At 60.9% G+C, this 55,893-nt stretch carries 57 protein-coding genes (2 of these 57 running past the window's edge); 27 read left to right on the top strand and 30 right to left on the bottom strand.

Annotated features, from left to right (window positions below; genetic code table 11):
* The 10 genes from rpoB to secE all read right to left on the bottom strand — a co-directional run.
* Positions 1–2,911 carry the 5' portion of a DNA-directed RNA polymerase subunit beta gene (gene rpoB / locus R0J92_RS15595; RefSeq protein ID WP_106164965.1) on the bottom strand. It extends 1,229 nt beyond the left edge of the window, so 2,911 of the gene's 4,140 nt are visible here — the first part of the coding sequence; the start codon lies at positions 2,909–2,911; its stop codon lies off the left edge, out of view.
* A gap of 306 nt (positions 2,912–3,217) precedes the next feature.
* On the bottom strand, positions 3,218–3,592 hold the full coding sequence (gene rplL, locus R0J92_RS15590) for a 50S ribosomal protein L7/L12 (RefSeq protein ID WP_106164964.1): 375 nt from the start codon (positions 3,590–3,592) through the stop codon (positions 3,218–3,220).
* Positions 3,593–3,673: 81 nt separating this feature from the next.
* The gene (gene rplJ, locus R0J92_RS15585) at positions 3,674–4,192 is read right to left on the bottom strand and encodes a 50S ribosomal protein L10 (RefSeq protein ID WP_106164963.1); all 519 of its coding nucleotides are present in this window, start codon (positions 4,190–4,192) and stop codon (positions 3,674–3,676) included.
* Between the two features lie 276 nt (positions 4,193–4,468).
* Complete coding sequence (locus R0J92_RS15580; RefSeq protein ID WP_411052309.1) at positions 4,469–5,410, bottom strand: glycosyltransferase family 2 protein; 942 nt, start codon at positions 5,408–5,410, stop codon at positions 4,469–4,471.
* Positions 5,411–5,442: 32 nt separating this feature from the next.
* The gene (locus R0J92_RS15575; RefSeq protein ID WP_411052308.1) at positions 5,443–6,405 is read right to left on the bottom strand and encodes a glycosyltransferase family 2 protein; all 963 of its coding nucleotides are present in this window, start codon (positions 6,403–6,405) and stop codon (positions 5,443–5,445) included.
* Between the two features lie 164 nt (positions 6,406–6,569).
* Complete coding sequence (rplA, locus tag R0J92_RS15570; protein ID WP_106164960.1) at positions 6,570–7,268, bottom strand: 50S ribosomal protein L1; 699 nt, start codon at positions 7,266–7,268, stop codon at positions 6,570–6,572.
* 1 nt (position 7,269) lies between these two features.
* A complete protein-coding gene (gene rplK / locus R0J92_RS15565; RefSeq protein ID WP_106164959.1) occupies positions 7,270–7,695 on the bottom strand; it encodes a 50S ribosomal protein L11 in 426 nt (141 codons plus the stop codon).
* A gap of 138 nt (positions 7,696–7,833) precedes the next feature.
* Positions 7,834–9,102 (bottom strand): glycosyltransferase family 4 protein, encoded by a 1,269-nt coding sequence (locus R0J92_RS15560; RefSeq protein WP_411052307.1) that lies wholly within the window; start codon positions 9,100–9,102, stop codon positions 7,834–7,836.
* A gap of 105 nt (positions 9,103–9,207) precedes the next feature.
* The gene (gene nusG / locus R0J92_RS15555) at positions 9,208–9,741 is read right to left on the bottom strand and encodes a transcription termination/antitermination protein NusG (protein WP_106164958.1); all 534 of its coding nucleotides are present in this window, start codon (positions 9,739–9,741) and stop codon (positions 9,208–9,210) included.
* Positions 9,742–9,937: 196 nt separating this feature from the next.
* The gene (secE, locus tag R0J92_RS15550) at positions 9,938–10,135 is read right to left on the bottom strand and encodes a preprotein translocase subunit SecE (protein ID WP_106164957.1); all 198 of its coding nucleotides are present in this window, start codon (positions 10,133–10,135) and stop codon (positions 9,938–9,940) included.
* A 250-nt stretch (positions 10,136–10,385) separates the two neighbouring features.
* Between secE and R0J92_RS15545 the strand changes: the two genes are divergently transcribed.
* The 5 genes from R0J92_RS15545 to R0J92_RS15525 all read left to right on the top strand — a co-directional run bounded on the left by R0J92_RS15545 (position 10,386) and on the right by R0J92_RS15525 (position 16,497).
* Positions 10,386–12,503, top strand: coding sequence for a tetratricopeptide repeat protein (locus tag R0J92_RS15545; protein ID WP_411052306.1), 2,118 nt, complete (start codon positions 10,386–10,388; stop codon positions 12,501–12,503).
* A 749-nt stretch (positions 12,504–13,252) separates the two neighbouring features.
* Entirely contained in the window at positions 13,253–13,960 is a 708-nt protein-coding gene (locus R0J92_RS15540) for an ABC transporter permease (protein WP_317384597.1), read from the top strand.
* The gene (locus tag R0J92_RS15535; protein WP_411052305.1) at positions 13,953–14,711 is read left to right on the top strand and encodes an ATP-binding cassette domain-containing protein; all 759 of its coding nucleotides are present in this window, start codon (positions 13,953–13,955) and stop codon (positions 14,709–14,711) included. Before R0J92_RS15540 ends, R0J92_RS15535 begins: the two co-directional genes overlap by 8 nt.
* 24 nt (positions 14,712–14,735) lie before the next feature.
* Positions 14,736–15,557, top strand: a complete 822-nt coding sequence (locus R0J92_RS15530; RefSeq protein WP_411052304.1) for a substrate-binding domain-containing protein — start codon at positions 14,736–14,738, stop codon at positions 15,555–15,557.
* Between the two features lie 46 nt (positions 15,558–15,603).
* Entirely contained in the window at positions 15,604–16,497 is an 894-nt protein-coding gene (locus R0J92_RS15525; protein WP_411052303.1) for a substrate-binding domain-containing protein, read from the top strand.
* A gap of 22 nt (positions 16,498–16,519) precedes the next feature.
* Here the strand turns inward: R0J92_RS15525 and R0J92_RS15520 are convergent, their stop codons facing one another.
* From R0J92_RS15520 to R0J92_RS15505, 4 genes are read right to left on the bottom strand one after another with little or no spacing between them, the layout of a single operon-like run.
* Positions 16,520–17,329, bottom strand: coding sequence for an ABC transporter permease (locus R0J92_RS15520; protein ID WP_411052302.1), 810 nt, complete (start codon positions 17,327–17,329; stop codon positions 16,520–16,522).
* Positions 17,322–18,089 carry an ABC transporter ATP-binding protein gene (locus R0J92_RS15515; RefSeq protein WP_106164950.1) on the bottom strand — a complete coding sequence of 256 codons (768 nt, stop codon included), beginning with the start codon at positions 18,087–18,089 and terminating at the stop codon, positions 17,322–17,324. The genes R0J92_RS15520 and R0J92_RS15515 overlap by 8 nt, the downstream gene beginning before the upstream one ends.
* Before the next feature lie 54 nt (positions 18,090–18,143).
* On the bottom strand, positions 18,144–19,160 hold the full coding sequence (locus R0J92_RS15510) for an ABC transporter substrate-binding protein (protein WP_317384603.1): 1,017 nt from the start codon (positions 19,158–19,160) through the stop codon (positions 18,144–18,146).
* A 44-nt stretch (positions 19,161–19,204) separates the two neighbouring features.
* Positions 19,205–19,870: a GntR family transcriptional regulator gene (locus R0J92_RS15505; RefSeq protein WP_317384604.1), complete on the bottom strand. Its 666-nt coding sequence runs from the start codon at positions 19,868–19,870 to the stop codon at positions 19,205–19,207.
* 268 nt (positions 19,871–20,138) lie between these two features.
* Between R0J92_RS15505 and R0J92_RS15500 the strand changes: the two genes are divergently transcribed.
* The 12 genes from R0J92_RS15500 (at position 20,139) to R0J92_RS15445 (ending at position 30,949) form a co-directional block, all read left to right on the top strand.
* Positions 20,139–22,238 (top strand): TonB-dependent siderophore receptor, encoded by a 2,100-nt coding sequence (locus R0J92_RS15500; RefSeq protein WP_411052301.1) that lies wholly within the window; start codon positions 20,139–20,141, stop codon positions 22,236–22,238.
* 77 nt (positions 22,239–22,315) lie between these two features.
* Positions 22,316–23,311, top strand: coding sequence for an ABC transporter substrate-binding protein (locus R0J92_RS15495; RefSeq protein ID WP_411052300.1), 996 nt, complete (start codon positions 22,316–22,318; stop codon positions 23,309–23,311).
* Positions 23,301–24,332, top strand: a complete 1,032-nt coding sequence (locus tag R0J92_RS15490) for a FecCD family ABC transporter permease (RefSeq protein ID WP_411052299.1) — start codon at positions 23,301–23,303, stop codon at positions 24,330–24,332. The genes R0J92_RS15495 and R0J92_RS15490 overlap by 11 nt, the downstream gene beginning before the upstream one ends.
* Positions 24,329–25,363, top strand: a complete 1,035-nt coding sequence (locus tag R0J92_RS15485) for a FecCD family ABC transporter permease (protein WP_411052298.1) — start codon at positions 24,329–24,331, stop codon at positions 25,361–25,363. The genes R0J92_RS15490 and R0J92_RS15485 overlap by 4 nt, the downstream gene beginning before the upstream one ends.
* A 3-nt stretch (positions 25,364–25,366) precedes the next feature.
* Entirely contained in the window at positions 25,367–26,149 is a 783-nt protein-coding gene (locus R0J92_RS15480) for an ABC transporter ATP-binding protein (RefSeq protein WP_411052297.1), read from the top strand.
* A gap of 12 nt (positions 26,150–26,161) precedes the next feature.
* Positions 26,162–27,226: a siderophore-interacting protein gene (locus tag R0J92_RS15475; RefSeq protein WP_411052296.1), complete on the top strand. Its 1,065-nt coding sequence runs from the start codon at positions 26,162–26,164 to the stop codon at positions 27,224–27,226.
* 171 nt (positions 27,227–27,397) lie between these two features.
* Positions 27,398–28,378 (top strand): MotA/TolQ/ExbB proton channel family protein, encoded by a 981-nt coding sequence (locus R0J92_RS15470; protein ID WP_411052295.1) that lies wholly within the window; start codon positions 27,398–27,400, stop codon positions 28,376–28,378.
* Positions 28,379–28,384: 6 nt separating this feature from the next.
* The gene (locus R0J92_RS15465; RefSeq protein WP_411052294.1) at positions 28,385–28,762 is read left to right on the top strand and encodes an ExbD/TolR family protein; all 378 of its coding nucleotides are present in this window, start codon (positions 28,385–28,387) and stop codon (positions 28,760–28,762) included.
* 6 nt (positions 28,763–28,768) lie between these two features.
* Positions 28,769–29,152, top strand: a complete 384-nt coding sequence (locus R0J92_RS15460) for an ExbD/TolR family protein (protein ID WP_411052293.1) — start codon at positions 28,769–28,771, stop codon at positions 29,150–29,152.
* Positions 29,149–29,973 carry an energy transducer TonB gene (locus tag R0J92_RS15455; protein ID WP_411052292.1) on the top strand — a complete coding sequence of 275 codons (825 nt, stop codon included), beginning with the start codon at positions 29,149–29,151 and terminating at the stop codon, positions 29,971–29,973. Before R0J92_RS15460 ends, R0J92_RS15455 begins: the two co-directional genes overlap by 4 nt.
* A 265-nt stretch (positions 29,974–30,238) precedes the next feature.
* Positions 30,239–30,400 (top strand): DUF1328 domain-containing protein, encoded by a 162-nt coding sequence (locus R0J92_RS15450; RefSeq protein WP_106164937.1) that lies wholly within the window; start codon positions 30,239–30,241, stop codon positions 30,398–30,400.
* Between the two features lie 51 nt (positions 30,401–30,451).
* A complete protein-coding gene (locus R0J92_RS15445) occupies positions 30,452–30,949 on the top strand; it encodes a DNA starvation/stationary phase protection protein (RefSeq protein WP_317384615.1) in 498 nt (165 codons plus the stop codon).
* Positions 30,950–31,101: 152 nt separating this feature from the next.
* Here R0J92_RS15445 and R0J92_RS15440 read toward each other — a convergent pair whose 3' ends face one another.
* The gene (locus tag R0J92_RS15440) at positions 31,102–31,923 is read right to left on the bottom strand and encodes a response regulator (RefSeq protein ID WP_317384616.1); all 822 of its coding nucleotides are present in this window, start codon (positions 31,921–31,923) and stop codon (positions 31,102–31,104) included.
* Between the two features lie 115 nt (positions 31,924–32,038).
* On the opposite strand from R0J92_RS15440, the gene R0J92_RS15435 reads away from it, so the two are divergent.
* The 4 genes from R0J92_RS15435 to R0J92_RS15420 all read left to right on the top strand — a co-directional run bounded on the left by R0J92_RS15435 (position 32,039) and on the right by R0J92_RS15420 (position 35,646).
* Positions 32,039–32,236, top strand: a complete 198-nt coding sequence (locus tag R0J92_RS15435) for a hypothetical protein (RefSeq protein ID WP_411052291.1) — start codon at positions 32,039–32,041, stop codon at positions 32,234–32,236.
* On the top strand, positions 32,236–32,793 hold the full coding sequence (locus R0J92_RS15430; protein WP_106164933.1) for an RNA polymerase sigma factor: 558 nt from the start codon (positions 32,236–32,238) through the stop codon (positions 32,791–32,793). The genes R0J92_RS15435 and R0J92_RS15430 overlap by 1 nt, the downstream gene beginning before the upstream one ends.
* 149 nt (positions 32,794–32,942) lie before the next feature.
* Positions 32,943–34,640, top strand: a complete 1,698-nt coding sequence (locus tag R0J92_RS15425) for a sensor histidine kinase (RefSeq protein ID WP_411052290.1) — start codon at positions 32,943–32,945, stop codon at positions 34,638–34,640.
* A gap of 217 nt (positions 34,641–34,857) precedes the next feature.
* The gene (locus R0J92_RS15420; protein WP_411052289.1) at positions 34,858–35,646 is read left to right on the top strand and encodes a PRC-barrel domain-containing protein; all 789 of its coding nucleotides are present in this window, start codon (positions 34,858–34,860) and stop codon (positions 35,644–35,646) included.
* A 141-nt stretch (positions 35,647–35,787) separates the two neighbouring features.
* On the opposite strand, the gene R0J92_RS15415 is transcribed toward R0J92_RS15420, so the two are convergent.
* Positions 35,788–36,375: an exopolysaccharide biosynthesis protein gene (locus tag R0J92_RS15415; protein ID WP_411052288.1), complete on the bottom strand. Its 588-nt coding sequence runs from the start codon at positions 36,373–36,375 to the stop codon at positions 35,788–35,790.
* Positions 36,376–36,591: 216 nt separating this feature from the next.
* Between R0J92_RS15415 and R0J92_RS15410 the strand changes: the two genes are divergently transcribed.
* Both R0J92_RS15410 and R0J92_RS15405 read left to right on the top strand, forming a co-directional pair.
* On the top strand, positions 36,592–37,080 hold the full coding sequence (locus R0J92_RS15410) for a hypothetical protein (RefSeq protein WP_411052287.1): 489 nt from the start codon (positions 36,592–36,594) through the stop codon (positions 37,078–37,080).
* Between the two features lie 18 nt (positions 37,081–37,098).
* On the top strand, positions 37,099–37,221 hold the full coding sequence (locus R0J92_RS15405; protein ID WP_411052286.1) for an entericidin: 123 nt from the start codon (positions 37,099–37,101) through the stop codon (positions 37,219–37,221).
* Positions 37,222–37,279: 58 nt separating this feature from the next.
* Here the strand turns inward: R0J92_RS15405 and R0J92_RS15400 are convergent, their stop codons facing one another.
* From R0J92_RS15400 to R0J92_RS15375, 6 genes are all read right to left on the bottom strand, one after another.
* Entirely contained in the window at positions 37,280–38,308 is a 1,029-nt protein-coding gene (locus R0J92_RS15400) for an AbrB family transcriptional regulator (protein ID WP_411052285.1), read from the bottom strand.
* Positions 38,295–39,062, bottom strand: coding sequence for a citryl-CoA lyase (locus R0J92_RS15395; RefSeq protein WP_411052284.1), 768 nt, complete (start codon positions 39,060–39,062; stop codon positions 38,295–38,297). The genes R0J92_RS15400 and R0J92_RS15395 overlap by 14 nt, the downstream gene beginning before the upstream one ends.
* On the bottom strand, positions 39,059–40,246 hold the full coding sequence (locus tag R0J92_RS15390) for a CaiB/BaiF CoA transferase family protein (RefSeq protein ID WP_411052283.1): 1,188 nt from the start codon (positions 40,244–40,246) through the stop codon (positions 39,059–39,061). Before R0J92_RS15390 ends, R0J92_RS15395 begins: the two co-directional genes overlap by 4 nt.
* Positions 40,236–41,756: a tripartite tricarboxylate transporter permease gene (locus tag R0J92_RS15385; RefSeq protein WP_106164925.1), complete on the bottom strand. Its 1,521-nt coding sequence runs from the start codon at positions 41,754–41,756 to the stop codon at positions 40,236–40,238. The genes R0J92_RS15390 and R0J92_RS15385 overlap by 11 nt, the downstream gene beginning before the upstream one ends.
* A gap of 12 nt (positions 41,757–41,768) precedes the next feature.
* Positions 41,769–42,254: a tripartite tricarboxylate transporter TctB family protein gene (locus tag R0J92_RS15380; RefSeq protein WP_106164924.1), complete on the bottom strand. Its 486-nt coding sequence runs from the start codon at positions 42,252–42,254 to the stop codon at positions 41,769–41,771.
* Between the two features lie 86 nt (positions 42,255–42,340).
* Positions 42,341–43,321: a tripartite tricarboxylate transporter substrate binding protein gene (locus R0J92_RS15375; RefSeq protein WP_106164923.1), complete on the bottom strand. Its 981-nt coding sequence runs from the start codon at positions 43,319–43,321 to the stop codon at positions 42,341–42,343.
* Between the two features lie 102 nt (positions 43,322–43,423).
* Between R0J92_RS15375 and R0J92_RS15370 the strand changes: the two genes are divergently transcribed.
* From R0J92_RS15370 to R0J92_RS15360, 3 genes are read left to right on the top strand one after another with little or no spacing between them, the layout of a single operon-like run.
* Positions 43,424–44,089 carry a response regulator transcription factor gene (locus tag R0J92_RS15370; protein WP_106164922.1) on the top strand — a complete coding sequence of 222 codons (666 nt, stop codon included), beginning with the start codon at positions 43,424–43,426 and terminating at the stop codon, positions 44,087–44,089.
* Entirely contained in the window at positions 44,086–45,471 is a 1,386-nt protein-coding gene (locus R0J92_RS15365) for a sensor histidine kinase (RefSeq protein WP_317384627.1), read from the top strand. Before R0J92_RS15370 ends, R0J92_RS15365 begins: the two co-directional genes overlap by 4 nt.
* Positions 45,441–46,463 carry an ABC transporter substrate-binding protein gene (locus R0J92_RS15360; RefSeq protein WP_317384628.1) on the top strand — a complete coding sequence of 341 codons (1,023 nt, stop codon included), beginning with the start codon at positions 45,441–45,443 and terminating at the stop codon, positions 46,461–46,463. The genes R0J92_RS15365 and R0J92_RS15360 overlap by 31 nt, the downstream gene beginning before the upstream one ends.
* Before the next feature lie 8 nt (positions 46,464–46,471).
* On the opposite strand, the gene R0J92_RS15355 is transcribed toward R0J92_RS15360, so the two are convergent.
* Together R0J92_RS15355 and R0J92_RS15350 are read right to left on the bottom strand one after the other, a co-directional pair.
* The gene (locus R0J92_RS15355) at positions 46,472–48,856 is read right to left on the bottom strand and encodes a transketolase (RefSeq protein WP_411052282.1); all 2,385 of its coding nucleotides are present in this window, start codon (positions 48,854–48,856) and stop codon (positions 46,472–46,474) included.
* Between the two features lie 9 nt (positions 48,857–48,865).
* Complete coding sequence (locus R0J92_RS15350) at positions 48,866–50,068, bottom strand: methionine gamma-lyase (RefSeq protein WP_411052281.1); 1,203 nt, start codon at positions 50,066–50,068, stop codon at positions 48,866–48,868.
* Positions 50,069–50,183: 115 nt separating this feature from the next.
* On the opposite strand from R0J92_RS15350, the gene R0J92_RS15345 reads away from it, so the two are divergent.
* Positions 50,184–50,642: an Lrp/AsnC family transcriptional regulator gene (locus R0J92_RS15345; protein WP_106164974.1), complete on the top strand. Its 459-nt coding sequence runs from the start codon at positions 50,184–50,186 to the stop codon at positions 50,640–50,642.
* Positions 50,643–50,687: 45 nt separating this feature from the next.
* Here R0J92_RS15345 and R0J92_RS15340 read toward each other — a convergent pair whose 3' ends face one another.
* The 6 genes in view from R0J92_RS15340 to R0J92_RS15315 are tightly spaced (at most 37 nt apart) and all read right to left on the bottom strand, a layout consistent with a single transcriptional unit that may run on beyond the window.
* Positions 50,688–52,571, bottom strand: coding sequence for a beta-N-acetylhexosaminidase (locus tag R0J92_RS15340; protein ID WP_411052280.1), 1,884 nt, complete (start codon positions 52,569–52,571; stop codon positions 50,688–50,690).
* 37 nt (positions 52,572–52,608) lie between these two features.
* Positions 52,609–53,064: a GNAT family N-acetyltransferase gene (locus tag R0J92_RS15335; protein WP_317384632.1), complete on the bottom strand. Its 456-nt coding sequence runs from the start codon at positions 53,062–53,064 to the stop codon at positions 52,609–52,611.
* Positions 53,057–53,986 carry an ABC transporter ATP-binding protein gene (locus tag R0J92_RS15330; RefSeq protein ID WP_317384633.1) on the bottom strand — a complete coding sequence of 310 codons (930 nt, stop codon included), beginning with the start codon at positions 53,984–53,986 and terminating at the stop codon, positions 53,057–53,059. Before R0J92_RS15330 ends, R0J92_RS15335 begins: the two co-directional genes overlap by 8 nt.
* Complete coding sequence (locus R0J92_RS15325; protein WP_411052279.1) at positions 53,976–54,788, bottom strand: ABC transporter ATP-binding protein; 813 nt, start codon at positions 54,786–54,788, stop codon at positions 53,976–53,978. Before R0J92_RS15325 ends, R0J92_RS15330 begins: the two co-directional genes overlap by 11 nt.
* A complete protein-coding gene (locus tag R0J92_RS15320; protein WP_411052278.1) occupies positions 54,785–55,693 on the bottom strand; it encodes an ABC transporter permease in 909 nt (302 codons plus the stop codon). The genes R0J92_RS15325 and R0J92_RS15320 overlap by 4 nt, the downstream gene beginning before the upstream one ends.
* On the bottom strand, positions 55,693–55,893 hold the 3' portion of the coding sequence (locus R0J92_RS15315) for an ABC transporter permease (RefSeq protein ID WP_411052277.1). The gene runs 777 nt beyond the window's last position; the window shows 201 of its 978 coding nt (coding positions 778–978); its start codon lies beyond the right edge, outside the window — the gene reads right to left on this strand; its stop codon occupies positions 55,693–55,695. The genes R0J92_RS15320 and R0J92_RS15315 overlap by 1 nt, the downstream gene beginning before the upstream one ends.

Below are 55,893 nucleotides of genomic sequence, written 5' to 3'. Positions count from 1 at the left end.
CTTCACGCTCGATCTGCAGCGCACGTTCGTCTTTTTCCACACCATGGCGGTTGAAGACACGCACTTCGACAACAGTACCGTAGTCACCCGGCTTCACACGCAGCGAGGTGTCGCGCACGTCGGAGGCTTTCTCGCCAAAGATGGCACGCAGAAGCTTTTCTTCCGGCGTCATCGGGCTTTCACCCTTCGGCGTGATCTTACCCACGAGGATATCGCCCGGTTCCACATCAGCACCGATGTAGACGATGCCCGCTTCGTCGAGGTTGCGCAGGGCTTCCTCGCCGACGTTCGGGATGTCGCGGGTGATCTCTTCCGGACCAAGCTTGGTGTCACGGGCGGCGACTTCGAATTCCTCGATGTGGATCGAGGTAAAGACGTCGTCACGGGCAATCCGCTCGGAGATCAGGATGGAGTCTTCGTAGTTGTAGCCATTCCAGGGCATGAAGGCGACGACGACGTTCTTGCCGAGCGCCAGTTCACCCATGTCGGTGGACGGACCATCTGCAATCACTTCGCCCTTTGAGACCGTCTGACCCACTTTCACCAGCGGACGCTGGTTGATGCAGGTGTTCTGGTTCGAGCGCTGGAACTTGCGCATGCGGTAGATGTCCACACCCGCGTCGCCCATCTCCAGATCGGAGGTGGCGCGGATCACGATACGCTGGGCGTCGATCTGGTCGATCACGCCTGCGCGTTTCGCCATGATCGCCGCACCGGAGTCGCGCGCCACGATTTCCTCGATGCCGGTGCCGACCAGCGGCGCCTCGGCGCGCAGCAGCGGAACCGCCTGACGTTGCATGTTCGAACCCATCAGAGCGCGGTTAGCATCGTCGTTTTCAAGGAACGGAATGAGCGAGGCCGCAACCGATACCAGCTGCTTGGGCGAAACGTCGATGAGGTCAACGCTTTCGTTCGGGGCCAGCGTGTAGTCACCCGACTGACGGGTGGACACGAGGTCATTCACGAAGCGGTTGTTCTCGTCGAGGTTTGCGTTCGCCTGCGCCACGGTGTGACGCATTTCCTCTGTCGCCGACATGTAGTGAACCTCATCGGTCACCTGACCGTCGTTCACAACGCGATAAGGGGTCTCGATGAAGCCGTATTTGTTCACCCGGGCAAAGGTCGCCAGCGAGTTGATCAGACCAATGTTCGGACCTTCCGGCGTTTCAATCGGGCACATCCGACCATAGTGGGTCGGGTGAACGTCGCGCACCTCAAAGCCGGCACGCTCGCGGGTCAGACCGCCGGGGCCAAGCGCCGAGAGACGGCGTTTGTGGGTGACTTCCGACAGCGGGTTGGTCTGGTCCATGAACTGCGACAGCTGCGAAGAGCCGAAGAATTCACGCACAGCCGCGGCAGCGGGCTTGGCGTTGATCAGATCCTGCGGCATCACGGTGTCGATCTCGACCGAGGACATACGTTCCTTGATCGCGCGTTCCATGCGCAGCAGACCAACGCGGTACTGGTTTTCCATCAGCTCGCCAACCGAGCGCACACGACGGTTGCCGAGGTGGTCGATGTCGTCGATGTCGCCCTTGCCGTCACGCAGCTCCACCAGCGCCTTGATACAGGCGACGATGTCTTCCTTGCGCAGGGTGCGCATGGTGTCTTCTGCATCCAGTGCCAGACGCATGTTCATCTTCACGCGACCCACAGCGGAGAGGTCATAACGCTCGGAATCAAAGAACAGCGTGTCGAACAGCGCGGAGGCGGCTTCGACGGTGGGCGGCTCGCCCGGACGCATCACGCGGTAGATGTCCATGAGCGCGGTGTCGCGGCCCATGTTCTTGTCTGCCGCCATGGTGTTGCGCATGTAGGGACCGACATTGATGTTGTCGATGTCGAGAACCGGAATGTCGGTGACGCCCGCATCCAGCAGTTCCTTGACGGAGCCGCCAATGATGTCGCCATCTTTGTCGTATTCCAAGGTCAGCTCATCACCGGCTTCGACGTAGATCGCGCCGTTTTCTTCGTTGATGATGTCCTTGGCGACATATTTGCCGACGATATGCTCGAAGGGCACCAGCAGCTCGGTGATGTTGCCTTCGTCGATCATCTTCTTGACGGCGCGCGGGGTGACCTTCTTGCCGGCTTCGCAAATGATTTCGCCAGTGGCGGCATCCACGAGGTCATAGGTCGGACGGGTGCCGCGCACGCGCTCGGGGAAGAACGGCGCGACCCAGCCGCGCGACTTCTCAAGCTTGAAGTTCACGGTGTTGTAGTAGGCATCCATGATGCCTTCCTGGTCGAGACCCAGGGCATAGAGCAGCGTGGTCACCGGCAGCTTGCGGCGACGGTCGATGCGGGCAAACACGATGTCCTTGGCGTCGAATTCGAAATCGAGCCAGGAGCCGCGATACGGGATGATGCGGCAGGCGAACAGCAACTTGCCCGAGGAGTGGGTCTTGCCCTTGTCGTGGTCGAAGAACACGCCCGGCGAACGGTGCATCTGGGACACGATCACACGCTCGGTGCCGTTGACGACAAATGTGCCGTTCGGGGTCATCAGGGGCATATCGCCCATGAAGACGTCCTGTTCCTTGATGTCCTTCACGGATTTGGCGCCGGTGTCCTCATCGACATCAAAGACGATCAAACGCAGGGTGACCTTCAGCGGAGCCGCATAGGTCATGTCACGCTGCATGCACTCGTCGACGTCGTACTTCGGACGCTCAAGCGCGTAGCTCACGAACTCCAGAACGGAGGTTTCGTTGAAATCCTTGATCGGGAAAACCGACTGGAACACGCCTTTGATGCCCTCGCCGTCGAGCGGCAGGGCTTCATCGCCGGAGCGAAGGAATAGATCGTAGGAAGATTTCTGGACCTCGATGAGGTTCGGCATGTCCAGCACTTCGCGGATCTTGCCGTAATATTTGCGAAGACGTTTCTGGCCAAGGAACGATTGAGCCATGTCAGATGTCACCTTTCAGAGTTCTCAACACACAAGGATGCCGCCGGGCCCCGGCACCTCGTCCGTCAGAGACAGCGTGGTCTGGATCAATTCATGGCCACCGTCCCGAATGGCGGCCTCCCGATCCAACGAACCTCGCCTGAAAAAAGGGCCTACCTGACGTCCGGTAGAAAGGCCCCTTTCTGAGACAGATTCAGCCGGACCCGGGTTTCCCCGGATCCAGCCAATAATTTCGAGGCCTATAGAGCAGAAGTCACCTGAAAAAATCCAGAGTGAATTCGCGCCCAAATGTCCCCGCGCGCTAGCTTAGGCCAGCTCGACTTCGGCGCCAGCTGCTTCCAGCTTGCCTTTGATCTCTTCAGCTTCGTCCTTGGACACAGCTTCTTTGATCTTGCCGCCAGCTTCAACGAGCTCTTTGGCTTCTTTGAGGCCCAGGCCGGTGATGCCGCGGACTTCTTTGATCACGTTGATCTTGGACGCGCCGGCGTTCTTCAGAACGACGTCGAATTCAGTTTTTTCTTCCTCAGCAGCTGCGTCGCCGCCTGCAGGACCAGCCATCATCACGGCGCCGCCAGCTGCGGGCTCGATGTCATACTCGTCCTTGAGGATGGTTTTCAGTTCTTGTGCTTCCAGCAGGGTCAGACCAACGATGCTTTCCGCGAGTGCTTTCAGATCAGCCATTGTATCAGCTCTTTCCGTTTACAGATGTGTGTTCCAACGTGGGCAGTTTGCGCCCTACGCCAGTCATTAAGTGCCAACCGCTTACGCAGCTTCCGCCTTCTCTTCGATGGTCGAAAGAATGCTTGCGATGTTGCTTGCAGGTGCGCCAATTGCGCCGGCGATGTTGGAGGCCGGTGCGCCAATGCAGCTTGCGATCTGAGCAATGAGCTCATCACGGGACGGCATTTTCGACACGGCTTCGACGCCTGCGCGGTCAAGAGCGTTCTCACCCATTGCGCCGCCGAGGATCTCAAACTTTTTGTTATCCTTGGCGAAACCCTCGGCCACCTTGGCGGCGGACACGGGGTCTTCGGAATAGGTCAGTACGGTCATCCCTGTCAGCAGGTCAGACATGTTTTCACACGGCTTACCCTCGAGGGCGATTTTGGCGAGCCTGTTTTTGGCAACACGCACGGAGCCGCCCGCGTCACGAGCACGTGCGCGAAGGTCCTGCATCTCGGCAACTGTCAGACCGGTGTAGTGGGCTACGACCACCACGCCAGAGCTTTCGAAGATCTGGCCGAGTTCCTCGACCACTTTCTCTTTCTGGGCTCTATCCACAGTTCTCTCCAAGTTAGGGGCAAATGCCCCGGCTCATTTCTGCCGCACCCCGAGGGGTCCGGCGGTCCAGTCCGTTTTACGGGGTTTTAGCCAAAGTCGCCCGAGAGCTAGAAAACCCTCGATCTAATCTTGGTCTTTACCCGTCTCAGGAGGGAAATTAAGACCCGATCGACAGGTCACCCACCTTCTTGGACGAAAAGGAATAAAGCGCGCGACGAATCGCACGCTTTGCTCCGTGGGCCGTACATAGTCCTGCGAAGCCAGATTTCCAACCCCTTAATTGGAAAACGGCGCAGTCTCGCAAGGTTCGGAGACCCCCTCCGCAGGCCCGTCGAACAGAGGTGCATGAGTGACATCCACCTCCAGCAGCCGATCGCGCGACAAAAGCAACTTGGCCTGTCGCGCATCAAGGTGATGCATGCGCTGATAGAAATCCCGAAGCCGCGCCTCATCACCCGTGTCCAGTATCTCAAGCAAGGCATCGAGGATCTCTGTACGTCGACTGCGTGCCTGTGCCTGCACCCGATATTCAAGCTTGCGCCGCCACACGTCATAGCGATCAGCATAGAAGTGCAGGATCCCGGCGCCATCTTCCGCAACGATTTTCTTGTCCAAGATGCGGGTGCCATCTTCTGCCACCAGCCAATGAGGATGGAACCGCTTGGAGGCAATGCCAGTACGAACAACGCTTTTGCCGACGGTATGCCCCACCAGCCCCTTGTTGCCCTCCATGTAGCGTGAAAACTCGCCATAGACCCGGCGCGACAGACGCGGCCACATGGGGAGACGGAACTGATCGCACGCGCCATCGGCGCGACGCCCGACATGCTCCGCCACGCCCAAAAGCAGACTGCGAACCTCGGGAGGCTGCGTGTCGAGAAGATCAGCCAACCGACCGTCACGACAATAAACCAGCTCATCACCGTCAAGGTTCAAAACCCAATCGCTGGTCGCGCGCTGGTAGAGGTAGTTCATCGACATGTTTTGCCGATGGGTAAAGTGCCCGTCAGGCTTGGCGCCGCAAGACCGCCAGAAGTCAGGCGTCGCGCGGTGAATATCAAGTGCAGGATGACCTTCGAGCCGAGAAATCGACGGGTCCTCAGGATCATCAAAGACCAGATGCAAACGCTCCGCGCCAGCCGCCAGATGCCAGGAGATGAACCGCTCCAGAACAGGCCAGGGCTCCTTCAGGATCGCGACCACGGACCATGTTGTCATTCTCACGCCCTCACCCTTTACAGCTGCGCATTTTATGTCTCTTGCCCTTTGCCGGTAGCATCCAGGTCCGATGCTGACACCCAGAAGTACTCGCGCACCAGCGCGTCGATATCCATTGAAAGGGTCAAGAGCACGCCCTGCGCGTTCAGCGCCGCCAATCGCTCCGGTGTTGCATGGTGAAGCCGCTGATGCAAATCCCGCAAAGCCTCTTCGGGATCGCTGGAGCGTTGAGCAAGCTTCACCCGGTCGGTCAGCCCGTCGGTAAACCCACGCGCATGCGAGCGCCAAGCCAGCTTGTGGCGCCAAATCTCGTAGCTCTCACCGATCATATGCAACAGGTATGCGCCATCCTCATTGTGCAGGACCATTTCGTCAGCGCCATCTGAGCGCAGATATCGCGGCCAGTGCTGACGCAGGACCAGACCTTCGATACCGCAGCGCACGATAGATTTTCCATGCGCATGGCCGACCAAGCCCTGCCGACGTGGACCAAACAGCTGCGCGTCTTCGCCGTAAACCGCGTGACGCACAGCGCGCTCCATCGGCAGACGGAAATGCGTGAGCACCGCCTCATCCTGCGCCATGATCCGTTCGGCGGTCTTTACCCGAAGCGACTTCTTGTCGATGGGAACGCCTGCAAGCACGTCCGCAACGCTGCGTCCCTCGAAAAACAAGAACTCGTCCGCATCGACATTCAGCAGCCAACCATCAGGATACTTCTGATAGATCCATGTCAGCGCTGCATTCTGGCGGGTGACAAAGGCGTCATCAGCAGTGAGGCCCAGAGACTGCCAAAACGCGGGGGTACAGGAAATACAGCGCAAGCGAGGATGGTCAGACAAGATGTCGATCGCCGGATCATCAGGATTGTCAAAGCAGATCACCACCTCGTCGGCGCCAAGCGCAAGATACCATGCGCAGAACTTCAGCACCTCCGGCAGAGGTTCGTTCATGATGGCGCCAACCCGCCAGACCTGTGACTCAGCCTCTGCCATTTCCGCGTTTTTCCCACACCTTCGTTGACCAACCCGCGCATTTTGCCTGATCTGCGCGCCAAAGCCACCTGCCTCAACGCACTCCCACATAGCGGCCAATCAAGAACAAAAAAAGGCGACACCAAAGTGCCGCCTCTCTTTTTCAGGAAGTGGAGGTGTCCGAATTACTCGGAAACAGCGCCGTCCACGTCAAGCGTCACGCCCGGGCCCATGGTGGAGGACAGAGCGATTTTCTTCATGTAGGTGCCTTTAGCGCCTGCAGGCTTCGCCTTGGACACGGCAGAGATGAAGGCACGTACGTTTTCGACCAGCTTGGCTTCGTCGAAGGACGCTTTGCCAACGCCGGCGTGCACAACGCCGCCTTTTTCCGCTTTGAACTGAACTTCACCACCTTTGGCAGCTTCCACGGCGGTTTTCACGTCCATGGTCACGGTGCCAACCTTGGGGTTCGGCATCAGGTTGCGCGGGCCAAGGATCTTACCCAGACGGCCAACGACGGGCATCATGTCCGGGGTCGCGATGCAGCGATCAAATTCGATGGTGCCGCCCTGGATGGTTTCCATCAGGTCTTCTGCGCCAACGATATCTGCCCCAGCGGCCTGAGCTTCTTCAGCTTTGGGGCCGCGTGCAAAAACAGCAACGCGCATGGTTTTGCCGGTGCCGTTGGGCAGGCCAACAACGCCGCGGACCATCTGGTCTGCGTGACGGGTGTCAACGCCCAGGTTCATCGCGATGTCGATGGTTTCGTCGAATTTGGTGGCGGCGTTTGCCTTTACCAGTGCGACGGCCTCTTCAACGGTGAGGTTCGATTTGCCTGCGAAGGCGTCGCGCGCTGCGCGGGTACGTTTACCGAGCTTTGCCATCTTACTTCACCTCAATGCCCATGGAACGGGCGGAGCCCAGGATGATCTGCATCGCGGATTCGATATCGTTCGCGTTCAGATCTTTCATCTTCGCTTCGGCGATCTCTTTCACCTGAGCAGCGGTGACGGTGCCCGCCACTTCACGGCTCGGAGCGCTCGCGCCGGATTTCAGGTTGGCGGCCTTCTTCAGGTAGTAAGACGCGGGCGGCGTCTTGATGTCCATGGTGAAGGACTTGTCCTGATAGTAGGTGATCACGGTCGGGCAAGGGGCGCCTTGCTCCATGTCTGCGGTCTTGGCGTTGAACGCCTTGCAGAATTCCATGATGTTGATGCCGCGCTGACCGAGGGCCGGGCCAACTGGCGGGGATGGGTTTGCCTGACCTGCAGGAACCTGCAGTTTCATCGAACCAACAAGCTTCTTAGCCATCTGGTTGTCTCCTAATTCAACAGCCTCAGGGCGCGCCCCTTGGCCTTATTACGTTGCGTGGTCCGACCTTCGCGTCGCGACGCCTCGGCCTCCCACAAGAATCACACCCGGTTGAGAAACCGGGCGGATTGGCGGCTGTTACGCCCTATGTTGGTCGGAATCAACCCCTGAAGGCGCATCAACGTGCCGCGCGCGCCCCTCCTGCGATCCGCCCGCGGTCCTGTCATGGGCTGCGCGTGCAGCGGCATACCAGCTGTCCGCAACCCGGCCCCAAGGGAACGCCGCTTCGGCCTTGGCGCGCGCCGCTTGCGAAATACGCTCTGCCAGATCCGGCTCATGCGCCAGCCTCTGCATTGCGCCCGCGAGATCACGCACCACCTGCCCTTGCGAGCCCGCATCGACAAACAAGGCCTCACCCTCCTCGGCCAACCCCAACGGTCCGCCCCAGCGCAGGGTCACCACCGGAAGACCGATGGCCATGGCTTCCTGCATGATAATCCCGTTCGCCTCGCGCAGGGTCGGGAACATCAGACCGCGAAAGCGTCCCAGCGTGTCCGCAAGGGCATCATGTGGCAACCACCCGGCGAAGGTCACACGCGCACCGAGGTTCAATTCACGCACCAAAGCCTCCAGCTCAGCCCGTTGCGGGCCATCGCCATATAGGGTCAGTTGGCTTTGTTCCGGTGCATGAGAGAGCGCTCGGATCGCCAGCTCGGCCCCTTTGTAGGGCACCATGCGCCCGATCCAGACAAAATGCGGCGGGCTCTCTGCCGGGTGGATGCGGGGACGATCGAACAGCGCCTCACTCAGCCCCGCGTCCCAGACCTCCTCGATGCGACCCGGCGGGCAGCCCGCCCAGTCCAGCGCCTCCCGCGTGCGGTCATAGCCCGACACCAGCACCCGCTCGGCGCGCGCAAACTGTCGCGAGAACAGGCGCAGTAATTTCTGCAAGGGCCGGTATATCTGCTGCTGCAACCGCAACCCGCGCCCGGCCAGATGTCGAAATCCGGGCGGGTAGAAGATGTTGCCCGACAGCGGCCCGATCACATAGCGGTACCCCTTCGGCGGGAAGCGCTGCTCTACCGGTGAAATCGGGCAGAGATAATGGATCACGACACAGTCCGGATCGAAGTCACGACAGATCCGTGCCACTTCCAGATGGAAGAAACTGTTGACCAGACGCGCCAGCCCCGGCGTGCGCCAGCAGGCCCTCATCATGGCGCTGTCGCGCACATAGATCACCCGACCCTCAGGCAGCTGATCTGCCAGCGCCGCGCGGCAACGGTCATGGGTGATCAGGGTAACGTCACGCCCCTGCGCCAGCAGCTGTTGCACATATTGCAGTGCCTTCATCGCCTCGCCTCCCATGGTCAGGGCGGCATTGGTCGACACCACAAGCAGTTTCATCGGTGGCAGACTCCGGCTGAACAAAAGAAAATCGGCCCCATCATAGGGGCCGACTGCCATGTTCCCAACGGGAAATTCGGATCGCTGTCCTCGCGGACGACTGGATCAGCTCTGCTTGGTCACCTGGGTGAAGTCCAGCTCCACCGGGGTTTCGCGGCCAAAGATGGACACGGTGACCTTGAGCTTCTGGTTGTCGTCGTCGACGCCTTCGACCATGCCGTCGAAGTCCTCGAAGGGGCCATCGTTGACCTTAACCCGCTCGCCAATCTCGTAGGAGATAAGCGTGCGCGGCGCTTCGACACCTTCCTCGACGCGACCCAGGATGCCCTGTACCTCAGCATCGCGCATCGGCATCGGGCGACCTTGCGGGCCCAGAAAACCGGTGACGCGGTTGATCGAGGAAATCAGGTGATAGCCCTTGTCGGACATTTCCATGTGCACAAGCACATAGCCCGGCATGAAGCGGCGTTCGGTCGAAACCTTCTTGCCACGCCGGATTTCGATCACTTCCTCTGTGGGAACCAGAACCTCGTCGATCTCGTCCTCGAGACTCTGCTCCACGACCGCGGCGCGAATCTGTTCTGCGATTTTCTTTTCGAAGTTCGAAAGAACGCTGACCGAATACCACCGTTTCGCCATGAACCTGAGTGTCCTTGTGTTCCCGGCAGGCGAATGACCTGCCAAATATCTCCAAACAGCCTTTGGCTGCAGCCCAACAAAAAGCGGCGTGCGAATCGCCGCACGCCCCTTCCAGTATCGGCTGACCTATCCCCCTGTGCGGATAAGATCAAGGGGCTACGGCGCGGCCAGGCTTGGTGAAACGCGCAGCTGCGCCTTAACCAAACATCCCGAGAACGCCATTCAAGCCAAAGCGGATCAACAGATCCACCAATGCAAAGAATACCGCGGTTAGCGCAGCCATGATGAACACCATGACAGTGGTCAGCAGAACCTCGCGGCGGGTCGGCCAGACAACCTTGCTGACTTCGGCGCGCACCTGCTGGATGAACTGTACTGGATTGATGGTGGCCATAGGGCTCTCACACTCTCTCTTGTCGACTGGAAGGCGATGTAACCGAGCGGCATGGCGAATTCAAGGCCCGCCTCTCTGAATGGCGGCCAGAAGCAGTCAATTCAATCTTAATTCTCACGTTTCATAGTCAGTTTCACCGGTAGGCAGAAGCGCCTTCCTGCATGACCGCAGGCCAGGGCCGGGACCATAGAGCGCGAAAATGAGATTGGACTCCATGACCTTTGCACACTCTCTGCAGAATGCTGATGTGATGACCGCGGCGCAGAACAGCGCCCCACCCCGCTCTCTCGCCGATTCGGCGCCACCCCATCAGTTACACCCAAAATCCGCCAACGATCCGCTACCGTCTTCAATGCGAGAGCGTGTCTCGATTGTCTTCGCCGCAGGCCGTTACGAAGACGCCTCGACAGCCTGTGCCAAATTGCTCCAGCATTATGCTGCGTCTGCCTTCCTGTGGACGATTCAAGGTCTGTGCCACCTTAAACGCCGCGCACTCAACGATGCTCTCACCTGCTTGAACCGCGCACGCGAACTGGCCCCGAGCACCCCCGAAGCCTACGTGGGAATGGCAGATGTCTACGCGGTGCAGGGCGATATCAAGGCCGCCGAAACCCACTATCAGATGGCGCTGACCCTCGATGCGCATCACCTGCTGGCGCTGAACAATTTTGCCAACTTCCTATCCGAGATAGGACGCCCAGAAGACGCGGCCCCTTTGCTCGATGCTGCGCGAGAACTGGCGCCCGATAACGCAGTCATCCTCTACAACTTGGCAAATGCCAAACGCCAGATAGGGGACACTGCCGGCGCCAAAGAACTGTACAGGCAGGCCCTCGACCACGCTCCAGACCTATATGAGGCGCGTTCAAACTACGGGCAAATGCTCTGCTTGGACCGCGAGTTTGAAGCGGCAAATGCGCAGTTCGCGAAACTTCTTGCCATCAACCCGGATGACGACCGCATCCGCGCGAACAAACTGCATGCCATGGCAATGCTCAACGATTTCAATTGGACTTCCGACTATCAGACGCATCGTCGCCATCTTGGCCTGCGCGGCACACCTGTCGCACCGTTTATGACCCTTGGCCTAGAAGATAATCCAGACCTGCTGCGGCTGCGCGCACAAGCATATGCCGAATCTCATATGCCCACGACGCAGGCGGCAACACCCTGCGCCGCGAGACCTGCATCGCGCCCCGACCGGCTGCGCATCGGATATTTTTCGGCCGATTTCCACAACCACGCCACCATGCACCTGATGAGTGGCCTGCTGCGCAGCCATGACAAGTCGCGCTTCGAGATCCAGCTGTTTTCCTATGGACCTGATCGCAGCGATACCCAGCAAGATTTTGCGCGCGAGGCAGCAGACAAGTTTCACGCGGTCGGGCAGCTGTCGGATCACGGCCTGATCGCGCTGGCACAAGCGGAAGATCTGGACATCGCGGTAGACCTGAAGGGGTTCACTGGCCGCTCTCGCAGCGGAATTTTTGCCAGCCGCCTTGCCCCCGTACACATGTCATTCCTCGGCTATCCCGGCACCATGGGCACCCCAGCGATGGACTATCTGATCACCGATTCGGTGGTGAGCCCCGTCGGCAGTGAACGTCATTTCGAAGAGCATCTGATCCGCCTGCCCCACAGCTATCAGCCCAACGACGACCAGCGTCATATTGCGCCCCGACAGTTCACACGCGCAGACTGCGGCCTGCCGGAAGAGGGCTTTATCTTCTGCTGCTTCAACAACAGCTACAAGATCACCCCGCGCGAATTTGACATCTGGATGCGCCTGATGACCAAGGTCGATGGCAGTGTGCTATGGCTCCTGTCCGGTGGACCGACCTCAGAAGCCAACCTGCGCCGCGAAGCTGAGCTCAGGGGCGTTTGCGGTGATCGGTTGATCTTCGCGGGCCGCATGCAGCAGGATGAACATCTCGCGCGTCAAAAAGTAGCCGATTTGTTTCTCGATACGTTTGCCGTCAACGCGCACACGACCTGCAGCGATGCTCTTTGGGCCGGGCTTCCCGTTCTCACACGTCCCGGACAGCAATTTGCCGCCCGCGTCGGGGCAAGTCTGTTGAGCGCGATGAACCTTCCGACGCTCATCGCAAAAGATGACGCAGATTACGAAGCTCGCGCGTTGCAATACGCTCAGGACCCGGATGCGTTGCTGGCCCTGCGGAGCAAACTAATGGTGAACCGCCGAAGAACGCCGCTGTTTGATACATCTGGCTATGCACGCAACCTCGAAAGTGCGTTTGATGCCGCCTTCGAACGTTGGCGACTGGAACAGCCCCCTGCACATCTGACTGTCAATCCTCCGGACACTCGACCGTCGAGCAAGCCCAGCGCTTCGGTCGCAGCGGCCTGAACCACGACTGATGGCTCCGAAGACGGCGGGACAGCTCTTGGCCGTGCGTTCGGCGGGGCCGGGGTCTGATCATGCAAGCCAGTTCTCCCCGAAGCGGCCTCCACCACCCGGATCGCGGCTGCCAACATTGATCTCACGACAGCCAAGAGCCCGTGTGCCAGCACGGCTTCCAGGGCTCGATGCGCGGCAAAGGCAACTGTTGTGAAACCTCGGCAGCCTGGCCTCAAAACCATCGAGGCAGAGATGATATGGCGCAGGCTCCAGCATATGCGCCAAGAAACGGCGCTGACGTTTTCCAGCACATCAATGGCTTTCACAATCCGCGCCGAGGGTACCAGAACAGGACTGAAAAAGCCTGACATCTTTTGAAAAGGACGTGCCCCAAATGCACATCTTGGGGGGCAAAAAACCTGCCTGGCCCGCACCGGATCGTCCGCTCAAAGCGAGGCCCGTCTCACCCAGTCTCTCTGCCAGAGAAAATCGCCTGAATTCACCAGTGAGCCAAGCACCACCCGTTGTGTGTGCCTCCTATAACGAAGACACTCCCGCCGCCGCGGGACTATCCAGATTTGATGAAATCGCATCACCAGCCAGGGTCAACTTGTCCACTTCCGTAAATTATGCAGTCGTTAAGCATCCGAAAATGTCCGAGATGTCGCCTTTTATCGCAGGATGGCGCAGACATACTTGCTCCTCCCGCGGCTTGGCATCTAACCTGAATGCGGAACAAAATGCACGGGCTGTAAATTTTGCAGAATATGGGAGAAGCCTTCTCGCTGGCGCTTCAGCTGGTAACCTCCGGCAACGCCGATCTCTATGAGATCGTCGGCCTGTCTCTGCGCGTTAGCCTCAGTGCCACGATGTTTGCCTGCCTCATAGGGTTGCCGGTCGGCGCGTGGATGGCGATCAGCCGGTTTCGCGGTCGTGGCGCGGTCCTGGTGCTGATGAATGCCCTGATGGGGCTGCCGCCCGTCGTGGTTGGCCTGTTGGTCTACCTGCATCTGTCACGATCTGGGCCGCTGGGTTTTCTGGGCCTACTTTACACCCCCAGTGCGATGATCATCGCGCAGACAATTCTGATCGCACCGATCGTCGCCGCCCTGTCGCGGCAGGTGCTGGAGGATTTGCATACGGAATACGCGGAACAGTTCCGCTCGCTCTGTCTGAGCCGTGTGCAAACGATCACAGCACTTCTGTGGGACGCCCGATACTCGCTGCTGACCGTTGGCTTGGCCGGGTTTGGTCGCGCCGTAGCCGAAGTGGGCGCGGTCATGATCGTGGGCGGCAATATCGACCATCTGACCCGTGTGATGACCACGGCAATCGCACTGGAAACCTCCAAAGGGGATCTGGCGCTGGCGCTGGCGCTTGGGCTGGTGCTGCTGGTGATCGCACTGGGGGTCAATGCTGCAGTGCAGAGCCTACGGATGAGCGCGCGGAGGCAGGCCTATGTCTAGCATCGACACCGTTGGCTTCGCACCACAGGCACGGCCAGCCCAGCGTGAGGCCAATCTGCTGCCCTTGCGCGTGCGCGGGCTCGAACTGAGCTGTGATGGCACGCCCATCCTGCGTGGTCTCGATCTGGATCTGGCGCCCCATGGCTGCACCGCGATCATGGGGCCCAACGGGGCCGGCAAGAGCCTGCTACTGAAAATCCTGCACGGGCTGATCGCGCCCACATCCGGACAGATTGCATGGGGCAATCAATCCCCGGCGCAAGTCACCAAACGGCAGGCTCTGGTTTTTCAGAAGCCGGTTCTGCTGCGCCGCTCCGTCGCCGCCAATATTGATTTTGTCCTGAAAGCGCGCGGCAAGCCTCGCCGGTCGCGCGACGCATTGCTGGACCACGTCGGCCTGCTCCACAAGGCCCGCCACCCGGCTCGGCGTCTTTCCGGCGGGGAGGCCCAACGGCTTGCCTTGGCCCGTGCGCTCGCGACAGAGCCGGAGGTGCTGTTGCTGGACGAGGCGACCGCGAGCCTTGACCCGGCCTCCGCCCAGGCGATCGAGGCCATTGTGCGCGACGCCTGCGCCAGTGGCATTCGCGTGATTTGTGTCACCCATGACATCGGCCAGGCCAAGCGTCTCGCCGATGATGTGGTGTTCCTGCATGGCGGCTGCGTGGCCGAGCACAGCCCGGCGTGCGACTTCTTTCCCGAACCGCAATCCTCTGCGGCGCGGGATTATTTGAACGGCAGACTTGTTTTCTGACCAACACCTTAAGGGAGATCCCATATGAAGCTGAACCAGTCCTTCGGTGCGTCCATTGTCGCGCTGACTCTCGCCACAAGCGCCATGGCCGCCGACCAGTCGATCATCGTGCAATCGACCACATCGACCGCGAATTCGGGCCTCTACGACTATCTGCTGCCGATGTTTCAGGACAAAACTGGCATCCAGGTGAATGTCGTTGCTGTCGGTACAGGCCAGGCGATCAAGAACGCGCAGAACTGCGATGGTGACGTGCTTCTGGTCCACGCCAAGGCGTCGGAGGAGAAATTCGTCGAGGCGGGATTTGGCACCACGCGCACCGACCTGATGTACAATGATTTCGTCATCGTGGGCCCCGCCGCAGACCCGGCAAGCGTCGGTGGCATGGATGATGTGCAGGGTGCATTGTCGAAGATCTCCGACTCCGAGGCGCTGTTTGCCTCGCGCGGGGACGATTCCGGCACCCATAAGAAAGAGGTCGCGCTCTGGGCTGATGCGGGCGTCGATCCGGCGACCGGATCCGGTGAGTGGTACCGCGAGACCGGCTCCGGCATGGGCGCGACGCTTAACGCAGGCATCGGCATGGGCGCCTATGTGATGACCGACCGCGCCACCTGGATCAGCTTTGGCAACAAGCAGGACTATGAGATCAAGGTCGAGGGTGACGACGATCTGTTCAACCAATATGGCGTGATCCCGGTCAATCCGGCGCAATGCCCCTCGGTCAATGTCGAGGCCGCCAAGAGCTTTGCCGATTGGCTGATCTCCGAAGATGGCCAGAGCGCCATCGCCGCTTATGAAGTCAGCGACCAGCAACTGTTCTTCCCCAACGCGCCGAAGAACTGATACAGTCTGCGGGGCGGCACATTCGCCGCCCCCAACAGACTGCGACATGACCGATCTCGATTTCCCAGACCACGAATACCTGACCGTCCCCGAACTGGCGGAGCTGCTGCGCCTGAAGGAACGCAAGATCTATGATCTGGCGGCCTCGGGCCAGGTGCCCTGTTCCCGCGCCACTGGCAAGCTACTGTTTCCGGCCGCCGAAATCCGCAGCTGGATCGAGCAGGCCAAGTCCGGAGGGGCCGCGCCGCAGCCGCAGGTCGACCGCCCACAGATTCTGCTGGGCAGTCATGACCCCTTGCTCGACTGGGCCGTTCGGCAGTCGCGTTCCGGCCTTGCGAGTTATTTCGACGGGTCAATGGACGGGCTGGAGCGGTTCGCCAAGGGCGACGGGATCGCAGCGGGCCTGCATCTGCGGGACAGTAAGTCCGGCGTCTGGAACATCCCTGCGGTGCAGCGTGTCGCCAAGGGCCAGACTTGCGTCCTCATCCGCTTTGCCAGCCGCCAGCGTGGCCTTGTCCATCGCGAAGACCAATCGGACCTGACCTCTCTGGTCGATATCAAAGGCCTGCGCCTTGCCCCCCGCCAACCGGGATCGGGCACGGATCGGCTTTTCCGTGATCTGGCTGCAGAGGCACAGCTTGATCTTGCGGAGCTGACACTGACCGAAGTGGCCCGGTCAGAGGATGAGGCGGTGGAGAGCGTGCGCCGGGGTGCGGCGGATGTGACCTTTGGCCTTGAGGCGATGGCGCAGAGCTACGGGTTGCGGTTTACCTCGCTGGTGCAGGAGGAATTTGCCCTGCTGGTGGATCGCAAGGCTTGGTTCGAGCCCCCTTTCCAGACATTTCTGACCTTCTGCCGGACTGAAACCTTTGCCCAGCGCGCAACCAGCATGGGCGGCTATGATGTCTCGGACCTGGGCGCGGTGCTTTGGAACGCCTGACACCGCGCCTGGCAACGGCCCGTCAGGACCGCCAGTCCAGCACCCGCCGCTCGATCATGCCGATGGCGCCGGAGGTCAACACCCCCAGCAGCGACAGGATCACCACGCCGGCAAACAGCCGCTCCAGATCATAGAGCGAGCCCGCTTCGAGGATATAGGCTCCGATGCCGTATTGCGCGCCCAACATCTCTGCCGCGACCAGCAGGATGATGGCGATGGCGAGGCTGATCCGCAGACCGGAGAGGATGCCGGGCATCGCCCCGGGCAACACGATCTTGCGCACGATCGACAGCCACGACAGGCCGAAGCTCTGCCCCATGCGGATCAGCGAGCGATCCACATTGTCCACCGCGCCATAGGTTGCAACCACAGTGGGCGTGAAGGTGCCAAAGGCGATCAATGCGTATTTCGACCCTTCGTCGATGCCGAACCAGATCACGAACAGCGGCAGCAGCGCGATTTTCGGGATCGGGAAGATCGCCGCCGTCAGCGGCACCAGCCCGGCGCGCACAAAGGAGAACAGCCCGATCAGAATGCCAACGCCCACGCCGACACTGGCGCCCAGTGCGGCCCCCACGGCAAGGCGGGTCAACGACGGCACCATATGTTTGACGAACAGGCCCGATTGCCACAGCTCCACCAGCGTGGCGAGCACATCGGAGGGCTTGGGCAGGGTCAGGGCCGAGATGAAGCCGACCCGCGTGCCCCATTCGACAAAGCCGATGATCACGGCAAAGACGGCAAGGCCAACCCAGCGGTGGGCCTTGGGAGCAAACCCGCCCCCGCGAAAACGGACCTCAAGCGGTTGGCGCGACAAAGACGTGTCAGACATTCAAAAGCTCCTCATCCGCCGCGCGGGCCTCGTCTCGCATCAGGTTCCAGAGGTGTTTCTGTACCTGCTCCAACTCCGCGTCCGCATATCCACGCTCTGACAGCGGTTTTGCAATCTCAACCACCTCGCGGATCTGCCCCGGCCGGCGCGACAGTACAACGATCTTGTGGCCCAGCCGCACGGCCTCGGCGAGGTTGTGGGTGACATAGACGGCGGTGAAGGGCTGGCGCTCCCAAAGGGCGATCAGATCATCCATCAGCAATTCGCGCGTCTGACTGTCGAGCGCGGAGAGCGGCTCGTCCATCAGCATCACCGCAGGTTTCACCGCCAGCGCGCGGGCAATCGCCACCCGTTGCTTCATGCCGCCGGACAATTGCTTGGGCAGTGCCTTGGCAAAATCGGTCAGCTTGGTGCGCGCGAGCACATCCGCGATGATCTCATCCGCCTTGGCGCCGCGGATACCGTGATCCTCCAGCACCAGCGAAATATTCCCACGCACGCTGCGCCAAGGCAGCAGGGCAAAGTCCTGAAACACATAGGTCAGCGGGTTGAGGCAGCCCTCCGGCGGGGTGCCCAGTTGCAGCACCCGCCCGGCCGAGGGCCGCTCAAGCCCGCCCAGAAAGCGCAGCAGCGTAGACTTGCCGCAGCCCGACGGACCCACGAGGCAGACGATCTGCCCCGAGGCCACATCAAGCGATATGTCCCGCAGGACCTCGGTCTCGCCATAGGCATGGCTGATCCCGTCCAGTCGAATATCCATGAGCATATGCCTTGTCTTGGGAGCGACGCCAGAGCCGCTCCCGGAAGTTCCGGCTCAGGCGCCGATGGTCTCGACGTAGCTGGTATCAAGGAAGGTCTCCAGCGTGATGCCGCTGTCCACCAGTCCCTGCGCCTGCATCCAGGCCAGCTGATCCGCAACCGATGTCACATTGATCGCCGCATCCTTGTTCAGGCGCATGGAGCCGTTGATGATCGAGGGGGCGGCCTTTTCGCGCGGGCGGTCGGTATAGACGTATTTGTGGATCAGATCGACCATCTCGTTGATGGCCTCGTCACCGTTTTCCTTGTCGACCATGGTGGCGTTGTAGTCGGCGACACCCATGCCAAAGCCCTTGAGGAAGCTCTCGGTCAGGCCACGTTCATCGCTGGCATTCTTGGCAGAGGTGAAAACCGTGGTGACCTGATAGTTCGGCAGGTAGTCCGCCACATCCCCGATGATGTGCACCGCGCCGGAGCCCGCCAGCGGTTTGGCAATATGCGGCACAATGGACCAGGCGTCGATCTGACCCGACTTCAAGGCGCCGATGATGGCACCGACCTTTTGCAATGGCACGAACTGAGGCGTGCCGCCTTCGGCGCCCGCGATCTTGGACCCCATGTAGTGGAACGAGGATCCCGCCGTGGTCATGCCAAAGCGCCGACCGTCGAGACCCGCGGGCGAGGTCAGCCCGGCCTGATACGCCGCATCAGAGACGAGGATTTTCTGCCCGTCGATACCCGGCTCTTCGGAGAGCGCGCCACCGATCACCTTGATCGCGCCCTTGTCCGCGAGACTCAGCAGACCGCCGGAAATCGCGGTGACGCCAAAGTCGACATCGCCGGAGGCAATCGCCACGGACATTGGCTGTGCGGCCTGAAAGAACTTCAGCTCCACGTCGAGGCCAGCCTCCTTGAAGTAGCCGCGCTCCAGCGCAATGTAGCTGCCGGAGTGGCTGGTCAGGCTCAGCGCGCCAACGACCGGCTTCTTGCCCGATGCGATGGCGGGTGCCGCAAGCCCAGAAGCGGCAGCCGCCCCCATGAGCGCAAGTGTCTGTCGTCTGTTAAAGGTCATCCTGTTGTCCTCCCATTGGAATTTAGTCTTTGGCTCTGGTTCCGTCAGCCGCGCAGATCTGCCCGGATGTCCTCCTCCAGAAGCGCCAGAGCCCTTTGTGTGTCGCGGTCCATGATGGCTGTCTTGAGTGTTTCGTGCCGGGTACGACGGGCCTCGAACGCGATCCGCCCCTCGCGCAGACGTGCCAGCCGGAAACGGCGCGACTGGTCATAGAACCGCCCGGCCATGTCGATCAGGCGGGGCGAATTGCAGGCCGCAATCAGAGACAACATATGTGTCCGGCAGGCCTCATCCCATTCCAGCGCGGAGACGTCGTTGGGATCCTCGCGCACCTGATCCTCTGCCCGCATCATCTGGTGATGCGAGGCGACGACGGAAGCCTCCCAATCGACACCGCCCTGAACCATGGCGCGTGTCAGGGCCAGCTTCTCAACCTCGAGCCGCATCAGCAGGATATCGGCAAGATCATCCTCCGTTGCAGAGGTCACTCTGAACCCGCGTTGATTTGTGGCTTCGACCATGCCCTCGGACACCAGCATCCGCAGAGTTTCCCGCATCGAATGATTGGAGCCGCCATAGCGCTGACGCAGGGCTTCGATCTTGAGCTTCTCATCCGGGCGCAGCGTGCCAAAGGAAATGTCGCGCCGGATCGCAGAGGCGAGCATGGCGACAACCGTGTCGTCTTCGGTCGGGCGGCGAGAGAACAGCATTTCGTCCCTGAAATTCAAAAATGTTGGATATTTAGGACTCTGCGTCACCAAACTGTCAACCCACTCTCAACCGCCACGATCACCAGCGTTGAAGAGCTGCACATACTGTTGCTCATTGGAGATGCATCGCGTGCCTGCCGTTGGGTACAGCAGGGCGCGCCACGCAATAATACTTGACTCTTTTATATGGGTTTTATAGCCGCAGCCGTACCAAGCTTTTCCGCCAGGTAGACATGAGACCAACACGACTACGAGCGGAAGTGGCACAATGGCACGTCGGACAACAGCTGTATCTTTTCTGGCCTTGATGGCGGCTCTGCCCGCTTCGGCAGAGGTTATCGAACTCGAACCAATTCTGGTAAAGGCCAACCGCGCCGAGGTGTTCTTTGGCGAGAGCGTGGCGCTCGACAGCGGGACAGTGGCCAAGACCGGTGATCCGATCCTTGAGACCCCTCGTGCGATCCATGTTGTCACCGCCCAGCAGATCGCGGAACGGGGTGCCACCAACGTGGAACAGGCGCTGCAATACGCCTCTGGCATCACGGCGGGGCAATGGGGACTCGACAACCGTTCCGACTGGTCGCTCGTGCGCGGTTTTGCCCCCTCCACGCTGCACGATGGCCTCAACGCCCGCTACGGCTATTACAATGATACCAAACCAGAACCCTTCCTGCTGAACAGCGTCGAGGTTCTGAAGGGCCCGTCGTCAGGGCTGTATGGCAGCGGGTCCGTGGGCGGCGTGGTCAACACCACCTCAAAAACCGCCGCACAAGACAGCGACAACCTCTGGCAACTCTCCGTCGGGTCCAACCAGCGCGCGCAGATCGCGGCTGACGTCAACGGCGACCTCAATGCGTCCGGCACATTGCGCTACCGCATCGTTGGAGTGCTGCGCGATGCGGACACCCCGGTTGATTTCTCTCAGGATGACTCGCTGGCGCTGGCACCGTCGATCACCTGGCGCCCGAACGATGACACCGAGCTGACTCTGCTCGCCAATTACCAAAAGAGCGACGGCAGCCCACTTTTGCAGTTTGCCTCACTTTACGGCACGCTTGAGCCGGCCACCGGCTTTGGCAATGGCACCTATTTTGACGATACATTGTTCGTCGGCGAGCCCGGCTTTGATGTCTTCAACAGTGAACAGCGCGGCGTCACCGCCATGGTGAGCCATAGGTTCAACGAGGTCTGGAGCGTTGATGCCAGCGCGCGGTATCTGGAGGGCGAAGCGCTCTATCAGCATGCCTGGTGGGCCTTTGATAACACCGCCAACGGGCGCTACAATCCTGATGGCACCATCAACCGCACGTTCTACCGCGCCGAGAACGAGATGAAGTCTGCCGCGCTCGATGCCTATGCCACCGCGAATTACGCGCTGGGTGGGGTAGAGATGCGCAGCATCATCGGGGCCAGCTATTCGCGCGGCTACTACGACAGTGACACCGCATATGGCGCGCAAATCGCCCCGATTGATCCCTTCAACCCGACGTACACGGGCTATCCCAACATCACCGTGACAGACAGCCCCGGCACCTCCATTACCGAATGGGGGGCCTATCTGCAGAACCGGGCGGTCGTGGATGATCGGCTGTTCATCGATTTTGGCCTGCGCTACGGCAGCATCAAGACCGGGGCGAGCACCGGCAGTTTTGGCGCGACCTCCGTCGCCGCAGACGACAGCGCATGGACCGGGAACTTTGCCGCGCTTTACCGGTTCGACAATGGCGTTGCCCCCTACTTCAGCTATGCCGAAAGCTTCCGTCAGGACGAGGTCGGGCGTGATGTCAACGGCACGCCGTTTGAACCGACGGAGGGCACCCAATATGAAATCGGGGTGAAATATCAGCCCGCTGGAACCGATACGCTCTTTGTGGCCTCGGTATTCGACCTGACCAAATCCAACATGACCGTAAGCGACCCGGCCAACCCGGGTTTCTCAATCCAGACCGGGGAAGCCACCGCCAGAGGACTGGAACTGGAACTGTTCCACCGGATCGGCGACGTCAGCTTTGATGCGGCCTATACCTACCTCGACACCAAAAACTCCAGCGGTGCGCAAATCGGCCAGGTGCCCGAGAATGCGGCGTCGCTCTGGGTCAACTACGCGCCAACGGTCGGAACACTGCAGGGCTGGAAGCTCGGCGCCGGGGTGCGATACACCGGGGCCGCGTGGGGCGGCAGCGACACCTATGAGACGCCTGCCTATACGCTCTACGACGCGGCCGTGACCTATTCCCGTGACAACTGGCAGGTGGCGCTGAACATCCAGAACCTCCTGGACGAGAATTACGTTGCCACCTGCCAATCCGGTGCCTGCTACATCGGCGAGGGTCGCAATGTGTCCCTGACGCTCACGTCGAAATTCTAACCAAAACCGCGCCTCCGGACCTGCCATCGGGTCTGGGGGGCGCTCCGGCTTCAGCCCGAACCTGAAAAGGGCGCCCCATGCGTCAATTGTTCATTCTGGTGATCCTTGCTTTGCTGCCACACAGAAGTGCGGCCGACGCGTTTCCGGTGGAAATCGACCACCTCTATGGCAGCGCACGTATCGAGTCTCAGCCCACGCGCGTAGTCTCGCTCAGCTTTATCGGGCATGATTTCCTGCTGTCGCTCGGCGTGGTGCCCTATGCGCTCCGCAAATGGTACGGCCCGTTCGAATTTGGCGTCTGGCCTTGGGGCCAAGAGGCGCTTGGCGAAGAGACTCCCGTCGTGATGCAGGGCGAAATCGACATAGAGGCCATCGCCGCGATGAAGCCCGACCTGATCGTCGGACAATGGTCCGGCATGACCAGAAGGGAATATGATCTGCTGTCGCAAATTGCGCCCACCGTCGCCTCGGCCCCCGGAACCGGCGACTACGGCATGACATGGCAGGATATGCTGCTGCGGCTGGGCCAGGCCACGGGGCGGTCAGACAAGGCAGAGGCAGTGGTTGACCGCATCAATCAGCGCATCGCTCGCCTGCGCCTCGATCATCCCGAATGGCAGGGCGCAACCGGCATCATGGTCTGGGCCGGCACCACAGGCGCCTATACGGAACATGACATCCGCGGCAAGTTCCTGTCCGAACTTGGCTTTGTCACGCCTAAGGCGATCCGGTCCCAGAGCAATTTGAACCATGCATATGTAAAGGTCCCGGACGAGGACCTCTCTCCGATTGATGCCGATGTGCTGATCTGGCTCGACAGCGGGGCCTCGGTGGACCGTCTGAACCGCCTGCCCCTGCGCCGGTTCATGCGGGCCTACTCGGAGGGGCGGGAGATCTACTCCGACCTGATGCTGTCCTCCGCCTTGTCGCATTCAAGCCCGCTCAGTCTCGACTATGCGCTCGACACGCTGGTGCCGCTGCTGGAGCAGGCCATGGACGGTGATCCTGCGACCGAAGTCACCTCCTCGCGGGCCGCGGGCATTCTTGCAGGAGGTCCCGCTGATGACAGCTGAGGTCACGTCCCGCGCCCTGCCCCGACACCGGATGCCGCATCGGCTGATCTGGCTGGCAGCCGGGCTGTTCTTACTGGTTCTGAGCGTCTTGCTGGCATTGCGGATGGGCGCGCGCCCGGTCAGCTGGGGCGATATCTGGCAGTCACTGGTGGCTTATGACCCCGATGCGCCGGATCATATTGTCATCTGGCAGATCCGCCTGCCACGCGTGGTGGGCGCGCTGCTCTGCGGCGGCAGCCTGGGCGTGGCAGGCACCCTGATGCAGGCGCTCACCCGCAATCCGCTGGCCGATCCCGGCCTGTTAGGAGTGAACGCCGGTGCCGCGCTTGGCGTGGTGCTCTGCACCATTGCGCTGGGGATCACCGATCCTGCTCAGTTCATCTGGGCCGCTCTTGGAGGGGCCGCGCTGGCCTCGGGTCTTGTCTTCACGCTGGGCGGCAACGCCCCGTCACGTACCGGACGCCTGATCCTCGCTGGGGCCGCAGTGAGCGCCCTGTTCTACGCCTTGATCCGCGGCCTGCTGCTGGTCAGCCGGTCCTCGCTGGAGGTCTATCGCGTCTGGGTTCTGGGCGGTTTCGACAACGTCACGCTGGACATGGTTTCGACCCTGCTGCCGTTCCTGATCGTGGGGCTCCTGCTGGCCTTTGTCGCCGGGTTCAGCCTCAACGCGCTGCAACTGGGCGAAAGCACGGCCCAGGGTCTCGGCGTTCGGGTCGGTCTGCTGCAACTGCTCACCGGAGCGGCCATCGTGATCTTGTGCGGCACCACCGTCGCGATGGCCGGTCCCATTGCGTTCATTGGCTTGATCGTGCCGCATCTTGCCCGGGCAACCGCCCCGGCCGATATACGCTGGCTGTCGCTCTATAGCGCGGTCTATGGGGCACTTCTGATGGGCCTGGCCGATATTCTTGCCCGCTCGGCTCTGTTCTCCGGACATATGCAGGCGGGGGTGATGTCCGCGATCCTCGGTGGGCCGGTCCTGATCTGGTTGGTCCGCAGCAAGGGAGTGCGCGCGCTATGACCTATACCCTTCGTCTCGGCACACTGTCGCTGCAACTGGCACGGCGCAACCTGTTGGTCGGGCTCGGCCTGATGCTATTGGTTCTGACCGGCGGTCTTGCGGCCCTGCACATGGGCAGCTTTCCGGTTGGCGCAGCGGACCTGTGGACCGCGCTGCGCGGCGACATGGAAGACATCACCCGGATGATCCTGCTCGATCATCGCCTGCCGCGCGTGCTGGTCGCCGTTGGGGCGGGGGCAGCATTTGGCCTGTCCGGTGCGATCTTCCAATCCATGCTGCGCAATCCGATGGCCTCGCCGGATGTGATCGGGTTCAACGCCGGTGCCAGCTGCGGCGCGGTGCTGGCGATCCTGCTGTTCGGCTCAGTCCGCTTTGTGCTGCCCTGGGCGTTGACGGGAGGGCTGCTGACGGCGGCATTGGTGCTGGTGCTGGCCTGGGACAGGCGGCGTGGCACGGGTCTCGATCCCTATCGGCTGATCCTTGTGGGGATCGGTGCCAGCCTGACCTTGGGCGCCACCAGCGACCTGTTGATGAGCATGACGGACGAACAGCGTGCCGCCGATATGGCGCAATGGCTGACTGGTACGCTCAACGCGCGCAATCTGACAGATGCCGCGCTGATCTGGGGCGGTCTGCTTCTGTTGACCCCCGTGCTTCTCTGGCTGCAGTTCCCCCTCAGCCGTCTGACCATGAACGACGATATCGTGCAGGGGTTCGGCCTACGTCTGGCCGGCCTGCGGTTGGTCATCACCTGTGTTGGCGTGCTCCTTGCCGCGCTTGCGGTCAGCGTCGCCGGACCACTGCCCTTTGTCGCCTTTGTTGCGGGGCCTGTGGCACGTCGCCTGCTTGGCACCGGCGCACCGGTTCTCGCGGCCGCGGCACTTGTGGGCGCCTTGGTCACCCTCGGCGCGGACACCGCCGCCCGTCTCGTACCAGTGGTGCAACTGCCTGCCGGTGTCTTCACCGCCGTGATCGGTGCGCCGGTTCTCATGTGGCTTCTGGTCGCCCAATTTCGCAAAGGAGCCCTCTAGATCATGAGCGCCCAACCTCGCCTCGCCGCCCGGGACCTGAGCGTCCGCTTTGCCCACAACACGGTTCTCGACCAGCTTTCTGTCGATCTGCCCGACGGCGCAGTGACCGCCATCGTCGGTCCAAACGCCTGCGGCAAGTCGACCCTGCTGCGCAGCCTCGCCCGCCTGCAGACGGCGGGCACCGGGCAAGTCATCCTCGATGGGCAGTGCATCGCCAGCCAGAACAGCAAATCCGTTGCACGGCGCCTTGCCATCCTGTCGCAGTCACCTGTCGCTCCGGAGGGGCTGACAATCCGCGATCTGGTGCTGCGCGGTCGCACCCCGCATCAATCGGCCTGGCGCCAGCATTCGGTCGAGGACGCTGCCGCCGTGGCCGCTGCCCTTGCGGCGACGGGATTGGACGGCATGGAGCACCGGTCGCTCGATACCCTGTCGGGTGGTCAGCGTCAGCGCGCCTGGATCGCCATGGCCCTGGCGCAGGACACACAGTTGCTGCTGCTGGACGAGCCCACCACATTCCTTGATCTGCCGCATCAGATCGAACTTCTGGAACTGGTGCGAAGGCTGAACCAACAGACCGAGCGCACGGTTGCCATGGTCCTGCACGACATCAACCTCGCGGCGCGTTACTGCGATCACATCATCGCGCTGCGCGGTGGTCACGTGCACAGCCAGGGCAGCCCCAAAGACGTCATCACAGAGACCATGATGCAGGAGGTCTTTGCCCTGCCCTGCACCATCATCGCCGATCCGAACCACGCCACCCCCCACGTCATTCCAACCTGAGAAGGCTCTACCATGTCCATGCAAGAGAGATTTTCCTTCGAAGCGCAGACCCTGTTGCCCGGCCTGTCCTTTCCCGCCATCCGCAGCGTGATTCAGCAGCGCGCGCAAGAGTTTGACCTGCCGGTGGTGATCGACAGCGACGACGAGGTGCAGATCGAGACCACATATGGCAACTACAGCCTTCAGCGCCGCGACGAGTATTCCGTGGCCAGGATCGGCGCCCCTCGTGCGGATTGGCTCTATGTTCTGAAGGAAAGCCTCAGCGATACGATCGAGCACCTCGCTCCGGAGATCGCCGCAGAAATCTGCTGGTCCGATGCACAGGAAAGCGCCGGCCGCCGGCCACCGAATTTCCAGTTCATCACCGTCGAACACGTCGAGAGGATTCCCGGCTTATTTCTCCGCGTCACCGCGCACGCAGAGGATCTGACCCATTTCACGACGGATGCAATTCACTTCCGCCTGGCCCTGCCGAACCCGGCTCTGGACACGCCGCAATGGCCCTATCTGTCGGAGACCGGCCAAACGATCTGGCCCAAGGGAGACGCCACGCTGCACCGCCCAGTCTATACGGTCCGCGCGCTGGATGTCACAACCGGACGCCTGGTCTTTGACATCTTTGAACATGACGGCGGACGGGCCACCGAATGGGCGCGCAGCGTCAGCCCCGGTTGCCGTGTTGGCCTGACTGGCCCTGGCGGCGGCGGCATCCCGGAGGTCGAGACGATCATGATCTATGCCGATGAAACCGGATTTCCTGCCGTCGCACGTATCCTCGACGCCCTCGGCCCCAAGGCCTCCGGCCGCGTGGTGCTGGAGCTGACCGCCCCCGAAAGCGCAGACTACCTCATGCCGCATCACCCCGGAATACGCATCGAGCATCACGGTTCGAACGCCGGGGACCTCGGGGATCTCGCCATTGCGACGCTTGCGAATACGCCGGGCCATATGGTCTGGCTGGCCGCGGAAAAGAGCGCAGCCCAGAAAGTCCGGGCGCATTTGAAATCTGCCGGCTTCAACGCCAAGGATCACTACATTGCCGCCTATTGGACCCGACCGGCGGAGTCTGATGCATAGCCTTAACTTGACAAAAACGCTATGCTAAATTAGGCGCCAATCTTGGGGCCATTGCCTCTTTCTAGCCAATCACGGATCGCATGACCGCGCGCATCGTGTAGCCAAGCCATTCTGCCAGCACCCCGCTTACTGAGCGGGATCAGTGCCAGGCGTTGCTAGACGGAGCCGACAATGAAAAAGTCCCTCGTTTTTACGACATTCCTGCTGCTGCCGGTGCTCGCCACGGCACAGACTGCGGCTCCGGACGCTCCCGCGACGCAAGCTCCTGTTCCTGACGTTGCCACTGATATGATGGCCCCTGCGGCACCGACCTCCCCGGACACGCCGGATACGCCAATCACTGCAGAGACCGCCCCGGTGACGACAAGCGAGAGCCCTGCCACCGATCGGACTTCCGCGACTCCGTCGACCTCAGAGAACCTCCCGGTCGCGCGCAGCAACGCGGACGATGTGTCATCTGCGGCATCCGAACCGGCGTCTGCTCAGGATCTGCCGTCAATGGCGCGAGGCGCCTTCGACGAGGCCAAGACATTCCTGCGTGACGGCGGCCCCTCGATCTGGGCCATTGCCGCCCTGTCGGTCATCACGTTGACGCTGATCTTGTGGAAAATCTGGCGCCTGGCGCTGATCGGCGCCTGGTCGAAAGGCAAGGCCCGTCAAGCGGTCGCCGCCTATGAAGCAGGCGATGCGGACCGGGCGCTGACGCTGGTCCAGGGTCGCCGTGGCGTCCGGTCCAAGGTGGTTGCCGCGGCTCTGTCCGCGTTGAAGTCGATGCCTGATGCACATGCCCGCGAGGAAACGGCCCGCGTCGCAAAACGCGAACTCGGCTCGGCCCGCAGTGGCCTAGGCGCGCTGGAACTGATCTCCACCATCGCGCCGCTGCTGGGTCTCCTTGGCACCGTTATGGGAATGATTGCGGCCTTTCAGGCGCTGCAGGCCGCCGGATCGAAGGCCGATCCCTCGATGCTGGCCGGTGGTATATGGGAGGCGCTGCTGACCACCGCTGCCGGTATGGCGGTTGCCATTCCTGCCTCTGCGGCGCTGACGTGGTTCGAGTCGGTCATCGACCGCATTCGCCGCGATGTCGAAGATGGTGCGACCCGTCTGTTTGTCACCGAGAAACCGCAAACCATCCGACTTGCGGCGGAATGATCCACAATGCTGTTCGACACTCCTGCCCGCCCGCGGCGCAAGCCGAGCCTCACGCCGATGATCGACGTGGTGTTCCTTTTGCTGGTTTTCTTCATGCTGGCGTCACGCTTTGGCATCGACGCGGCCTTGCCATTGCCGCTTGCGGCGGGTGGCGGTGAGTACACCGGCCCACCACGCCTGATCGATGTGGCGCCGAGCGAGGTCTATGTGAACGGCAGACCAGTGGCGGAAGCCGAGCTGGCGGTCGCACTGACGCCCTTGGTCGAGGACAAGGCCGACGTGCTGATCCTGCGCGGCAAGGACGGCGCGAGCCTGCAACGTATCGTGACCCTCACCGAAGTGCTGCGCGGCGAAGGGTTCACCTCCGTCGTGTTGGTGGAGTAGTCGTTGATGGACCTGACAGACGCCCCCCGCCGCCCACGCGCGGAATCGATCGTTCCAATGATCAACGTGGTCTTTCTGCTGTTGATCTTCTTTCTGATGACGTCCCGCCTGGCCCAACCCGATCCCTTTGAGGTGAACCCACCCGAAGCAGATTTGGAGACACCACTGGACGCCGACGCAACGCTCTATGTCGACAAGGCTGGCAGGTTGTCTTTTGACGGGCAGGACGGCGATGCGGCATTGGCCCGCCTGGCAGAACTCTCGTCAGCTGATGCCGTGCTGCAATTGCGGGCCGATGCAGAGCTTGAAGCGGCCACCGCCGCCGGATTGCTGAGGGATCTGTCGGCTGCCGGGTTTGCCCGCGTCGAACTGGTGGTGAGCCCGAAATGAAACATTGGATAGAAGGTAGCCTGTTTGCCGCGCTGGCGATCGCGGCGCATGTGGCAATTTTTGCAAACATCCCCGCCGATGGCAGCGAAGATGCTGGGGCGGGCGGTGAAGCCCTCATCTCGCTTGCCGGGGCCGCACCCACAGTCCGTGAGATGGTGCAAAAGTGGGAACGACCGCCGGAAACACCCCCGGTTCTGGAAGAAACCCTCGACACGCCCGATATGGATATTGCGCCGCCAGAGCTGCCCCAGGTCGAAAGCGCGCCTGCGCCGCGAGCCGAGGTCCGGCTGGCCATGAGCGAACCGGAAGACACTGCGACACCGGAAATCGACACGACTCCGGCGCCTCCTCCGCCGGAACCAAAGCCTGAGCCGGAACCAGAGCCAGAGCCAGAGCCAGAAGACATTCCCGAAACGGCACAGAAAGCCGAGACCACCAGCGCAGGTCGGGCCGAGCAACGTGCAGCCGGTTCCGGTGGCGGCAGTCAGGCCGGCGCGTCCGCCGAGACACGAACGAGCACCGCCAGCAAAGGCCGACAAGCCAAGCTCAGGGCCGTATGGGGTGCAAAGATCCGCGCCAGTATCGCACGCCGTCAGCGCTACCCCTCCGGCGGGCGTGGCGACGCTGCCGTCGTGGTCACCCTGACGGTCAGCCGGGATGGCCAACTCTTGAACTACGGAGTTGCCAGGTCTTCCGGCTCTGCCGCCTTTGATCAAGCCGCCCTGCGTGCGGTTGCAAGCGCCCGCCGCTTCCGCAAAGCGCCGCGCGACCTTCCGGGATCGCAGTTCTCTTTCTCGCTCAAACTGGTCTTTAACCGCTGAAATAACCGCTGAAATAACCGCGGACATACGCGGACTGAACGGTCGGGTTTTCGCCAAAACTGTCATCAAGAGCGGCGCACTGAAACCAGCGCGCGCATGGACAGGCTAATCCGTCATTTCTGGCCCATGGCCCGGACCGTCGCACCCCTGCCAAGGAACTAAACCCAAGTTTCCCTGAACGTGAGCGGAACAAAAGCACGTTGTTCCCGTTGTATTATCGAAGCTCGCGACGGGCGAGCAACGTAACACGGCAAAGGAGACTCCCATGCTTGGTTGGGCACTGACATTCCTGGTGATCGCGCTGATCGCGGCCGTCTTTGGCTTTGGCGGCATCGCCAGCGCCTCGGCCGGGATCGCACAGATCCTCTTCTTCATCTTTCTGGTGCTGTTCGTCGCCGCGATCATCTTTCGCGCTGTACGCCGCTAACAGGCAGCCGCTGACGACACCCCAAGATTTCCTCGCTCGAAAGGATATGACATGACAGCTGCACTGAACGTGAAACCACAAATCGCCCCAGTGGAAACCGGTGTTCGGGACACGACGCCAATTGCCGAAGGGCTGAGCGACGTGCTGGCGGATACGTACCGTCTCACTCTGAAGACCCATATTTATCACTGGAACGTCGAGGGGCCATTGTTCTTCTCGCTGCACAATCTCACCGAGACCCAATATCAGGATATGTTCGCCGCCGCAGATGAGCTGGCTGAGCGCATCCGGGCCCTTGGGCACCTGACGTCGGGCAAGATCAGCGGCGTGCTTTCGGACAGCGCAATCGACGATCTGGGCCAGATGCCGAGTGCCGGCGAGATGTGCAAGGATCTCGAACGTGACCACATGCGCCTGGCACACCGCCTGCATGCGCTCATTGAACTGGCGGAAGCGCGCAAGGATATGGTCACAGGCGATCTGGCGACCGAACGCGCGGCCTTTCACGAAAAAGCCGCATGGATGCTGAGGGCGATGTCCGCTTCGTAAAATCGCGGCGCATCCACGAAAAACGCCCTGCGGACTGAAACGTGCGCAGGGCGTTTTCATATCTGCTCGCCCCGCATTCGACTGGAGCTGCAGACATGAAAAAACCCCGGACATCTCTACCCAGGGTTCTCAGCTTTCATCAAAGGCTGCGATCAGCTAGTCAGCGTATCGGTCGATGAAAAGAACATCGCCTGGCTGATGGCAGAGATCACCTGATCGGGCACATAAGGCTTGGCAATCATGAACGCAGGCTCGTGGCGCTCGCCAGTCAGCAGGCGCTCGGGGAAGGCCGTGATGAAGATGACCGGAACATCGCCCAATTCTTCCAGCAGATCGGCCACGGCATCAATGCCGCTCGAATTATCGGCCAGCTGGATATCCGCAAGGATCAGATCCGGCTTCTCTTCCACGCCCAGCTTGACGGCAGCCTTGCGCGTCCGTGCGATCCCGGTCACCTCATGCCCCATCATGGAGGCAATGCCTTCGAGATCCATCGCAATGATCGCCTCATCCTCGATGATCATGATCTTTCCGGTCACAGCCTGCTGCATCTCATCGCGGGCCAGCTGGATCAGCCGTGCTGCCTCATCTGCCTCGATTTCCATGACCTCAGCGACTTCACTGACGGAAAATGCTTCGACCGTGTTCAGCAAAAGCGCTTCGCGGGTGTTGGGCGTGAGAGATGCCAGATGCTGCAAAGCCCGCGCGCGCGGGCCCTCATCAAATTCGGCAACGGGCTGGCCAGAGCTGCCCCAGAGTTTGTGGAATACTTTGAAGAGGGCGACTTTGCCTCCGACTTCTTCCGCATCAAAACAGGAAGGATCAGTCAGGATCGCCTCCAGAGTGGAAGCCGCATAGGTGTCGCCAGAGGACTGAGCCCCGGTCAGCGCACGTGCATAGCGGCGCAAATAGGGCAGATGCGGTGCGATGAGGTCCGACAGAGTCAGGGCTTGTCCTGTTGTAGAGGTCGACAATTTTTTTCTCCTGTCACCAAAAATTCTATGGAACAAACGCACGGTCTTCGCGTTTGTTCCATAGAAATGTAATTTAACTTACGCCTGAAGGTAAAAGGTGTTGCGGGAGAAACGAATGGCAAACAGGCCTCAGAATCAGCCATGGGACACTCTAATCGACGAAAACCTGAAGAAGGTTTTTGTCGAGGATGCAAACGCGGATTTACCGCCGCATCTGATGGAGCTGCTTGATCGTCTGGACAAGATCCCGGTTGCGAATGGGGCGGGTCAGGTAGCTGGCATGCCCTCCCACTCGCAGGAGGAGGCCGAATAATGGACCGACAGGATGCCAAGGCTGAACTGACCAGCCATATGAAGGTGCTGCGCGCCTTCGCCATGAGTTTGACCCGAAATGACGCTGCTGCCGATGACTTGGTACAGGACACCGTGTTGAAAGCATGGACAAACCTGGAAAAGTTCCAGGAAGGCACCAATATGCGGGCCTGGCTGTTTACCATCCTGCGCAACACCTTCTATTCGAACCGCCGCAAAGCGGTGCGCGAGGTCGAAGATTCCAGCGGGGCGATTACCGAGAGCATCTCGGTCAAACCGGCACATGATGGACGGTTGCAGCTTGCAGAGTTCCGCCGCGCCCTTGGCGAACTGCCGGTCGAGCAGCGCGAGATCCTGACGCTGATCGGCGTGCTGCAATATTCCTACGAAGAGGCGGCCGACGTCTGCGGCGTAAAGGTCGGCACCGTCAAGAGCCGCCTTAACCGTGGGCGCGAGGCACTCACTCTCAAGATGCAGATGAACTCTGATGATCGCATGGAGTTGACGGATGCAGCCACCCACGCCGTTGTCGCAGCAAGTGGTGGAACCGCCGCGTGAACAGAATGAACTTCCCGTCCCTGGCCATCATGCGTGGCCGGGGTGACCCCAAAAACGACTCTCTCCCCCATGATACAAACGACGCATCCAGGCCCTTCGCCTGGGCGCGCGGGCTGTCTGTTCGCCTCGCCGTATTGCTTTCTGGTGCGATGGTGCCCCTCGGCCTGATCGCGGTAGACCAGACCGTGCGCCTGCAACAAGAGGTCGCAGAATCCAATAATCTGAGCCTGCAGGCCCTTACGGCGGAGTTCGCGCAGGAAGAGCGCGAGATCATCAAATCCGCTTTCGCTGCTGCGGAAACGCTCGCGCTGTCTGTGCCGGATTTGGCGACTGATGTCGAACGGTGCAAGTCGCTGATGGGGCGGTTCATCGACGCAACTGAAGACCGCTACAGCTTTGCCGGTTTCCTGCCAAGAGACGGCGTCATGAGTTGCGCGTCCAGCAATCTCACCATTGATTACTCGGCCAATCCGAATTTCCCGGACTGGATGCGCCGCCCCGAGCGCGAGGTGCGGGTAAATTCCTTTGGTCCTGTCGCCGGTAGCTCCGTCCTGATCGTCTCGGAACCTGTGTTTGACGACAGTGATGCCTTTATCGGCAACCAGATCATTCACGTTCCGCACGACCGCATAGACAAGCAGTTCCAGGCCAAGTTGGGGGAACGCCCCATCGACCTCGTCACGTTGAGCGCCGAAGGAGAAATCCTCAGCGCTTCAGGGGCGCGGGAAACTGCCTTGGAGCGGCTGCCAGCCGGCATGAGCATCAAGGAACTCATCGCGCTCAACCCCCGACACATCGAAACAGAGAATGCCGCAGGTCAGACCCGGCTTTTCTCCATTGTCCCGGTGCTGAGCGATGGGTTTTACGTGATTGGAAGTTGGGACCCGGACGGAAAACACACACCGTCAGAAACCGGCGTCCTGAAAAGCCTGCTGCTGACGCCTGCGCTGTTTCCGATGCTGATGTGGCTGGTCAGCCTATTCCTGATTTATATCGCACTGGACCGTCAGGTCGTCCGGTATCTGCGGCTGATTGGCCTGCAGATGCGCCAGTTCGCACGCGCCCGCGTATTGCCGGAAAAACCAGACGGCACCTACATGCCACATGAATTGGAAGTGATCGAAAACCAGTTCACTCAGGTAGCGGAGAAATTGCTGCACGACGAGGCCCAGCTCTTTGACGCAATGCACGACAAGGATGTGCTGCTGAAAGAGCTTCATCATCGGGTGAAGAACAACCTGCAGCTCATTTCCTCGATTATCTCCATGCAGATCCGGCGCACTACGAACAAGACGACCGCCGCCGCGCTACAGACCGTCAATCGCCGCGTGACCAGCATGGCAACTGTGCACCAGACGCTCTACCAGGCCTCCGAGCTGGGTCGGGTACAAGCGAGCGATCTGCTGCGGGATGTGGTCAAGCCGCTGACCGAGTTGGCCCCGACCAGCGCACCGGTGCCCAAGATCGATATTTCGCTCGACTCTGTCGTGTTGTATCCGGATCAGGCAGTGCCACTGTCCCTGCTCACCGTCGAAGCTGCGACCAATGCGTTGAAGTACCTGGGCGTCGACAAGAATGGCGAGCGCTGGGTGAAAGTGTCGCTCGAGGTACTGGATGACCTGCAAGTGTGCCTGACGATCACGAATTCCATATCGGACGACAGCACTGAATTTGAGGATGAAAGCACCGGCCTCGGCAGCCAACTGATCCGCGGGTTCGCCCGGCAGCTGGAGTGCAGCCCTCAGATTACCGAAGGTGAAGACAGCTATGAGGTGAGCATCACGTTCGAGACACTCCCCTTTGAGGCGGAAGATCGGGCATTGTCCGGGGTCTACGACGAAGGCTGATCCCGGCACGCGCCGCGAAATATCTTGCCGGCCGTCCCGCATCGGGGCGGCCTTTTTCGTTCGGCTCCCTGCCGTTTTCCCGGTTGCAAACAGATGTGCGCCAGTTCTCGCCCATGGCGCACAAAATACCGCGCGCCTCGGAACCATGCTCGCATCGCCACGTTGTCTGACTGAAGCACGAGCACGCATATGAAGTCACGAAATAGGAGCTAAGGCCATGAAAAACCTTCTTATATCCACGTCCCTTGTTCTCACGATGGGTTTGCCTGCTGTGGCTGCCGAGACCAGCGACATGTTTCGCAGCGAAGCAGGCCCGGCCGAATTCCATGCCTCATCATTCGTCGGAAAACGTATCTATCAGACCGAAAACGATGCCTTGAAGGATGGCATGGACGGCGTGCAGGATGGCTGGGCTGATATTGGCGAAGTCAACGATGTCATCCTGAGCCGTGACGGCACCGCAGAGGCTATTCTGGTCGACATTGGTGGCTTCCTCGGCATCGGCGAGAACCAGATCGCCGTCGATATGGATGCGCTGCAATTTGTGCGAAACGGTAACTCCGATGGCGGCGCAGACGGCTACTTCTTGGTGTTGAACGCACCGGCAGAAGCGCTGAAAACAGCTCCCGCCTATGAGATGTCTGGCACGGGCGCCGACACCTCGAGCCTGAGCGGCGAAGACACTAACCAGACCGAGAGCGCAGAAGCATCCACAACGGCGAACCCGTCCAACAATAGTGCACCAATGAGTGCCGACGCGCTGACCGGGGCCACAACCTTTGACGCCAATGATGAGATGATCGGCGAGATCGCTGACATCGTGATGGACAGTGAGGGTGACATTAACGCGGTTGTCGTCGATGTCGGTGGTTTTCTCGGCATTGGTGCCAAGCCCGTCAAACTGGAGCTTGATGATCTGACTGTCGAAACTGAGGAAGGCCGCGTGCGCGTCTATACGATGATGACCAGAGAGCAGATGCAGGCGCTGCCTGAATATCAGGGCTGACCCTGATAGCATTCACACGCGTAAACGATGAGAATTCCGGCCGGGCCCTGATGGGTCCGGCCAATTTTATACGCGGACTAGGTGAATTGCCTATCCGATCTGGGCCAGGCGCAAGGGCGAGACCAGTAGAGCGGCCGCCTATCACATGAACTGAGACGCCAGCCCGCCCAAACCAAGCATCAGCAGCATCACGGTTGCCAATGCAATCAGCCCGTCACCAGTCAGCATAGCGACCGCCAGCAGCGCAACGACCCCTCCCAAGATCGAGGATGTGAATGGCAGGATCTCCAAGAAAGGCATGATCAGGCCGCAAAGCAGGCAGACGAACTGAATGATCCGCAGAAAAGGCGGTGTCAAAAGCCACTGCAGTCGTTTCTTGAACCGGCGGTCCATCCAAGCAGCCACCTTGCGCAAGGCTCCGGTCGCCTTCTGGGTGTTCTTAGCCGAAAGCGAACGCTTTGACAGGAACGAGGGCAGCCACAGGTGATTGCGCCCCATGAGCATCTGGCCAGAGATCAACGCGATGGTCATCCCGCAGGCCGAGGAAAACAGGGGAATGCCGCTCAGCGGTGACACCAGCGCAAGAGAGGGAGCAACCAGCACCGCCGCGATTGATTTGACCCCCAGCTCATCCATCAATTCGGAAACCGTCAAACAGTCCTTGCCCTCACTCAGCAATTCATCGGTCTTATCCAATACGTCTTCGACTGGGTGAGCGGTCTGTGTCATAGGGTCCGTTTCTAAGAGTAGGTCAGCTTCGAATAAAACGCCTTCGACGCAGCTATGTTCCCGCGCAACATATTCGTTCCATCCATTGGGCGAGAAGCCACCGAAACACTTTCAGCGCCCCCTTCGCAGAAAAAAATCAGGAACATTCTGCGCGACAGCTCGTTGTCCTGTCAGATCCCACCGGGACAGAGATAAGTGATTTCAAGGAGCTAGAAGATGACACATCTGATCCGCACCACCGCCCTCGTAACGGCCATGGCCACCGCCGCGGGCGCAGCGACGATGGTTCAGGAAATCGACGTAAACGCAGACGTCAGCGCATTGGACAACTCCGAGGCAGTGGCCGTCTGGACCGATCTGGAAGCCGATCTCGAAACGGCGCTGGCCGCAAAACTGGTGAATCAGATCGCCGAAAAAGAAATGGAAGATGCTGCTGAAATCGACATCGACGTTGATACCGTCGCTCTGGCCTCCAGCTTTGAAACCGAGATGGGGATCGCAAACTCGGTGCTGGAGGGCGACGTCTCCGTCGACCTGCCCGGCAGCCAGTATGACCAGCGCTACACCCTGACCGTGACTGCTGAGCAGGCCAACATCTACTATCCCGAGGGCACTGATGTGACGACGCTGAATGTGGGCAGCGACGTGTTTTATACCGCGATGGTTGACGCCTTCGCGACTCATGTGGCCGAAAAACTGAAATAACGGAGAAATACGATGCGAATGATCTATCTTTCCATGGTTGCCGTGATCGGCTTGGCAGCCTGTGAAACCACCGAAGGTCTGGGGCGCGACGTCTCCAACCTCGGCAATGAGATTGAGACGGAAGCGCAAGAGGCGCAATAACCCTTGAAGTCTCGTCCCGAACACCCCGGTGCCATTTCGCACCGGGGTGTTTTTGCGCCTAGGGGCGTTTCACGCTGCTCAGCATCAATGGCATCAATATCGTCAGGATCATCAGGCGCATGACGTGATGGGCTGCGACAAAGGCCGGGTCGAGGCCAAGCGTCACAGCGATCGCCGCCATTGCCTCCACCCCACCGGGTGCAAATGCCACGATAAGCAGAGCCGGTGACATGCCCATGATCTGCATGCTGACCGCGATCGCCACCAGCGTGATCAGCACATTGGTGCCCGTCACCCAGAGCCCGGCCAGCAGATCCAGCCGCAATTGCGACATCTTCTGCCCGACGAAACGCGACCCGATCAGCGTCCCCATGACCAGAAATGCGACAAAGGTCGCTTCCTCCGGAGGACGGCCCGGCGTCACTGCAAAGATGTGACCCAAAGCGCTGCACAGGATCCCGGCGAGGAGATAAGCCGCTGGCACTTTCAGCCAGCTGAACAGGACCCCGACCCCCAGGGTCACCCCTACCAAAAGCGCCAGTTGCCACAGGCTCAGCACGTGATCCGGCATCAACTCCACCCCGGTCGCGCCAAAGACAGACGCGACGAGCACCGGAACACAGAGCGTCAGGAACAGCACCCGGATGCTTTGAACGATGGCGATACGCGAGGTCTGCCCATTATCGCTCAGCGACAACGCCAGCACATAGCTCAGATGTCCCGGCGCCGCAGCCAATATCGCATCCCGCGGGCTGAACCCCATCCAACGCCGCAATCCGAACCGGCAGATTTGCATAGAGACAAACAGGCTCACAGCGAGGATGGCGATGGTCACCGGCCAGGCCAGCGCGGTGGCCAGCATTTCACGGGTCACGCTGCTGCCGATGTTTATGCCCAGCAGCACAAAGGCGGTGGTCCGCAGCCAGACCGGCATAAAAACCGGCAACCCAAAGAGTGCCGCTACGGAGACAGCGGCCGCTGATCCGGTCAATGGGGCGGATGGGAAGCCGATGATTTCAAATATCAGGGTGCCCAGCATCGCCACAACAAGCGCGGCGGCCAGGCCAAATGCGTCACGAGCCGTCATATGTCCATCTGTATTTCGGTGGCGTTGGTCCCTTGTTCCGCCCGCCTTGTTGTTGTTGCTCCCAGGCATGGGAGAGAATGCCCACCGACCGGGACAGGCAGAACAGCCCGCGCGCCAAGGGCGGAGCAAAGCCCAGTTCTGCATAGATCACGGCGGTGGCGCCGTCGATATTCATCGGCAGAGCAACGCCTTTTTCAGCCGATATCTGCGCCTCGATCGCTTGTCCGATGTGCTGAAAACGGCCCGAAACGGCGCCTTTCTCCGCCGCCTCGGCAACCAATGCCATCAGGCGCGGCGCACGCGGATCGGTGGGTTTGTGGAACCGGTGACCAAAACCGGGGATGATCTTGCCATGTTCCGCACGCCAATCGTCCAGCGCCGTGGCCAGATCCCCCGCGTGGGCGTCGACGTGGTGATACAACTCCACCGCCTGCTCTCCCGCCCCGCCATGCACATCGCCCAGCATATTGATCGCCGTGGCCATCGCATTGTTCAAGGGCAAGCCGCATGTCACCGCCATGCGCGCCGCCGCGATCGACGGGGCCTGTGGGCCATGATCCACAGCCGAAACCAATGCTGCCTCGAACAGATGCGCCTGCGCGGGTGTCGGCCGGTCACCCCGCACCATCAGCCAGATCATCTCGGCAAAGCTGACGTTGCCGATCAGATCCTGCACGGGAGTTCCGCGCAGGTCTATACGGCCCGGCTCCATGTCGATGATGGACGTGCGCCACCAGTCACTCACATCGCTCATATCACGCGCTCCCGTCTCAGGGTTTCGATCTCATCCGCGCTCAGGCCGATGTCCTGCCAGATGCTGTCATTATCTGCGCCCAAGGCAGGCGGCGCTTGATCCGGAACGGGTCGATGGGTGCCAAACCGCACCGGCGCGCCTGCCAGCGTCAGCGGCGCGCCTGCGGTCTCGACCTCCGCGATGAGACCGCGATCTTTGATCTGCGGCTCCTCCAGTATCTGCGGCACCGTCAGCACCGGCCCCGATGGCACGCCAAGCGCATTCAGTTCCGCCACCCACTCCGCAGCGGGCCGGGTCCGAAGGACGCTTTCCAGCTCTGCCCGCAGCATGTGACGGTTGCGTTTGCGATCCTCTCGGGTGGCATAGTCCGCATGCGCCAGCAGATCGTCGCGCCCAAGATGCTGCGCCATGGAGTGCCACTGCTCATCCCGGTTTGCGGCCACATTGATCGGCCCATCCGCGCAGGCAAAGGTGCCCGAGGGCGCGGATGTGGTGTTCTCATTGCCATACGCACCGGGGGTTTGACCCGCGATCAGGTGGTTGGACACCACCCATCCCATGGTGGAGATCACCGCCTCGGTCATGGAAATATCCAGAAACGCGCCGCGCTCCGGATCATTCAGTGCCGCCGAGATTGCAAAGGCTGCGGTCATGCCGCCCACGGTATCTGCCAGCGGGTAGCCCACACGCAACGGCGCGCTATCGCCATCGCCGGTGATCGACATCACGCCGCTGATACCCTGCACGATCTGGTCATAGGCGGGGTTGTCCTTCCACGGGCCGTCCTGTCCAAAGCCGCTGATGGCGCAGTAGATGAGGCTGGGGTTTTCCGCCCTCAGCACCTCATACCCGAGGCCAAGGCGGTCCATCACGCCGGGGCGGAAGTTCTCAACCAAAACATCAGATGTGCGAACAAGGCGCTTTAGCAGCGCCTTGCCCTGTTCGTGTTTCATGTCGAGGGTGACAGATTTCTTCTGCGCGTTCTGCGCCAGAAAGCTCACCCCCATCAGGGACTTATTCCGCTCCGGATCCGCCCCGAGTTGTCGGGCCAAATCCCCGGTTCCCGGGCGCTCAACCTTGATGACCTCCGCCCCCAGCAGGGCCAGCTGATAACAGCAATACGGCCCCGCGAGCACATTGGTCAGGTCGAGGACCCGGACCCCGGAGAGCGGCTTAATCCCCATCGGCCACCCCGGCAGCACGGGCACGGGCGCGGCGGGCACGGTAGCTTGGCACGATCACCAACAGTGCAGCCAGTACCAGCAGGCCCAGCGTCATCGGACGGTCAAGGATGAAGGAAATCCCGTCATACAGTTGCATCGAACGGGCGAAGTTATCTTCCAGCATCCGGCCAAGGATGAAGCCGATGAGCAGCGGTGCCAGCGGATAGTCCGCAAAGCGCAGCACCGTCGCACAGATGCCAAAGCCGACAAGGATCAACAGCTCTGTCGCGTTGTTCTGTCCGATATAGGACCCCATCAGGGTGAAAAACAAAATGAACGGGATCAAATAGTTGCGCGGGATCGACAGAACCTTGGCGATATAGGGAATAAGCGGCAGGTTCAGCACCAGCAGCACAAGGTTGCCGATATACATAGAGATGATAACCGCCCAGAAGATATGCGGGCTGTCGATCATCAGGCGCGGACCCGGTGTGACGTTGAGCGCGATCAATGCGCCCAGCAAGATCGCCGTGGTGCCGGACCCCGGAATACCCAGCGTCAAGAGTGGCACAAACGAGCCGGTACAGGCGGCGTTATTGGCGGTCTCGGGTGCGGCAAGTCCCTTGATAGAGCCTTTGCCGAACTCTTTTTGCTCTTCTTCCGTGGCGATGTTGCGCTCCACCGCATAACCAAGGAACGATGCAATGGTTGCGCCCGCTCCCGGTAGAACACCGATAAAGAACCCCTGAATGGACTGACGTCCGATCACCGGCGCAATCTTGCGCGCCTCTTGTCCGGTGATGCGCAGGCCGGTGATCTTGCCACCGTTCTCACCACCCTGAGCCGAACGGCCCGGGTTCATCACCAGAAAGATTGCTTCGGGCAGGGCAAACATCGCCATCGCGAGCGTAATGAAGCTGAGGCCGGATTGCAGATCCATCAGACCCATCGTGAAACGCGGCATGTTGAATAGCGCGCCCTCACCCACCGTGGCCATCATCAGGCCCAGAAGCGTCATCATCAACGCCTTGGCCACATTGCCGGTGCCGGCAAAGGCCGCGATCGCCGACAGCCCCACGACCATCAGCGCGAAATACTCGGCCGAGTGGAACAGCAACGCCACCGTCGACAACATCGGCGCAAAGACCATCAAGAGGATCGCACCGACAGTGCCCCCCATGAAGGACGAGATCGCCGCAATGGTCAGCGCCTTGCCGGCCATGCCGGCGCGCGCCATTGGGTAGCCGTCGAAACTGGAGGCCACGGTGCCCGCGACCCCCGGCGCGTTGAGCAGGATCGATGAGGTCGATCCCCCGAAGATCGCACCGTAGTACACCCCAGCCAACAGGATCAGCGCGGCAGAGGGGTCACCCAGCGTAATCGCGACCGGGATCATGATCGCGATGATGGACATAGGGCCAAGCCCCGGCAGCATCCCGATGAACGTCCCGATCAGACAACCGCCGATCACCATCAGGATATTTGTAACTGAAAAGGCCGTAGAGAGGCCGATCATCAAACCTTCGAGCATCTGAGCCTCCGATTATCCGAGAAAGAACGGCAAGGGCCGCAAGAAGATGCCGAGCACGCCCTCAACAAGATACCAGACAATGCCAGTAGCGAGGGCGGCGACGGGGATCAGGATCCACAGCTTGCGCTCGCCGAGGATCATCGCACCGACGGTCAAGAACCCTGCAGTGGACAGCAGGAACCCCGCCGGACGCAGCAGCAGCGCATAGGCCACCATCAACCCCAGCAGCAATGCAGCCTGGCCGATATTGTAATCCCCGAGGCGCCGATAATCGATGTCGGGTGTTTTCGCCTCGCTACTGGGTTTTTCAAGCCCCAAGAGGATAACCAGAGACGTCAGGATCGACAGAACTGCCAGAACCTTCGGGAATGTGCTCGGCCAGATCGGGTTTCGCTGCATAAACGGCGGCAAAAGCTGATCCATGGTGAAAAAAGCCGCATAGCCATAGGCCAGGGCGATGCCGAGAATGATCAACGCGATCCAACGGTCGAGCGCCATGATCTCCTCCTGTGTTGAGTGGGGGGGTATGGGAAAGGGTCCGGCACCTGACTGTGGTGCCGAACCGGATCGTGTGTGTCGCGCGCTTAGAGGAAGCCCAGCTGCTTCATCAGGTCGCCGATGGTCTTTTCCTGACCTTCAAGGAAGCTGCGGAAGTCATCACCGGAATTGTGGATGTTGACCCAGCCATTTCGAGCGCGAACATCTTCCCACGCATCGGTGTCATACATCTTGGCCAGCGCGTCCTGATAGGCGGCCACTTTATCCTCTGACAGACCCGGTGCGCCGAAGAAGCCGCGCCAGTTCACAAAGGTGGTGTCGAGGCCTTGCTCGCTCATGGTCGGCGCCGTGTCATAGGCGGGCACGCGTTCGTCTGCGGTCACACCGAGGATTTTGACTTCGCCCGCGTCGGCCAAAGCGATGGCTTCGGAGAAACCAGTGGACAGCGCCTTGATCTCGCCAGACAGCAGCGCAGCCATTGCCTTTCCGCCCGCGTCATAGGGGATGTATTTCAGCGCAGTCGGATCTTCGCCCGCCGATTGCATCACCATGGCCGCTACCAGGTGGTCCATGCCGCCTGGAACGGAGCCACCACCCACAGCCGTGCCGCGCGGATCTTCGCGGTAGGCTTCAAGGAACTCTTCCATATTGTTGATCGGGCTGTCCTTGGCCACAACCATAGCCGCATAGTCCCCGATCGTGCCGGCAACCAGGGTCAGATCACGGAAGTTGTGCGGGAACACACCCGTCAGCGAGCGGATCACGATGGGTGTGGAATTCACCATCAGCGTGTCATCCAGGCTCTCGGCGTTCTCGATCATATAGCCGATCGCCTTACCGCCGCCGCCGCCAGACATGTTTTCATAGGATGCGGTGCCAACAAGGCCGCCTTTGGTCAGGGCCTCACCAGTGCCGCGCGCGGTGCCATCCCAACCGCCACCGGCACCGCCGGGGATCAGGAAATGGACTTTGTCGAGAACTTGCTCGGCACTCGCCGGTGTCCCGAATGTCAGGGCTGCCGCAGCAGCAGCCATCAGGGCGCGACGGCCCAGCGCAAAAGATGTCATAATGTTCCTCCCATTTGACAAACACGCAATAGCGCGCTCATGAAGAATGGTATCCCGGCCCAAGCTGACACAAACCTGACACGGAGCAGATGTTTCACCCCCATGCGGTACTTACTCGTTGAAGATAACGATCAGCTTGCAAACGCGGTGCTGGATCGACTGACGCTTGACGGTCATGTTGTGGATCGGGCAGCGGACCTTGGTACGGCCGATGATTTCATCGCAACAACCGAGTACGACTTGATTCTTCTCGACATCATGCTGCCCGATGGGGATGGGCGACAATTCCTGCAATCTCACCGCGCCGCCCAGCGCGACACGCCGGTGATCGTTCTGACGGCACGCTCGGAGGTCTCTGACCGGGTCAGCGTTCTGGACCTGGGTGCCGATGACTATATCGTCAAACCCTTCGATTTTTCCGAGTTGGAGGCCCGCTGTCGGGCCGTTCTCCGGCGACGCAGCGGCGGGGCAAGCAACATTCAGAGTTTTGGAGATGTGGTTTTTGATCCGCTGGCCTGCACGCTGACCGTTGATGGTCAAAAAATCCGACTTCGCAATCGGGAGTTGCGCCTATTCGAGATCTTCATCGGTGCACCGGATCAGGTCTTTTCGAAGTCAAAACTGGTGGATCGGCTGTTTTCCTACGATGTAGACGCTTCTGAAAACGCAATTGAAGTCTACGTCGGGCGACTGCGCAAACACCTTGAGGGCGCACAGACGCAGATCGTCACCGTGCGGGGGCTCGGCTATCGGTTGAGCACATCATGAACACGCGAATCCTGCTGCGCGGCTCCATTCGACGACGCCTGATTATCCAGTTGCTGACCGGCGCGGCGCTGCTGGCGAGCCTGATGTTTCTGGTCGTGCAGAACTACGCCCGCGACCTCGCCGGGCAAAGTCAGGACGAGATCCTCTCCGCCTCGATGACGGCCATTCTTGATTCTGCATCGGTGCGAAATGGCGATCTGACCGTGGACATTCCCTATTTCGCCTTCTCGATGCTCGGCAATATCAGCGAAGATCGCGTATTTTATGCCATCACCCGTAATGGCGCTTTCCTCACCGGCTATCCTGACCTACCCAAGCCCGTTGCAAGCAGCGGTATCGCGCCGCGGTTCCAGACCGCGCGCTATGATGGCGAGGAAATCCGCATGGCCACCGCCACCCGGCGCCTGTCGGTCAGCGGCACGCCAGATTTTGTAGAAGTGACGGTCGCGCAAACACGCTACGGGTTGCGTCAGCAACTGGCCGGGATTTCACAGACTGTGGCCGGGTTTGGTATCGGTTTTTTTGTGATTGCAGCGGTATTTGGCATTCTTGCAGCACAATCCGCGATCCAACCTCTGCGCCAGCTGGCAGGCTCTGTTTCGCGAAGGGGGCTTTCCGACCTGCGGCCCGTCTCAGCGCCGGTTCCGGCGGAAATGGAATCCCTCGTAGGCGCGCTCAATGGCTTCATGAGCCGTCTCAAAACATCGCTTTCGCGCTCTGAAGATCTGATTGCAGAAGCGGCGCATCGGGTACGCACGCCCCTGACCACCGTGCGCACTCAGGCCGAAATCACCCTGCGTCGCGTCGACAAGCCGGAGAATCGCCAGGCCGTGCGCGAGATGATCCGCGCCATCGACGAAAGCAGCCGCGCCGCCGGGCAGCTGCTGGATCACGCCATGGTGTCCTTTCGATCTGACCATCTGGAGCTTGAAGATATTGAACTCACCCGATTGGCGCAGGATGCCGTGTCCCGGCTGCGCCCGATGGCGGAACTGCGCGACATCGATCTGGAAATCCATGTGCCGAACACCGCAATGACGGTGAAAGGTGATCCCATCCTGATGCAGAGCGCCCTGTTAAACCTGCTCGACAACGCCATCAAATACTCTCCGCCAGACAGCTGCGTGCATGTTGTTGTGCGTCTCAAAGCAGACGAAGGCGAAATTACGGTCCGCGACGAGGGCGCAGGTTTTCCCAAGGCCGACATGGGCCGCCTCACGCGGCGCTTTGTGCGCGGCGGCAATACGGACGCAGTGGTCGGATCGGGTCTCGGTCTGACCATCGCAAACGAGGTCGCCCGCGCCCATGGCGGACGCCTTTTCCTGACCAACCACAGCGATAAAGGTGGCGCATGCGCAAGCTTGTCTTTTCCATTGGCCTGATCTTTCTCGCACTCGTGCCCCCGGCCCATGCATTTGAAGTCGAGAACCACATTAGTGTCGGACCTGCCGATGCCCGCCGCGTTCTGCGTGTCATTTCTACGGGTGATGCCGAGTTTTTTGAGCCGACCCTGCGGGACTTCCTGCACGACCTTCCCGACGTTCGGATTGAATACACCGTGGCCAGTTCCGGCGAGATGATGAAAGCGCTCGACGAGGAAGGCGTCGACATGGATCTGGCGATCTCCATCGCCACAGACCTTCAGACCAAGTTGGTGAACGATGGCGAGGCGCAGCGCTACAGCTCTCCGACCACGGAGCGGTTGCCCGCGTGGGCACGCTGGCGCGAACACCTCTTTGCCTTCACGCAGGAACCTGCGGCGGTGGTGCTGTCACGCAAAGCACTGGCTGGTTTGCCACTACCTGAAAACCGTCAGGACCTGATCGCGTTGATCCGCGACAATCCCGAGAGATTTCAAAACAAGGTCGGCACCTATGACATCCGCACCTCTGGCCTTGGCTATCTCTATGCCACGCAGGATGCGCGGACCTCGGAAACCTATTGGCGGCTGAGCGAGGTGATGGGATCGGTCGGCGTACGCCTCTACTGTTGCTCCAGCCAGATGATCGACGATGTCGCCTCGGGCGAATTGGCGATGGTTTACAACGTCTTGGGCAGCTATGCGCGCGAGAAGAGCAACACGGATGATGTGATTGTGCTGCTGCCGCAGGACTACACCGTCGTCGCCTTGCGCACAGCCTTCATTCCGCGCGACAGCAAATCGCCCGAGTTGGCGGGGCTGATGATTGACCACCTGATTTCACGCGGATGGCAGGCGGCGCCCGGTGCGTTTTCAGTCCTGGAAACGGACTCCTGGAGCGACGACACCCAGGCCCTGCGTCGTATCCGCATGGGGCCTGGGCTTTTGGTCTATCTGGACGCGTTCAAGAAAATCGCATTCCTGCGCGAATGGAGCAGCGCCGTCTTGCAGTAGGCCGCACCTCAGCCCGCTTGACCACCGGGAATGCGGCGCGCGCCCACCGTCAGCTCACCCACCGAGCGCGCCAGACTGTGGCGGTCGAGGCCAAAGTGGCGGTAAAGATCGCCGATGGTACCCGTCTGGCCGAAGTGTTCGACGCCATGCGACACCACCCGGTGCCCGGCAACCGATCCCAGCCACGACAATGTCGCGGGATGGCCATCAATCGCGGTGATCAACGTGCAATGGCCCGGGAGGTCCCCGAGTAGATGCTCCACATGCGACACGGCCTTTGAGTTGCCGCGCGCCCGTTCACGCTGCGCCGCCGTCCAGCCCGCGTTAAGACGATCCGCCGATGTGACCGCAAGCACTGCAACATCACGGCGATGCTCACCAACCAGACCGGCCGCCGCAATCGCCTCATCCGCGACCGCGCCCTGATAGGCGATCACCACCGAGCAATTCGGTCCCGGCTTGCGCAACCAATAGGCCCCATCAATCGCCCCTTGGCGGAAAGCATCATCGACGCGCTGCCCCGGCTGCTCCAGGGGTTTGGTGGTCAGCCGCAGATAGACCGACCCGCCGGTCTCATCCCGCAGCCAAGTGCGTTCGTCCGGGTCGCCGTCGCCATCGCGCTGCATGTAGTCAAAGGCCCATTCCATGATCACCGCAAGTTCGTCCGCAAAGGCGGGCTCAAAGCTCGCCAACCCGTCCTGCGCCATGCCCGTAAGGGGCGTGCCGACAGATTGGTGCGCGCCGCCTTCTGGCGCCAGCGTCACACCCGAGGGCGTGCCAACGATCATGAACCGCGCATCCTGATAGCAGGCGTAGTTCAGCGCGTCCAAACCCCGGTGAACGAAGGGATCATAGACTGTCCCGATCGGGATCACCCGCTTGCCCCAGAGGCTATGCGACAGGCCCGCCGCGCCCAGAAGCAGGAACAGGTTCATCTCGGCGATGCCAAGTTCGACATGCTGACCTTGCGGGTCAAAGTTCCACTTGGCGGTCGAAGGAATGCGATGCTCGATAAACGCATCCTTCTGTGCCTCTCGCGCAAAGAGCTTGCGCCGATTGACCCATGGCCCAAGCCCCGTGGTGCCGGTCACATCCGGCGAGGTGGTCATGATCCGCGCCGCCAGATCGCTGTCGCCCCGCGCCAGATCGTCGAGGATCTTGCCAAAGGCCATCTGCGTTGAAATCTCGCGGCTGCTGTCCACCGCCACCGCCGGCACCGAAAGCCGCGCGTCCGAGTAGCGCCGCGCCCCCTTGGCAAAAAACGGCACCTGATCGAGGTAGGCCTGAAAGCCCGCGGCATCTGAAACGGTTGCCATGGGCTCCCACTCCTGCCCCTCGGCCACGCCCATATGGGTCTGCCACTCTGCCATTTGCGCCTTCGTCATCAGGCCGCCGTGGTTGTCCTTGTGGCCCGCAATCGGCGTGCCCCACCCCTTGATCGTATACGCAAGGAAACAGGTCGGGCGGTCGTGGTCGATTGCGGCGAATGTGTCCGCCATGGTCTCCACGCAATTGCCACCGAGGTTCTCCATCAACGCCGCCAGCTCCGCGTCGCTGCGCTTGTCGATCAGCGCCGAGACCGCGCCCTGATCGCCCAGATCCTCCATCAGCCGTTTGCGCCAATTGGCCCCGCCCATATAGGTCAGCGCGGAATATTCCACGTTTGGGCAGGCGTCGATCCAGTCGCGCAGGGCCGCGCCGCCGGGTTCCTCAAAGGCGGCCCGTTGCAGGGCGCCATATTTGACCCGCACCACATCCCAGCCGAAGGCCTCAAAGATCTTCTCGACCCGGCCAAACAGCCCTTCGCGCACGATGCCATCAAGGCTCTGACGGTTGTAATCGATGATCCACCAGGTGTTGCGCAGGTCGTTCTTCCAACCCTCCTGCAACACCTCGTAGATGTTGCCCTCGTCCAGCTCGGCATCGCCCACCAGAGCCACCATGCGGCCCAGAGGCACATCCGCCCCCCAGTCCTTGGCAGTGATGAAATCCTGCACCATGGACGCAAGCGCGGTGATCCCCACACCAAGCCCCACAGAGCCGGTGGAGAAATCCACATCGTCAATGTCCTTGGTGCGGCTCGGGTAGCTCTGCACGCCGCCAAAGCCGCGGAAATTCTCCATCTTCTCGCGGGTTTGATTGCCCATCAGATACTGCATGGCGTGGAAAATGGGCGAGGCATGCGGTTTCACCGCCACCCGGTCCTCGGGCCGGAGTGCAGAGAAATAAAGCGCGGTCATGATCGACACCATCGACGCCGAGGACGCCTGATGGCCGCCGATCTTGATGCCGTCTTCCTTGGGCCGCAGATGATTGGCGTTGTGGACCATCCAGTGGGACAGCCACAACAGCCGCTGTTCCACCGTTTTCAGGTGTTGGATCTGGTCGGACATCTCGCCCCCTTACTCTGCCGCTTGCCGCATCTCGGGCGACAGCGCCTGATGAAGGTCGTCGAGGATATCCGCAACCTCTTCCAGCCCCACTGACAAGCGTACCAAGCCGTCGCTGATGCCATGCTCGGCGCGTTCTTCGGGCGTGTAGGTGGAGTGTGTCATCGAGGCCGGGTGCTGGATCAGCGTCTCTGCATCGCCCAGTGACACCGCGCGCTGGATCATCTCCAGCCGGTTCATCAGGCTGATGCCCGCTTCCATGCCGCCCTCAAGTTCAAAGGCGATCATGCCACCCGGTTTTGCCATCTGATCCTTAGCGATCGCGTGCTGCTCAAAGCTCTTGAGGCCGGGGAAATGCACCTTGGCCACTCCTGGCTGCGCTTCCAGCCATTCTGCGACAGTTTGGGCAGAGGCACAGTGACGGTCCATCCGCAGTGCCAGCGTTTTCATGCCGCGCATGACCAGCATCGCGTTGAACGGCGCCATCACCGCGCCGGTCATGTCCTTCATGCCGACCAGGCGGATTTCGGCGATCTGCTCGGCGCGGCCTGCGACCAGACCCGCAACCACATCGCCATGCCCGCCAAGGTATTTGGTCGCCGAATGCAGCACCAGATCCGCGCCCAGCTCGATCGGACGGGTCAGATAGGGCGTGGCATAGGTATTGTCGACCACCACCTGCGCATCGACGCTATGGGCAATCTCGGCAGCCTGTTTGATGTCCACCAGCCGCATATTGGGGTTGGCGGGCGTCTCAAAATAGACCACGCGGGTCTTGTCGCTGACGGCGGCGCGCAGGGCGTCCGCGTCGGTCATGTCCACATGGGTGACGGTGACACCCCATTTCGACAGACCATGGCGCATATAGGCAAAGGTGCAGCCATAGAGCGTCTTGTCGACGATGACCTCGTCACCGGGGCTCAAGAGCGTCCAGAGGATCGCCGTCACAGCTCCCATGCCACTTGCCAGCGCCAGACCGGCCTCTGCCCCTTCCAGCGTTGCAATGCGCTGTTCCAGCAGGGCGCAGGTCGGGTTTGAGATGCGGCTGTAGACATGCCCTTCACGTTCGCCCGCGAACATCTCGCCCCCGGCTTCAGCGTTTTCAAACACGAAGGTCGAGGTGAGGTGCATCGGCGGCGTCAGCGCGCCCTCGTTTTGCATCGGGTCATACGCGTGGTGAATGGCGCGGGTGGCAAAGCCTTTGGTGTCGGACATGTGGGGGTCTCCTTCCTCATTTGTCCGCCATGATGCGCCCCCGCGTGAGGCGTTAGATTGCAAAAGATACCAACATCACCGATCATGTTAGCAGATTCTGCCAATGGACAGCAAAATGGACTCAAAAGATCGCCAGATTATCCGCGTGCTTCAAGCCAATGGTCGGATGACCAATCAGGACCTTGCTGAGGCGGTGAGCCTTTCGCCCTCGCCCTGCCTGCGCCGGGTCAGGAACCTTGAGGCCGCCGGTGTCATCCGGGGGTATAGCGCCGATGTGGACGCGCGGGCCTATGGGCTGCCCATCACGGTGTTTGTGCGCGTCAAGCTGGAGCGCCACAATGAGGAGGACGTGAAGAATTTTGAGCGCCGCGTCCATATGATCGACGAGGTTCTGGAGTGTCACATCCTGACAGGGGCCACGGATTACCAACTGCGGGTGGTGGTGGCAGATCTGGACGCCTACGAGGATTTCATCCGCAACCGCATCCACCCGATCGGTGGTATTGCCTCGATTGACACCAGCTTTGTCTACAGCACGGTCAAGAACACCTCGGTCTTTCCAAGGCTGGGATAGAAGCGGCCCCGGAGTGTCCCCGAGGCCGCTGATCTGTTTGGTGGCTCAGAGGCGCGGCATCAGACCCGCGAGCGCTGTGAACCGGTCGTAGTCCTTGTTTTCCGCTACGCTCCACCCGGCCTCGGCAATGGCGCTGAGACGGGGGAAAATCATGTGGTTGCGGCGTGCCATCGTGGTCAGGTGTTCGCTCCAGACGCAAGCCTGAACACCCTTCAAACGCCCATTTAGAGCCGCATCCCCATTGTCGGCCTCAAACGCGTAGGTCTTGTCGAGCGGGGTGAACCCGGCCCAGCTGGCCCCCGGCGCATACCATGCATCCGAAAGCGCCATATCCAAGTAATAGGCCTGTCCCGGCGTGCTGACCACATCATAGCCGTCTTTCGCCAGCTCAGCGGTTTTCTCGATCGTGGTCCAGGCAAACAGCAGACTGTGCTCTGGATCGAGACCACCGCCATGGGCGACCTCTTCCCACCCGCCAAGCTTGCGACCAAGACCGATCAGGAAGTTCTGAATGTGGCGTAGGAAGTAGGCCTGCAGTTCCGGCGTGTCCTTCAGGCCGGTTTCGCGCATCATAGCTTGTGCCTTGGGCGATTGCATCCATGCGCCCTCAGCCACCTCGTCACCGCCCACATGCACGACCTCAAACGGGAAGATTTCGCAGACCTCAGCCAGCACGGTTTCGGCAAAGGTATAAGAGCCCTCGATGGCCGGGTTCAGCGCGTTGTTGCCAAAGCCCTGCACCGACCAGTAGCTCTCGGGTTCTTCTTGATCGACGAGGTCCGGCAAGGCCCCCAGCACACAGGCGCAGTGCCCCGGCACGTCGATTTCCGGCATGACCTCGACGCCGAAGCGGGCGGCATGTTTCACCACCTGTCGCGCCTCGTCCTGTGTGTAGTACCCACCCTGCCCGGTCATGTCGGGGCCAAGCTGCGGCAGTACCGGCAGGCCCATCCCGGTATGCGCAGCGGTCTCGGTGAGTGGCGGATAGGCCTTGATCTCCAGCCGCCAGCCTTCGTCATCGGTCAGATGCCAGTGGAAGCGGTTCATCTTGTGCCACGCCAGAATGTCCACATAGCGCAGCACCTGATCGAGCGGGTAGAACTGGCGCGAGACATCCAGATGCGCGCCGCGCCAGCCGTGGCGGGGGGCATCCTCGATCTTACCACTGCGGGGAACACCATAACGCGCAGGCTCCGCATGGGCATTGGTCAGCACCTGCGCCAGCGTAATCAGGCCGTAAAACAGCCCCTGCCCTGCGCCATGATGCAGGGTGGTTTTACCGTCCTGCCACGCGATCCGGTAGGCGTCCTCGCCCAGCGTCTGATCCGCCTCAACAATCAGCTTCGGGACGTCGTCCTTGGCGATCAGCACGAACGGTACGGGGGCCAGTGGATGCAGGCGCCGAGTCAGCTCTGCCACCTGTGACACCGCCTGCATCACTGCGAGATCATCGGACTGAAGAACCAGATGCACGGGCGCCCTGGCGCACCACTCAGCGATGGAAACCTGTTGAGGTTCAGGCAGAATTCCACAAGTTAGAGCCGCATTCTGCGACTCATTTGCGTCTCCAGCGGCCTCGGACGCTTGCAAGTCACCCGCGAAAGCCGGGACAAGGGTTCCGTCCTCCAGCAGGACACCGCCAGATTTCGGTCCCTCATTGGCGTGCAGCGCCGGGCGGGTAAGGTTGAACTCGGTGAACCGCCATGTTTCACCCGGCTGCAGGACAAAGCCCGCGTCAGAGGCGTATTCGTGAAAATTCGCCTGCCGCCGTATCAGTCGCGCACCGGTACAGCGCGAAGGACGCAGGCAGCGTGTCAGGGTGGCGTAGACAAGGCGCGGATTTGCGACCGGAGTGTCGCCGCAATTGGTCAGCGCGAACTCCATCGCGCCCTCTTCGGCGTGCCACAGGCTGTCGAGGTGGAAATGCATTTGGGATGATCCTGTTGGTTGTATGTGTCAGAGGATGTCAGACAAGGGCGCGCGCGAATACGCCCTCATCAGAGGCCGGGATCGCCACCGCGCCGCAGACCTGTTGATAAAACTCGACCGGCCCGGCCTGACCGATGATGCCATAGGCAAATCCGTCGTCACGAAGGCGGTGCAGTGCAGCCAGAAGGAGCGCCTTTCCAAGACCCTTGCCACGGGCCTCCGGGTCAACGCCGGTGGGGCCAAAGAAACCGCGGCAGGTGACGTCATAGCAGGCAAAACCCAAGAGGCGTTTGCCTTCGGTCGCGATCAAGACCCGCGCGGGGCGCGCCGCCAATGCGACCGTGCATTCATCCACCCATTTGGGGCTGAAGTGACGCGCCACGAACTCCAACAGGATATGCGATTCAAACGGAAGCGCGGGGCGAATTGCTATGCCTTCGGGCAGGCCTGGGACAGGGGGCAACCGATAAAGCGGCACCAGCATATCAGGCATGAGCGACCTCCGCGTGTTCTGCAATGACGTGGCCGGGAGTGATTTCCCGCAAGGCACGGACCGGGTGGGCGCTTTCTTCGCGCACCCGCCGTGCCAAGGAGGCAAATCCCGCATCACTGCCCGTGAGCCGCAGTGTCGGGTCGGGAACCGCCGCGCGCAGGAGCTTGGTATAGTCGTGCTGGGGCGCACCAACGACCTGCGCGGTTGGACCTTTCTCGACCACCTGACCGCGAAACATCACCGCCGTGTCCTCGGCCAGATACTCCGCCGTGGCGATATCATGCGTGATGTAGAGGATCGAAAGCCCGCGATCATCCTTCAGCCGCTGCATCAGCCCAAGGATGGACTTACGGATCGACACATCGAGCATTGAGGTCGGCTCATCCGCCACGATCAGGCGTGCCTTGACCGCCAATGCGCGGGCGAAATTCACCCGCTGGCGCTGCCCGCCCGAAAGCTCATGCGGGAACTTCGACGGCGTCGAGACCGGGTCCAGTTCCACATCCTCGAGGATCATGCGCAGGGCGGTTTCGGGATCGGCCTCGGGCTGATGCAAAGACAGGGCGCGCAGCAGATGATGGCGAATGGTATGCGCGGGGTTAAGCGCCGAGAACGGGTCCTGAAACACCATCTGCACTGCCTGACGATAGCGCATCTGATCGGCGCGCGCGGTCAGCTCCGCGATATCCTGTCCCTCGAACAGAATCCGGCCCGAGGTCGGTGTATGGTGGCCCACGATCGTCCGGCCCACGGTGCTCTTGCCCGATCCGCTTTCCCCCACCAGTGCCAGTGCGCGACCCGGCATCAGGTCAAGCGAGACATTGCGCAGCGCCTTTACTTCGGTTGCGCGACCAAAGACCGGGCGCAGGGTGAAGGTCTTGCTGAGCGCATCGAGGCTCAGGATTGGGGTATCAGACAGCATGGGCGACTCCTTCCGGGCGCTTTGCGAGGAGCGGCATCGCGTCCCAAAGGCTGCGGGTATAGTCATGACTGGGGTTCGTGACGATTTGCGCAGCGGTTCCGATTTCCACAATCTCACCCGCGCGCATGATGCCGATCCGATTGGAGATCTGCGCCATCAGGGCGATGTCGTGGGTGATGAACAGGACGGAAAAGCCGAGTTTATCCTTGAGCCGCAGTACCTCCTGCAGGATTTCGCGCTGCACCACCACGTCGAGCGCCGTTGTCGGCTCGTCCATGATGATCAGCTTGGGCTGCAAAGTCAGCGCCAGCGCCAAGGCCACCCGCTGCCGCATCCCGCCAGAGAGCTGATGCGGATGGGCATGCATGCGATCAGCGGGGATGCCGACCATCTCCAGCATTTCAGCGGTGCGATCCATCGCATCTGCCTTGGTGATCGGCCCGTGCGCCCTGAGCATGTCATAGAACTGACGGAAGATCGTCATCACCGGGCTTAGGGAATTCATCGCGCTTTGAAACACCATCGAGACTTCTGACCAACGCCAGGCCCGCAGCTGCGTATCGGTAAAGGACAGCACGTCGCGCCCCTCGAACCGGATATGCCCCTTGCGCACCAGCGCGGGCGGCTTGTGCAGGCGCATCAGCGCGTAGGCCACCGTGCTTTTGCCGCAGCCGGACTCACCTGCAAGGCCCAGGATTTCGTTCTGGCGGATCTCGAAGGAGATATCGCGCACAGCGGTAAAGGGTTCACCAGCGGTCAGGTAATCCACACGCAGCCCGTCGACTGTTAACAGATCGCTCATTGATTTGCCTCCTGCATCCGCTGGCGCAACAGGCGCTTTTCGATCCGCAGCGCCTTGGCAACGTTGCCAAGGGTACGCATGCGCGGGTTTGCGATCTCGTCCACGCCGAAGTTCATTAGCGACAGGCCGATGCCGATCAGCACGATGGCACCGCAGGGGGCCAGAACCTCCCACCAGGCGCCGACCATGATCGCCGAAGCGGTCTGCGCATTGTAGAGCATGGTGCCCCAGGACAGCGCCAAGGGGCTGCCAAGGCCGAGGAATTCGAGCGTCGCCTCGGTGATGATGGTGAAAATGACAGAGCCGATGAAGTTGAAGCCGATGATCGACAGAAGGTTTGGCAGCATCTCAACCAGGATCATCCGCCACGTCGGCTCGCCGATCATTGCAGAGGCCTGGATGAAGTCGCGGGTCTTCAGCGACATCGCCTGCGCGCGGGTGACCCGTGCGCCCCAAGCCCAGGAGGTGAGGCCGATGATGAGTGCAATCGCCCAGGGCCCGACCTGCCCGAGGAAGGCGGCAAGCACCAGCAAAAGTGGCAATTGCGGCAGCACCAGCACCACATTGGTGAAGAAGTTCAGCACGTCATCCACCAGACCACCGAAGTAGGCGGCGGTGATACCGATGAAAGTGCCGATGGCAGTCACGATCAGGCCCGCGACAATCCCCACCATGAGCGAGGTGCGCGTGCCCCAGATCAACTGGCTGAACACATCGCGGCCCATGCGGGTGGTGCCCAACCAATGCTCCGCCGAGGGTGCCTGATGCGGCCGCCCGACGCGGGCGATGGGATCAAAGGGCGCGATCAGCGGGGCAACCAGTGCGATCAGCACATAAGCCAGCACAATGGTCAGACCGATGGCCGCCTTGCGGTTGCGCAGAAAGGTACGAAGGAGATCTTGCATCAGGCCCTCTTCAGTCTGGGATCAAGGAAGACATAGGCCAGGTCCACCGCGAGGTTCGCGAGCAGCATGGCAAGTGTCATGATGAGGAGCTGGCCCTGGATCAGCGGGAAATCACGCCCGACGATGCCGAGGTACAGGAGGTTGCCGACGCCCGGGTAGTTGAACACCACCTCTGTGATCAGCGAGCCGCCGAACAGCGC

Origin of the sequence: Tritonibacter sp. SIMBA_163 (assembly GCF_046535935.1) — a bacterium.
Lineage (GTDB): Bacteria > Pseudomonadota > Alphaproteobacteria > Rhodobacterales > Rhodobacteraceae > Epibacterium > Epibacterium scottomollicae.
Note: the sequence above shows the minus strand (reverse complement) of the source record. Positions and strands in the feature narration are given on the sequence as shown.

Bases quoted from the DNA above. Each gene is read 5' to 3' on its own strand.
- R0J92_RS15365 (WP_317384627.1), top strand. From the start codon at position 44,086: ATGAACACGCGAATCCTGCTGCGCGGCTCCATTCGACGACGCCTGATT.
- R0J92_RS15435 (WP_411052291.1), top strand. From the start codon at position 32,039: ATGGCAAACAGGCCTCAGAATCAGCCATGGGACACTCTAATCGACGAA.
- R0J92_RS15475 (WP_411052296.1), top strand. From the start codon at position 26,162: ATGTCCATGCAAGAGAGATTTTCCTTCGAAGCGCAGACCCTGTTGCCC.
- R0J92_RS15355 (WP_411052282.1), bottom strand. From the start codon at position 48,856: ATGTCCGACCAGATCCAACACCTGAAAACGGTGGAACAGCGGCTGTTG.
- R0J92_RS15430 (WP_106164933.1), top strand. From the start codon at position 32,236: ATGGACCGACAGGATGCCAAGGCTGAACTGACCAGCCATATGAAGGTG.
- R0J92_RS15445 (WP_317384615.1), top strand. From the start codon at position 30,452: ATGACAGCTGCACTGAACGTGAAACCACAAATCGCCCCAGTGGAAACC.
- R0J92_RS15395 (WP_411052284.1), bottom strand. From the start codon at position 39,062: ATGAGCGATGTGAGTGACTGGTGGCGCACGTCCATCATCGACATGGAG.
- R0J92_RS15520 (WP_411052302.1), bottom strand. From the start codon at position 17,329: ATGTCTGACACGTCTTTGTCGCGCCAACCGCTTGAGGTCCGTTTTCGC.
- R0J92_RS15425 (WP_411052290.1), top strand. From the start codon at position 32,943: ATGGTGCCCCTCGGCCTGATCGCGGTAGACCAGACCGTGCGCCTGCAA.
- rplA (WP_106164960.1), bottom strand. From the start codon at position 7,268: ATGGCAAAGCTCGGTAAACGTACCCGCGCAGCGCGCGACGCCTTCGCA.
- R0J92_RS15390 (WP_411052283.1), bottom strand. From the start codon at position 40,246: ATGGGGATTAAGCCGCTCTCCGGGGTCCGGGTCCTCGACCTGACCAAT.
- R0J92_RS15375 (WP_106164923.1), bottom strand. From the start codon at position 43,321: ATGACATCTTTTGCGCTGGGCCGTCGCGCCCTGATGGCTGCTGCTGCG.
- R0J92_RS15500 (WP_411052301.1), top strand. From the start codon at position 20,139: ATGGCACGTCGGACAACAGCTGTATCTTTTCTGGCCTTGATGGCGGCT.
- R0J92_RS15410 (WP_411052287.1), top strand. From the start codon at position 36,592: ATGACACATCTGATCCGCACCACCGCCCTCGTAACGGCCATGGCCACC.
- R0J92_RS15370 (WP_106164922.1), top strand. From the start codon at position 43,424: ATGCGGTACTTACTCGTTGAAGATAACGATCAGCTTGCAAACGCGGTG.
- R0J92_RS15340 (WP_411052280.1), bottom strand. From the start codon at position 52,571: ATGCATTTCCACCTCGACAGCCTGTGGCACGCCGAAGAGGGCGCGATG.
- R0J92_RS15465 (WP_411052294.1), top strand. From the start codon at position 28,385: ATGCTGTTCGACACTCCTGCCCGCCCGCGGCGCAAGCCGAGCCTCACG.
- R0J92_RS15330 (WP_317384633.1), bottom strand. From the start codon at position 53,986: ATGCTGTCTGATACCCCAATCCTGAGCCTCGATGCGCTCAGCAAGACC.
- R0J92_RS15325 (WP_411052279.1), bottom strand. From the start codon at position 54,788: ATGAGCGATCTGTTAACAGTCGACGGGCTGCGTGTGGATTACCTGACC.
- R0J92_RS15535 (WP_411052305.1), top strand. From the start codon at position 13,953: ATGTCTAGCATCGACACCGTTGGCTTCGCACCACAGGCACGGCCAGCC.
- R0J92_RS15450 (WP_106164937.1), top strand. From the start codon at position 30,239: ATGCTTGGTTGGGCACTGACATTCCTGGTGATCGCGCTGATCGCGGCC.
- R0J92_RS15380 (WP_106164924.1), bottom strand. From the start codon at position 42,254: ATGGCGCTCGACCGTTGGATCGCGTTGATCATTCTCGGCATCGCCCTG.
- R0J92_RS15575 (WP_411052308.1), bottom strand. From the start codon at position 6,405: ATGGCAGAGGCTGAGTCACAGGTCTGGCGGGTTGGCGCCATCATGAAC.
- R0J92_RS15485 (WP_411052298.1), top strand. From the start codon at position 24,329: ATGACCTATACCCTTCGTCTCGGCACACTGTCGCTGCAACTGGCACGG.
- rplK (WP_106164959.1), bottom strand. From the start codon at position 7,695: ATGGCTAAGAAGCTTGTTGGTTCGATGAAACTGCAGGTTCCTGCAGGT.
- R0J92_RS15415 (WP_411052288.1), bottom strand. From the start codon at position 36,375: ATGACACAGACCGCTCACCCAGTCGAAGACGTATTGGATAAGACCGAT.
- R0J92_RS15405 (WP_411052286.1), top strand. From the start codon at position 37,099: ATGATCTATCTTTCCATGGTTGCCGTGATCGGCTTGGCAGCCTGTGAA.
- R0J92_RS15505 (WP_317384604.1), bottom strand. From the start codon at position 19,870: ATGCTGTTCTCTCGCCGCCCGACCGAAGACGACACGGTTGTCGCCATG.
- R0J92_RS15490 (WP_411052299.1), top strand. From the start codon at position 23,301: ATGACAGCTGAGGTCACGTCCCGCGCCCTGCCCCGACACCGGATGCCG.
- R0J92_RS15455 (WP_411052292.1), top strand. From the start codon at position 29,149: ATGAAACATTGGATAGAAGGTAGCCTGTTTGCCGCGCTGGCGATCGCG.
- rplL (WP_106164964.1), bottom strand. From the start codon at position 3,592: ATGGCTGATCTGAAAGCACTCGCGGAAAGCATCGTTGGTCTGACCCTG.
- R0J92_RS15580 (WP_411052309.1), bottom strand. From the start codon at position 5,410: ATGACAACATGGTCCGTGGTCGCGATCCTGAAGGAGCCCTGGCCTGTT.
- R0J92_RS15495 (WP_411052300.1), top strand. From the start codon at position 22,316: ATGCGTCAATTGTTCATTCTGGTGATCCTTGCTTTGCTGCCACACAGA.
- R0J92_RS15545 (WP_411052306.1), top strand. From the start codon at position 10,386: ATGACCGCGGCGCAGAACAGCGCCCCACCCCGCTCTCTCGCCGATTCG.
- R0J92_RS15525 (WP_411052303.1), top strand. From the start codon at position 15,604: ATGACCGATCTCGATTTCCCAGACCACGAATACCTGACCGTCCCCGAA.
- R0J92_RS15345 (WP_106164974.1), top strand. From the start codon at position 50,184: ATGGACTCAAAAGATCGCCAGATTATCCGCGTGCTTCAAGCCAATGGT.
- R0J92_RS15320 (WP_411052278.1), bottom strand. From the start codon at position 55,693: ATGCAAGATCTCCTTCGTACCTTTCTGCGCAACCGCAAGGCGGCCATC.
- R0J92_RS15335 (WP_317384632.1), bottom strand. From the start codon at position 53,064: ATGCCTGATATGCTGGTGCCGCTTTATCGGTTGCCCCCTGTCCCAGGC.
- R0J92_RS15400 (WP_411052285.1), bottom strand. From the start codon at position 38,308: ATGACGGCTCGTGACGCATTTGGCCTGGCCGCCGCGCTTGTTGTGGCG.
- nusG (WP_106164958.1), bottom strand. From the start codon at position 9,741: ATGGCGAAACGGTGGTATTCGGTCAGCGTTCTTTCGAACTTCGAAAAG.
- R0J92_RS15480 (WP_411052297.1), top strand. From the start codon at position 25,367: ATGAGCGCCCAACCTCGCCTCGCCGCCCGGGACCTGAGCGTCCGCTTT.
- R0J92_RS15560 (WP_411052307.1), bottom strand. From the start codon at position 9,102: ATGAAACTGCTTGTGGTGTCGACCAATGCCGCCCTGACCATGGGAGGC.
- secE (WP_106164957.1), bottom strand. From the start codon at position 10,135: ATGGCCACCATCAATCCAGTACAGTTCATCCAGCAGGTGCGCGCCGAA.
- R0J92_RS15510 (WP_317384603.1), bottom strand. From the start codon at position 19,160: ATGACCTTTAACAGACGACAGACACTTGCGCTCATGGGGGCGGCTGCC.
- R0J92_RS15385 (WP_106164925.1), bottom strand. From the start codon at position 41,756: ATGCTCGAAGGTTTGATGATCGGCCTCTCTACGGCCTTTTCAGTTACA.
- R0J92_RS15460 (WP_411052293.1), top strand. From the start codon at position 28,769: ATGGACCTGACAGACGCCCCCCGCCGCCCACGCGCGGAATCGATCGTT.
- R0J92_RS15350 (WP_411052281.1), bottom strand. From the start codon at position 50,068: ATGTCCGACACCAAAGGCTTTGCCACCCGCGCCATTCACCACGCGTAT.
- R0J92_RS15420 (WP_411052289.1), top strand. From the start codon at position 34,858: ATGAAAAACCTTCTTATATCCACGTCCCTTGTTCTCACGATGGGTTTG.
- R0J92_RS15515 (WP_106164950.1), bottom strand. From the start codon at position 18,089: ATGGATATTCGACTGGACGGGATCAGCCATGCCTATGGCGAGACCGAG.
- R0J92_RS15360 (WP_317384628.1), top strand. From the start codon at position 45,441: ATGCGCAAGCTTGTCTTTTCCATTGGCCTGATCTTTCTCGCACTCGTG.
- R0J92_RS15470 (WP_411052295.1), top strand. From the start codon at position 27,398: ATGAAAAAGTCCCTCGTTTTTACGACATTCCTGCTGCTGCCGGTGCTC.
- R0J92_RS15530 (WP_411052304.1), top strand. From the start codon at position 14,736: ATGAAGCTGAACCAGTCCTTCGGTGCGTCCATTGTCGCGCTGACTCTC.